Annotated in this window: 57 protein-coding genes and 1 tRNA gene (1 of these 58 cut by a window edge); 26 read left to right on the top strand and 32 right to left on the bottom strand. The window is 59.9% G+C overall.

Annotated features, from left to right (window positions below; translation table 11 throughout):
• From PVZ77_RS16340 to PVZ77_RS16275, 14 genes are all read left to right on the top strand, one after another.
• Positions 1–277, top strand: partial view of a YebC/PmpR family DNA-binding transcriptional regulator gene (locus PVZ77_RS16340; RefSeq protein ID WP_273807596.1) — the end only. It extends 470 nt beyond the left edge of the window; the window shows 277 of its 747 coding nt (coding positions 471–747); its start codon lies beyond the left edge, outside the window; it ends in the stop codon at positions 275–277.
• Positions 277–837 carry a crossover junction endodeoxyribonuclease RuvC gene (gene ruvC, locus PVZ77_RS16335; RefSeq protein WP_007160336.1) on the top strand — a complete coding sequence of 187 codons (561 nt, stop codon included), beginning with the start codon at positions 277–279 and terminating at the stop codon, positions 835–837. Before PVZ77_RS16340 ends, ruvC begins: the two co-directional genes overlap by 1 nt.
• Positions 838–883: 46 nt before the next feature.
• Complete coding sequence (gene ruvA, locus PVZ77_RS16330) at positions 884–1,486, top strand: Holliday junction branch migration protein RuvA (RefSeq protein WP_273807594.1); 603 nt, start codon at positions 884–886, stop codon at positions 1,484–1,486.
• Between the two features lie 4 nt (positions 1,487–1,490).
• On the top strand, positions 1,491–2,543 hold the full coding sequence (gene ruvB, locus PVZ77_RS16325; RefSeq protein ID WP_133861228.1) for a Holliday junction branch migration DNA helicase RuvB: 1,053 nt from the start codon (positions 1,491–1,493) through the stop codon (positions 2,541–2,543).
• A 51-nt stretch (positions 2,544–2,594) separates the two neighbouring features.
• On the top strand, positions 2,595–3,044 hold the full coding sequence (gene ybgC, locus PVZ77_RS16320) for a tol-pal system-associated acyl-CoA thioesterase (RefSeq protein WP_273807592.1): 450 nt from the start codon (positions 2,595–2,597) through the stop codon (positions 3,042–3,044).
• Between the two features lie 2 nt (positions 3,045–3,046).
• Positions 3,047–3,739, top strand: coding sequence for a protein TolQ (gene tolQ, locus PVZ77_RS16315; RefSeq protein WP_133861226.1), 693 nt, complete (start codon positions 3,047–3,049; stop codon positions 3,737–3,739).
• A gap of 11 nt (positions 3,740–3,750) precedes the next feature.
• Positions 3,751–4,197 carry a protein TolR gene (tolR, locus tag PVZ77_RS16310; RefSeq protein ID WP_133861225.1) on the top strand — a complete coding sequence of 149 codons (447 nt, stop codon included), beginning with the start codon at positions 3,751–3,753 and terminating at the stop codon, positions 4,195–4,197.
• Positions 4,194–5,300 carry a cell envelope integrity protein TolA gene (gene tolA, locus PVZ77_RS16305; protein WP_252977172.1) on the top strand — a complete coding sequence of 369 codons (1,107 nt, stop codon included), beginning with the start codon at positions 4,194–4,196 and terminating at the stop codon, positions 5,298–5,300. The genes tolR and tolA overlap by 4 nt, the downstream gene beginning before the upstream one ends.
• Positions 5,297–6,595, top strand: coding sequence for a Tol-Pal system beta propeller repeat protein TolB (gene tolB / locus PVZ77_RS16300; RefSeq protein WP_133861224.1), 1,299 nt, complete (start codon positions 5,297–5,299; stop codon positions 6,593–6,595). The genes tolA and tolB overlap by 4 nt, the downstream gene beginning before the upstream one ends.
• Positions 6,596–6,654: 59 nt before the next feature.
• Positions 6,655–7,176, top strand: a complete 522-nt coding sequence (gene pal / locus PVZ77_RS16295; protein WP_007160328.1) for a peptidoglycan-associated lipoprotein Pal — start codon at positions 6,655–6,657, stop codon at positions 7,174–7,176.
• A gap of 6 nt (positions 7,177–7,182) precedes the next feature.
• Positions 7,183–8,010: a tol-pal system protein YbgF gene (ybgF, locus tag PVZ77_RS16290; protein WP_273807587.1), complete on the top strand. Its 828-nt coding sequence runs from the start codon at positions 7,183–7,185 to the stop codon at positions 8,008–8,010.
• Between the two features lie 71 nt (positions 8,011–8,081).
• The gene (gene queE / locus PVZ77_RS16285) at positions 8,082–8,732 is read left to right on the top strand and encodes a 7-carboxy-7-deazaguanine synthase QueE (protein ID WP_273807586.1); all 651 of its coding nucleotides are present in this window, start codon (positions 8,082–8,084) and stop codon (positions 8,730–8,732) included.
• 2 nt (positions 8,733–8,734) lie between these two features.
• On the top strand, positions 8,735–9,409 hold the full coding sequence (gene queC / locus PVZ77_RS16280) for a 7-cyano-7-deazaguanine synthase QueC (RefSeq protein ID WP_273807585.1): 675 nt from the start codon (positions 8,735–8,737) through the stop codon (positions 9,407–9,409).
• A 60-nt stretch (positions 9,410–9,469) separates the two neighbouring features.
• Positions 9,470–9,545 (top strand) — tRNA-Lys (locus tag PVZ77_RS16275).
• Between the two features lie 176 nt (positions 9,546–9,721).
• Here PVZ77_RS16275 and PVZ77_RS26125 read toward each other — a convergent pair.
• The 3 genes from PVZ77_RS26125 to PVZ77_RS16265 form a co-directional block, all read right to left on the bottom strand.
• On the bottom strand, positions 9,722–10,600 hold the full coding sequence (locus tag PVZ77_RS26125; protein WP_443218129.1) for a site-specific integrase: 879 nt from the start codon (positions 10,598–10,600) through the stop codon (positions 9,722–9,724).
• 251 nt (positions 10,601–10,851) lie between these two features.
• On the bottom strand, positions 10,852–12,717 hold the full coding sequence (mobH, locus tag PVZ77_RS16270; RefSeq protein WP_273807582.1) for a MobH family relaxase: 1,866 nt from the start codon (positions 12,715–12,717) through the stop codon (positions 10,852–10,854).
• A gap of 123 nt (positions 12,718–12,840) precedes the next feature.
• Positions 12,841–14,775, bottom strand: a complete 1,935-nt coding sequence (locus PVZ77_RS16265; protein ID WP_273807581.1) for a DUF4214 domain-containing protein — start codon at positions 14,773–14,775, stop codon at positions 12,841–12,843.
• A 449-nt stretch (positions 14,776–15,224) separates the two neighbouring features.
• Here PVZ77_RS16265 and PVZ77_RS16260 point away from each other — a divergent pair, with 449 nt between their 5' ends.
• From PVZ77_RS16260 to PVZ77_RS16230, 7 genes are all read left to right on the top strand, one after another.
• Entirely contained in the window at positions 15,225–15,482 is a 258-nt protein-coding gene (locus PVZ77_RS16260) for a hypothetical protein (RefSeq protein ID WP_273807579.1), read from the top strand.
• Positions 15,483–16,442: 960 nt separating this feature from the next.
• On the top strand, positions 16,443–16,691 hold the full coding sequence (locus tag PVZ77_RS16255; RefSeq protein WP_273807577.1) for a hypothetical protein: 249 nt from the start codon (positions 16,443–16,445) through the stop codon (positions 16,689–16,691).
• A gap of 177 nt (positions 16,692–16,868) precedes the next feature.
• A complete protein-coding gene (locus PVZ77_RS16250) occupies positions 16,869–19,331 on the top strand; it encodes an ATP-binding protein (protein WP_443218017.1) in 2,463 nt (820 codons plus the stop codon).
• A 238-nt stretch (positions 19,332–19,569) separates the two neighbouring features.
• Positions 19,570–21,612 (top strand): PAS domain S-box protein, encoded by a 2,043-nt coding sequence (locus PVZ77_RS16245; protein ID WP_273807574.1) that lies wholly within the window; start codon positions 19,570–19,572, stop codon positions 21,610–21,612.
• A gap of 93 nt (positions 21,613–21,705) precedes the next feature.
• Positions 21,706–22,074 (top strand): response regulator, encoded by a 369-nt coding sequence (locus tag PVZ77_RS16240; protein ID WP_273807572.1) that lies wholly within the window; start codon positions 21,706–21,708, stop codon positions 22,072–22,074.
• Between the two features lie 91 nt (positions 22,075–22,165).
• A complete protein-coding gene (locus PVZ77_RS16235; protein ID WP_273807571.1) occupies positions 22,166–22,531 on the top strand; it encodes a response regulator in 366 nt (121 codons plus the stop codon).
• A gap of 303 nt (positions 22,532–22,834) precedes the next feature.
• The gene (locus tag PVZ77_RS16230) at positions 22,835–23,218 is read left to right on the top strand and encodes a DUF3742 family protein (RefSeq protein WP_273807570.1); all 384 of its coding nucleotides are present in this window, start codon (positions 22,835–22,837) and stop codon (positions 23,216–23,218) included.
• A 29-nt stretch (positions 23,219–23,247) separates the two neighbouring features.
• Here PVZ77_RS16230 and PVZ77_RS16225 read toward each other — a convergent pair whose 3' ends face one another.
• From PVZ77_RS16225 to PVZ77_RS16205, 5 genes are read right to left on the bottom strand one after another with little or no spacing between them, the layout of a single operon-like run.
• Positions 23,248–24,816 carry a conjugal transfer protein TraG N-terminal domain-containing protein gene (locus tag PVZ77_RS16225; RefSeq protein ID WP_273807568.1) on the bottom strand — a complete coding sequence of 523 codons (1,569 nt, stop codon included), beginning with the start codon at positions 24,814–24,816 and terminating at the stop codon, positions 23,248–23,250.
• 9 nt (positions 24,817–24,825) lie between these two features.
• The gene (locus tag PVZ77_RS16220) at positions 24,826–25,188 is read right to left on the bottom strand and encodes a hypothetical protein (protein ID WP_273807567.1); all 363 of its coding nucleotides are present in this window, start codon (positions 25,186–25,188) and stop codon (positions 24,826–24,828) included.
• 2 nt (positions 25,189–25,190) lie between these two features.
• Positions 25,191–26,564, bottom strand: coding sequence for an integrating conjugative element protein (locus PVZ77_RS16215; RefSeq protein WP_273807566.1), 1,374 nt, complete (start codon positions 26,562–26,564; stop codon positions 25,191–25,193).
• A 17-nt stretch (positions 26,565–26,581) separates the two neighbouring features.
• Positions 26,582–27,529: a TIGR03756 family integrating conjugative element protein gene (locus tag PVZ77_RS16210; protein ID WP_273807565.1), complete on the bottom strand. Its 948-nt coding sequence runs from the start codon at positions 27,527–27,529 to the stop codon at positions 26,582–26,584.
• The gene (locus PVZ77_RS16205; protein WP_273807564.1) at positions 27,526–27,867 is read right to left on the bottom strand and encodes a TIGR03757 family integrating conjugative element protein; all 342 of its coding nucleotides are present in this window, start codon (positions 27,865–27,867) and stop codon (positions 27,526–27,528) included. Before PVZ77_RS16205 ends, PVZ77_RS16210 begins: the two co-directional genes overlap by 4 nt.
• Positions 27,868–28,250: 383 nt before the next feature.
• Between PVZ77_RS16205 and PVZ77_RS16200 the strand changes: the two genes are divergently transcribed.
• A complete protein-coding gene (locus PVZ77_RS16200) occupies positions 28,251–30,158 on the top strand; it encodes an ATP-binding protein (protein WP_273807563.1) in 1,908 nt (635 codons plus the stop codon).
• Positions 30,159–30,645: 487 nt separating this feature from the next.
• Here the strand turns inward: PVZ77_RS16200 and PVZ77_RS16195 are convergent, their stop codons facing one another.
• From PVZ77_RS16195 to PVZ77_RS16135, 13 genes are all read right to left on the bottom strand, one after another.
• Positions 30,646–31,041: a hypothetical protein gene (locus PVZ77_RS16195; protein ID WP_273807562.1), complete on the bottom strand. Its 396-nt coding sequence runs from the start codon at positions 31,039–31,041 to the stop codon at positions 30,646–30,648.
• A 143-nt stretch (positions 31,042–31,184) separates the two neighbouring features.
• Entirely contained in the window at positions 31,185–31,871 is a 687-nt protein-coding gene (locus PVZ77_RS16190) for a DsbA family protein (RefSeq protein ID WP_273807561.1), read from the bottom strand.
• Positions 31,868–32,176, bottom strand: a complete 309-nt coding sequence (locus PVZ77_RS16185) for a hypothetical protein (protein WP_273807560.1) — start codon at positions 32,174–32,176, stop codon at positions 31,868–31,870. The genes PVZ77_RS16190 and PVZ77_RS16185 overlap by 4 nt, the downstream gene beginning before the upstream one ends.
• Complete coding sequence (locus tag PVZ77_RS16180; RefSeq protein WP_273807559.1) at positions 32,173–35,199, bottom strand: conjugative transfer ATPase; 3,027 nt, start codon at positions 35,197–35,199, stop codon at positions 32,173–32,175. Before PVZ77_RS16180 ends, PVZ77_RS16185 begins: the two co-directional genes overlap by 4 nt.
• Positions 35,199–35,645, bottom strand: a complete 447-nt coding sequence (locus tag PVZ77_RS16175; RefSeq protein WP_058783932.1) for a TIGR03751 family conjugal transfer lipoprotein — start codon at positions 35,643–35,645, stop codon at positions 35,199–35,201. The genes PVZ77_RS16180 and PVZ77_RS16175 overlap by 1 nt, the downstream gene beginning before the upstream one ends.
• A complete protein-coding gene (locus PVZ77_RS16170) occupies positions 35,623–37,143 on the bottom strand; it encodes a TIGR03752 family integrating conjugative element protein (RefSeq protein WP_273807557.1) in 1,521 nt (506 codons plus the stop codon). The genes PVZ77_RS16175 and PVZ77_RS16170 overlap by 23 nt, the downstream gene beginning before the upstream one ends.
• On the bottom strand, positions 37,127–38,044 hold the full coding sequence (locus PVZ77_RS16165) for a TIGR03749 family integrating conjugative element protein (protein WP_273807555.1): 918 nt from the start codon (positions 38,042–38,044) through the stop codon (positions 37,127–37,129). The genes PVZ77_RS16170 and PVZ77_RS16165 overlap by 17 nt, the downstream gene beginning before the upstream one ends.
• Entirely contained in the window at positions 38,041–38,697 is a 657-nt protein-coding gene (locus PVZ77_RS16160; protein ID WP_273807554.1) for a PFL_4703 family integrating conjugative element protein, read from the bottom strand. The genes PVZ77_RS16165 and PVZ77_RS16160 overlap by 4 nt, the downstream gene beginning before the upstream one ends.
• The gene (locus tag PVZ77_RS16155; protein WP_273807553.1) at positions 38,694–39,074 is read right to left on the bottom strand and encodes a TIGR03750 family conjugal transfer protein; all 381 of its coding nucleotides are present in this window, start codon (positions 39,072–39,074) and stop codon (positions 38,694–38,696) included. Before PVZ77_RS16155 ends, PVZ77_RS16160 begins: the two co-directional genes overlap by 4 nt.
• Before the next feature lie 15 nt (positions 39,075–39,089).
• A complete protein-coding gene (locus tag PVZ77_RS16150; RefSeq protein WP_273807552.1) occupies positions 39,090–39,458 on the bottom strand; it encodes a TIGR03745 family integrating conjugative element membrane protein in 369 nt (122 codons plus the stop codon).
• A 19-nt stretch (positions 39,459–39,477) separates the two neighbouring features.
• Positions 39,478–39,717 carry a TIGR03758 family integrating conjugative element protein gene (locus tag PVZ77_RS16145; protein WP_273807550.1) on the bottom strand — a complete coding sequence of 80 codons (240 nt, stop codon included), beginning with the start codon at positions 39,715–39,717 and terminating at the stop codon, positions 39,478–39,480.
• On the bottom strand, positions 39,714–40,010 hold the full coding sequence (locus PVZ77_RS16140; RefSeq protein WP_273808038.1) for an integrative conjugative element protein, RAQPRD family: 297 nt from the start codon (positions 40,008–40,010) through the stop codon (positions 39,714–39,716). Before PVZ77_RS16140 ends, PVZ77_RS16145 begins: the two co-directional genes overlap by 4 nt.
• A gap of 164 nt (positions 40,011–40,174) precedes the next feature.
• On the bottom strand, positions 40,175–40,504 hold the full coding sequence (locus PVZ77_RS16135; RefSeq protein ID WP_273807548.1) for a hypothetical protein: 330 nt from the start codon (positions 40,502–40,504) through the stop codon (positions 40,175–40,177).
• Between the two features lie 171 nt (positions 40,505–40,675).
• On the opposite strand from PVZ77_RS16135, the gene PVZ77_RS16130 reads away from it, so the two are divergent.
• Positions 40,676–40,927: a hypothetical protein gene (locus tag PVZ77_RS16130; protein ID WP_273807547.1), complete on the top strand. Its 252-nt coding sequence runs from the start codon at positions 40,676–40,678 to the stop codon at positions 40,925–40,927.
• 90 nt (positions 40,928–41,017) lie between these two features.
• Positions 41,018–41,329 (top strand): hypothetical protein, encoded by a 312-nt coding sequence (locus PVZ77_RS16125; protein WP_273807546.1) that lies wholly within the window; start codon positions 41,018–41,020, stop codon positions 41,327–41,329.
• A gap of 360 nt (positions 41,330–41,689) precedes the next feature.
• On the opposite strand, the gene PVZ77_RS16120 is transcribed toward PVZ77_RS16125, so the two are convergent.
• From PVZ77_RS16120 to PVZ77_RS16070, 11 genes are all read right to left on the bottom strand, one after another.
• Entirely contained in the window at positions 41,690–43,174 is a 1,485-nt protein-coding gene (locus PVZ77_RS16120) for a UvrD-helicase domain-containing protein (RefSeq protein WP_273807544.1), read from the bottom strand.
• A 106-nt stretch (positions 43,175–43,280) separates the two neighbouring features.
• Positions 43,281–44,027: a TIGR03747 family integrating conjugative element membrane protein gene (locus PVZ77_RS16115; RefSeq protein WP_273807542.1), complete on the bottom strand. Its 747-nt coding sequence runs from the start codon at positions 44,025–44,027 to the stop codon at positions 43,281–43,283.
• Positions 44,027–44,509, bottom strand: coding sequence for a hypothetical protein (locus tag PVZ77_RS16110; protein ID WP_273807541.1), 483 nt, complete (start codon positions 44,507–44,509; stop codon positions 44,027–44,029). Before PVZ77_RS16110 ends, PVZ77_RS16115 begins: the two co-directional genes overlap by 1 nt.
• Complete coding sequence (traD, locus tag PVZ77_RS16105; RefSeq protein ID WP_273807540.1) at positions 44,506–46,671, bottom strand: type IV conjugative transfer system coupling protein TraD; 2,166 nt, start codon at positions 46,669–46,671, stop codon at positions 44,506–44,508. The genes PVZ77_RS16110 and traD overlap by 4 nt, the downstream gene beginning before the upstream one ends.
• 2 nt (positions 46,672–46,673) lie before the next feature.
• Positions 46,674–46,982 carry a hypothetical protein gene (locus PVZ77_RS16100; RefSeq protein WP_273807539.1) on the bottom strand — a complete coding sequence of 103 codons (309 nt, stop codon included), beginning with the start codon at positions 46,980–46,982 and terminating at the stop codon, positions 46,674–46,676.
• 72 nt (positions 46,983–47,054) lie between these two features.
• Complete coding sequence (locus PVZ77_RS16095; protein ID WP_273807537.1) at positions 47,055–47,549, bottom strand: integrating conjugative element protein; 495 nt, start codon at positions 47,547–47,549, stop codon at positions 47,055–47,057.
• Complete coding sequence (locus PVZ77_RS16090; RefSeq protein WP_443218012.1) at positions 47,546–48,112, bottom strand: transglycosylase SLT domain-containing protein; 567 nt, start codon at positions 48,110–48,112, stop codon at positions 47,546–47,548. Before PVZ77_RS16090 ends, PVZ77_RS16095 begins: the two co-directional genes overlap by 4 nt.
• Complete coding sequence (locus PVZ77_RS16085; RefSeq protein ID WP_273807534.1) at positions 48,109–48,861, bottom strand: TIGR03759 family integrating conjugative element protein; 753 nt, start codon at positions 48,859–48,861, stop codon at positions 48,109–48,111. The genes PVZ77_RS16090 and PVZ77_RS16085 overlap by 4 nt, the downstream gene beginning before the upstream one ends.
• 12 nt (positions 48,862–48,873) lie before the next feature.
• Complete coding sequence (locus PVZ77_RS16080; RefSeq protein WP_273807533.1) at positions 48,874–49,578, bottom strand: methyl-accepting chemotaxis protein; 705 nt, start codon at positions 49,576–49,578, stop codon at positions 48,874–48,876.
• A gap of 114 nt (positions 49,579–49,692) precedes the next feature.
• Complete coding sequence (locus PVZ77_RS16075) at positions 49,693–49,971, bottom strand: hypothetical protein (RefSeq protein WP_273807531.1); 279 nt, start codon at positions 49,969–49,971, stop codon at positions 49,693–49,695.
• Positions 49,972–50,459: 488 nt separating this feature from the next.
• Positions 50,460–52,463 (bottom strand): putative bifunctional diguanylate cyclase/phosphodiesterase, encoded by a 2,004-nt coding sequence (locus PVZ77_RS16070; RefSeq protein ID WP_273807530.1) that lies wholly within the window; start codon positions 52,461–52,463, stop codon positions 50,460–50,462.
• A 618-nt stretch (positions 52,464–53,081) separates the two neighbouring features.
• Between PVZ77_RS16070 and PVZ77_RS16065 the strand changes: the two genes are divergently transcribed.
• Positions 53,082–54,539 (top strand): putative bifunctional diguanylate cyclase/phosphodiesterase, encoded by a 1,458-nt coding sequence (locus tag PVZ77_RS16065; RefSeq protein WP_273807529.1) that lies wholly within the window; start codon positions 53,082–53,084, stop codon positions 54,537–54,539.
• Between the two features lie 162 nt (positions 54,540–54,701).
• The gene (locus PVZ77_RS16060; RefSeq protein WP_273807528.1) at positions 54,702–55,085 is read left to right on the top strand and encodes a response regulator; all 384 of its coding nucleotides are present in this window, start codon (positions 54,702–54,704) and stop codon (positions 55,083–55,085) included.
• Positions 55,086–56,167 lie beyond the last annotated feature (1,082 nt).

Below are 56,167 nucleotides of genomic sequence, written 5' to 3'. Positions count from 1 at the left end.
AGCCGGTGCCGACGACGTGGTGGCCAACGACGATGGCTCCATCGACGTCTTCACCAGCTTCGCCGACTTCATCGCCGTCAACGAAGCCCTGACCGCCGCCGGCTACAAGGCCGACGAAGCCGAGGTGACCATGATCCCCTCGACCTCCGCGACCCTGGATCTGGACACCGCGCAGAAGGTGCTCAAGCTGATCGACATGCTCGAAGACCTGGACGACGTGCAGAACGTCTATTCCAACGCCGACATCCCCGAGGATGTCATGGCGCAGCTCGGCTGATGTCCCTCTACGAGCGCCTGCCGCCCGATGCGCCCGGCACCCTGGTGCTGGGCATCGACCCGGGCTCGCGGCTGACCGGCTTCGGCGTGGTGCGCGACACCGGGCGGGGCTGCGAATACGTGGCCTCCGGCTGCATCCGTACGGGAAACGGTCCGTTGCCCGAGCGGTTGCAGATCGTCTATCGCGGCGTGCGCGACGTCATCGCCCAGTACGGGCCGGTCACCATGGGCATCGAGCAGGTGTTCATGGCGCGCAACGCCGATTCGGCGCTCAAGCTGGGTCAGGCCCGGGGTGCGGCCATTGTCGCCGGCGCCGAGGGTGGCCTGGAGATCTCCGAGTACACCGCGAGCCAGGTCAAGCAGGCCGTGGTCGGCAACGGCGGGGCGGACAAGCAGCAGGTGATGCTGATGGTCATGCACCTGCTGCGGCTGACCGAAAAGCCGCAGATCGACGCCTCCGATGCCCTGGCCATCGCCCTGTGCCATGCCCATACCCGGCAGAGCCTGGTGCCTCATGGCCTGCTGGCCACCCGCCGCCGTGGCGGTCGTCTGCGGCTCTAGTCCTGTTCGCTCAACCCTCTCGCTCCAACGTTAGGAAGGTAACCCTGTGATCGGTCGTCTACGTGGCACCCTGGCGGAAAAGCAGCCGCCGCATCTCCTGCTCGACGTGGGCGGAGTCGGCTACGAGGTCGAAGTGCCCATGACGACCCTTTATCGGCTGCCGGCCCAGGGTGAAATCGTCACATTGCATACCCACCTCGTGGTACGGGAAGATGCGCACCTGCTGTATGGGTTCGGGGAAAAGCGCGAGCGTGAGCTGTTTCGCGAGCTGATCCGGCTCAATGGTGTCGGCCCCAAGCTGGCCCTGGCGTTGATGTCCAGTCTCGAGGTGGATGAATTGGTTCGCTGTGTGCAAGCCCAGGACACGGCCGCCCTGGTCAAGGTGCCGGGGGTGGGCAAGAAGACTGCCGAGCGCCTGCTGGTCGAGCTGAAGGACCGCTTCAAGGCCTGGGAAAGCCTGCCCGGCATCGCCCCCCTGGTCCTGCCGAACCAGGCCGCCGTCGTGGCCAGTGCCGAGGCCGATGCGGTCAGCGCCCTGGTCGCCCTGGGCTTCAAGCCTCAGGAAGCCAGTCGCGCCGTCGCCGCGGTGGAAGGAGACGACCTTTCCAGCGAGGAACTCATCCGTCGCGCCCTGAAGGGCATGGTCTGATCCCATGATAGAAACCGATCGCCTCATCTCGGGCACTGGCCGCGACCGTGAAGAATTCCAGGATCGCGCCATCCGTCCGGTGCGCCTGGCCGACTACATCGGCCAGCCGGTGGTGCGCGACCAGATGGGGCTGTTCATCCAGGCCGCGAAGGGCAGGGGCGAGGCCCTCGACCACACCCTGATCTTCGGTCCGCCCGGCCTGGGCAAGACCACTCTGGCCAACATCATCGCCCAGGAAATGCAGGTTTCCCTCAAGAGCACCTCGGGCCCCGTGCTGGAGCGCCCGGGCGATCTCGCCGCGCTGCTGACCAACCTGGAAGCGGGCGATGTACTCTTCATCGACGAGATCCATCGGCTGTCGCCCATCGTCGAAGAGGTGCTCTATCCGGCGATGGAGGACTACCAGCTCGACATCATGATCGGTGAGGGTCCGGCGGCTCGTTCCATCAAGCTGGATCTGCCGCCCTTCACCCTGGTCGGCGCGACCACGCGCGCCGGCATGCTGACCAATCCGCTGCGCGATCGCTTCGGGATCGTCCAGCGTCTGGAGTTCTACGGCACCGCGGACCTGGCCACCATCGTCACTCGCTCGGCCGGTATCCTCGGTCTCGCCATCGAAGCCGAAGGAGCCATGGAAATCGCCCGCCGGGCGCGCGGCACGCCGCGGATCGCCAATCGCCTGCTGCGGCGGGTGCGGGACTTCGCCGAGGTGCGCGGGCAGGGTCACATCAGCCATGACATCGCCAGTCGTGCCCTGGATCTGCTGGACGTCGACGCCCAGGGTTTCGATCACCAGGATCGCCGGCTACTGCTGACCATGATCGACAAGTTCGACGGTGGCCCGGTGGGCGTCGACAGCCTTGCTGCCGCCATCAGCGAAGAGCGTCACACCATCGAAGACGTGCTGGAACCCTATTTGATCCAGCAAGGCTATATCATGCGCACGCCGCGCGGACGGGTGGTGACCCGGCATGCCTATCTGCACTTCGGGCTCAATCTGCCGACGCGTCTGGCCCAGGGTGGTACACCCGATCTGTTCGAGGTCAATGGTAATTAAATGCAGTTGCGAACATTTCTGATTGGCAACGGCGAGGCTAGGTTCTAGAGTATGCACGCGCAATCGCGGAGCCCGTCGCCGTCCGTCCTCAGGTGTCGTGTCTACTACGAAGATACCGATGCCGGCGGCATCGTCTATTACGTCAACTACCTCAAGTTCATGGAACGCGCCCGCACCGAGCGACTGCGCGCGCTGGGCTATGCCCAGTCCGAACTCGCCCGGGATGGTCTGCTGTTCGTCGTCCATAGCAGCGAAGCGCGCTACCATGCGCCCGCGCGACTGGATGACGAGTTGCTGATCGGGGCCGAGGTGGTCGAGGCGAAGCGCGCCAGCCTCAGGTTTCACCAGGAGGTCCGGCGCGCCAGGGACGATGTCCTGCTCTGTGAAGGGTGGGTGACGGTCGCCTGCGTGCGTGCTGACAGCTTCAGGCCCAGGGCGATGCCCGAAGCCATGCGAACGGTTCTTGCCGGAAATCCGGCGTCAATTCAATCAGGAGATTAAGCGTGCAACCCAACGTCGACCATACGTCCATGTGGAGCCTCATCGCCAACGCCAGCTTGGTGGTGCAACTGGTGATGCTCATCCTGGTCGCAGCCTCTGTGACGTCCTGGATCATGATCATCCAGCGTGGCAATGCCATGCGCGCCGCGAAGCGTTCCCTGGATGCCTTCGAAGAGAAATTCTGGTCGGGCATCGATCTGTCCAAGCTGTATCGCCAGGCCGGCAGCAACCCCGATCCGGACTCCGGCGTCGAGCAGATCTTCCGCGCCGGCTTCAAGGAATTCTCCCGCCTGCGTCAGCAGCCCGGCGTGGATCCCGATGCCGTGATGGAGGGCGTCTCGCGCGCCATGCGCGTCGCCATCTCCCGTGAGGAAGAAAAACTCGATCAGGCCCTGCCGTTCCTGGCCACCGTCGGTTCCACCAGCCCCTATGTGGGTCTGTTCGGTACCGTCTGGGGCATCATGAACTCCTTCCGCGGGCTGTCCACCGCCCAGCAGGCGACCCTGGCCACCGTGGCTCCCGGCATCGCCGAAGCCCTGATCGCCACCGCCATCGGTCTGTTCGCCGCCATTCCCGCCGTCGTGGCCTACAACCGCTTCGCTGCCCGCTCGGAAATGCTGATCAACCGCTACTACACCTTTGCGGACGAATTCCAGGCCATCCTGCACCGCAAAGTCCACACCAGCGACGAATAAAGAGGTATCCCATGGTCCCTCGCCGCAAGAAACGCAAGCCCGTCGCCGAGATGAACGTGGTGCCCTACATCGACGTGATGTTGGTGCTCCTCGTCATCTTCATGGTGACGGCGCCCATGCTCAACCAGGGCGTCAAGGTCGACCTGCCCAAGGTCGACAGTCAGGCCCTGCCGCAAGACAACGACAAGCAGATCCTCACCGTCTCGGTGAAGGCCAACGGTACCTACTACTGGAACGTCGGTTCCGAGGTGGATACCGATCAGAAGGCCAAGTCCGAGACCGCGGTGTCGCTGCCCCAACTGAGTCAGCAGGTCGGTGCCATCATGCGTCAGCGGGCGGACACCCAGGTGTTCATCCGGGGTGACAAGGCTGCCAACTACGGTGTCGTCGCCGGCGCCATGGGTGCCTTGCAACAGGCCGGCGTGCCCAACGTCGGGTTGATTACCGAGGCGCCTTGATGCGACACCGCGAGCGTTCGTCGTCCGAAAGTTATTTCTGGCCGGTCATCTGGGCAGTCGCCCTGCATGTGCTGATTTTCGGCCTGCTGTTTGTCAGCTTTGCCTTCACCCCCGAATTGCCCCAGTCGCGCCCGGTCGTCCAGGCCACGCTGGTCCAGCTCAAGTCCAAGAGTTCCGCGCAGGTGCAGACCGAGCAGAAACTGGCGGGGGAGGCGAAGAAGACCGCGGCCAAACAGTACGAGCAGGAGCAACTGGAGCAGCGTCGCGAGCAACAGGAAGCCCAGCGCGAAGCGGCGGCGGCCAAGGCGGCTCAGCAACAGAAGGAAGCCCAGCAACAGGCCGCGGAACAAAAGAAAGCCGACGACGCTCGAAAGGCGCAGCAAGCGGAAGCGGCGGCCAAAGCCGCCGAAGCCAAGGCTGAGGCCGAGAAACAGTCCGAGGCCGCCAAGGCGGCTGCGGAAGCCAAGCAGGCTGTCGAGCAGAAGAAACAGGCGGATATCGCCAAGAAGAAGGCCGACGAAGCCGCCAAGCAGAAGGCAGCCGACGAGGCGGCCAAGAAGGCGGCGGCCGAAGCGGCCAAGCAGAAGTCGGCGGAAGAGGCCAAGCAGAAGGCGGCGGCAGAAGCGGCCAAGAAAGAGGCTGCAGCCGAGGCCGCCAAGAAGAAAGCGGCGGACGACGCCAAGAAGAAGGCTGCCCAGGCAGCTGCACGCAAGGCGGCGGAAGACAAGAAGGCGCAGGCGTTGGCCGAGCTGCTGTCCGATGATACCCAGCGGCAGCAGGCACTGGCCGAAGAGCAGGGCGACGAGGTGGCATCGAGCTTCGATGACCTGATCGTACGTCTGGTCAGCGAGCAGTGGACGCGTCCGCAGTCGGCGCGCAACGGCATGAGCGTCGAGGTGCAGATCAACATGCTGCCCGACGGCACCATTACCAGCGCGACGGTGACCCGCTCCAGTGGCAACAAGGAATTCGATAATTCAGCGGTATCGGCCGTGCGTAACGTCGGTCGTATCCGTGAGCTGCAGCAGCTGGATCGCAAGACCTTCGATCAGCTGTACCGTCAGCGCCGCATGATCTTCAAACCGGAGGACCTGAGTCTGTGAACACCCTGATCCGTTACATCCTGCTGGGCCTGGTCCTGGTGGTGGGCTCCGCCCAGGCGGCCGATCCGCTGGTGATCTCCAGCGGTAGTGATCGCGCCATTCCGATCGCCGTCGTGCCCTTCGGCTGGCAGGGTGGTCAGCCGCTGCCGGAAGACCTGGGCAATATCGTCAGCGACGACCTGCGCAATTCCGGGGTGTTCTCGCCGATTCCGCGCCAGAACATGCTGAGCCAGCCAAGCCAGGCCAGCGAAGTCATCTTCCGTGACTGGAAGGCGCTGGGCGCCAACTACGTGCTGGTGGGCAACGTCGTGCCCAACGGTGGCCGGCTGCAGATCAGCTACGCCCTGTTCAACGTCTCCACCGAGCAGCAGGTCCTCACCGGCAACGTCGGCGGCAGCACCGACCAGCTGCGCGACATGGCGCACTTCATTTCGGACCAGGCCTATGAAAAGCTGACCGGGGTGAAAGGTGCCTTCTCGACGCGTATCCTCTATGTGACCGCCGAGCGCTTCTCCGCCACCAACACCCGTTACACCCTGCAGCGCGCCGACTATGACGGTGCGCGCGCCGTTACCCTGCTGCAGTCGCGCGAGCCGATCCTGTCGCCGCGTTTCGCGCCGGACGGCAAGCGCATCGCCTACGTCTCCTTCGAGCAGCAGCGTCCGCGCATCTTCATGCAGTACATCGACACCGGTCGCCGCGAGCAGCTGACCAACTTCGAAGGCCTGAATGGCGCGCCGGCGTTTTCGCCCGATGGCAATCGTCTGGCCTTCGTGCTGTCCAAGGATGGCAACCCCGAGATCTATGTGATGGATCTCGGCTCGCGTGCCATTCGTCGCGTGACGAATGACTCCGCCATCGATACCGAGCCCTTCTGGGGCAAGGACGGCCAGACCATCTATTTCACCTCCGACCGCTCCGGCAAGCCGCAGATCTACAAGACCAGTGCCAATGGCGGGGGCGCTGAGCGCGTGACTTTCGTCGGTAACTACAACGCCAACCCGAAACTTTCGGCGGATGAAAAGACCCTGGTCATGGTGCATCGTCAGGAAGGTTTCACCAACTTCCAGATCGCTGCGCAGGACCTCCAACGCGGCTCTGTGCGGGTACTTTCCAACACCAGCCTCAACGATTCGCCCACTGTTGCGCCCAATGGCACCATGCTAATCTACGCCACCCGCCAGCAGGACCGAGGCGTACTGATGCTTGTCTCCATCAATGGTCGCGTCCGGATTCCTATTCCCACCGCCCAGGGTGACGTGCGCGAGCCTTCCTGGTCTCCTTACCTGAACTGACGGCTAATTAGAAAAGTCCTTAGTTACACCAACATTGCGGTTCTTTTAGGAGTTACATGATGGAAATGCTGAAATTCGGCAAGTTCGCTGCACTGGCTCTGGCCATGGCCGTGGCCGTGGGCTGTTCCTCCAAGGGCGGCGACGCCTCCGGTGAAGGCGCTGGTGCTGGCGCTGGCGCCGGTGCTGTCGACCCGAACGCTGGCTACGGCGCCAACTCGGGTGCCGTCGACGGCAGCATGGGTGACGAAGCCGCTCTGCGCGCCATCACCACCTTCTACTTCGAGTACGACAGCTCCGACCTGAAGCCGGAAGCCATGCGCGCTCTGGACGTTCACGCCCGTGACCTGAAGGCCAGCGGCCAGCGCGTCGTCCTGGAAGGCAACACCGACGAACGCGGTACCCGCGAGTACAACCTGGCGCTGGGCGAGCGTCGTGCCAAGGCCGTTCAGCGCTACCTGGTGCTGCAGGGCGTGTCCCCGGCTCAGCTGGAGCTGGTGTCCTACGGTAAAGAGCGTCCGGTTGCCGTCGGTCACGACGAGGCTTCCTGGGCTCAGAACCGTCGCGTCGAGCTGAAGAAGTAATAAACGATGTCCAAGCGCCTGCAGTTCTTGATCGCCCTGACCCTCGGTGTACCGGTTGTAGCCGGGGCTCAGGTTCCCGTACAGGATGGTAGTTATGGCGTTGCCCAGTCCGCTGGGCAAGGCTATGGCAACGCAGGCGCGGCCAGTGCCGGAAACGGGGCTCCCGTTTCCGGCATGGGTCAACTGTTCATGCAGTTGCAACAGATGCAGGACGATATCGCGCGCCTGCGTGGCCAGGTCGAGGTTCAGGAAAACGAGATCCGCCAGCTCAAGCAGGAAGGATTGGATCGTTACCAGGATCTGGATGGCCGTATTTCCCAGCTTTCTTCCGCTCCTGCCAGTGCAGGTGCCGGAGGCGCTGCGGGTGCCACCCAGGGCGGTGCCATCGCGGCCAACAATACGCCGACTCCGCCAGCTTCCGCAGGGGCACCGGCCGCCAGCAGCGAACCGGGCGATCCGGCGAAGGAAAAGCTGTACTACGACGCTGCCTTCGATCTGATCAAAGCCAAGGATTTCGACAAGGCCAGTCAGGCGTTCAACGCTTTTCTGCGCAAGTATCCCAACAGCCAGTACGCCGGCAACGCCCAATACTGGCTGGGTGAAGTGAATCTGGCCAAGGGCGATCTGCAGGCCGCGGGCCAGGCTTTCGCCAAGGTCAGTCAGGCCTATCCCACCAGCAACAAGGTGCCGGATTCGCTGTACAAACTGGGTGGGGTGGAGCAGAAGCTCGGCCGCACCGATCGGGCCAAGGGCATGTACCAGCAGGTCATCAGCCAGTATCCCGGAACCTCCGCTGCGCAGCTGGCGCAGCGGGATCTGAAAAGCCTGCCCTAGCGCAGGCTTTTTTCTTCTATCTACCGCAACGGAGGCGGATGGCCTGTGTAGCCGTCACGCCCGTGGCTTCCATGCAAAAAGATACCCTACGTCTTACCGAAATCTTCTATTCGCTCCAGGGTGAAGCCCGCACCGCCGGTCTTCCCACCGTCTTTGTCCGCCTCACCGGCTGTCCCCTGCGCTGCCACTATTGCGACACGGCCTATGCCTTCACCGGCGGCGAGATCCATCACCTGGATGCCATCCTGGAGCAGGTCGCGAGCTACCGGCCGCGGCACATCTGCGTGACCGGTGGCGAGCCACTGGCCCAGCCCAATTGCCTCAAGCTGCTCGAGCAACTGTGCGAAGCGGGCTACCAGGTGTCCCTGGAAACCAGTGGCGCCCTGGATGTCAGTGGCGTGGACGTGCGCGTGAGCAAGGTCGTCGATCTCAAGACGCCAGGGTCGGGGGAGGTGGGGCGCAACCTGTACGCCAACCTTGGCCACCTGACGCCCAACGATCAGGTCAAGTTCGTCATCTGCTCCCGCGAGGACTATGACTGGGCGGTTTCCAAGCTGATCGAGTATCGCCTGGAACAGCGTGCGGGCGAGGTACTGTTCTCGCCCAGCCATGGCCAGGTGGTGCCACGTGAGCTGGCGGAGTGGATCGTGGTGGACAACCTCCCGGTGCGTTTCCAGCTGCAGCTGCACAAGATTCTCTGGAACGACGAGCCGGGACACTGAGCATGAATCAGCCTAAAGCGGTCATCCTTCTTTCTGGCGGCCTGGATTCCGCCACCATCGTCGCCATGGCCAAGGCCCAGGGCTTCGCCTGCTACACCATGAGCTTCGACTACGGCCAGCGCCATAGAGCCGAGCTGCAGGCCGCCGAGCGCGTGGCGCGTCAGCTGGAAGTCGTCGAGCACAAGGTGATCGGCCTGGATCTCAACGGCATCGGCGGCTCGGCGCTTACCGATCCGGATATCGCCGTCCCGGAGACGCCGGGCGAGGGCATTCCCGTCACCTACGTGCCGGCGCGCAACACCGTGTTCCTGTCGCTGGCCCTGGGGTGGGCCGAGGTGCTTGGTGCCCGCCATCTCTTCATCGGGGTGAACGCGGTGGACTACTCCGGTTATCCGGATTGCCGACCCGAATTCGTCGAAGCCTTCGAGCGCCTGGCCAATCTCGCCACCAAGGCGGGCGTGGAAGGGGATAGCTTCAAGATCGAAGCCCCGCTGCAGTTCCTCTCCAAGGCGCAGATCGTCCAGGCTGGCAGCCAGCTGGGCGTGGACTATGGGCTGACCGTGTCCTGCTATCAGGCCGACGACGAAGGTAAGGCCTGCGGCCGTTGCGACAGCTGCCGCCTGCGTGCCGAAGGCTTCAAGGCGGCGGGAATTTCCGACCCCACGCGCTACCAGTAAAAAAAATTCATCTAGGGTGTTGATTCTCCTGAGAAAATCGCTAGAATGGCGGCCACTAACGGGTCGTTAGCTCAGTCGGTAGAGCAGTTGGCTTTTAACCAATTGGTCGTAGGTTCGAATCCCACACGACCCACCATCTTCACCAGAAACCCTCCGTAATGGAGGGTTTTTGCGTTCTCGCAGCTAAACAAGCAGCCGTCTGTGGCGGAATCTAGCCTCGCGGTTTGATGATGTCAAACTGAATCAGCTGGCGCCCCGAGCCTTGCGCTGCATGGCCTCGGCGCAATTTCGTACGTCAGCTGCGCTGTGTAGCTATCCACGCCTTACTATCGCTGTAAGCGGTCTCGTCCCATTGCTGATCCATTCTGCGAGCTGATCGAACGCTTCTGGCGTGGAGGGTCCGGAGATGCTCCCTGGTTGCTGAAAGGGTAGGGGAGGGGGTGGCTTAGGTTGATCCAGTCGCTGTTCCTGGGATTGCTGCGCGCTGCAATCCACTCGAGCGATCAGGTTCCTCGGTACCTTATCGGCACGTTCTTCGAGGACATGACGCATCTGGTGTGGATCCGTCTCTATGTATTCCATCGTGGTAGCGATGCTCGAGTGGTTCAGCAGGGCCTTGGCCACGTGAATGTTGCGATCCGCTTGTCGCATTAGGTCGGACGCCAGGGTGTGCCTGAACCGATGGGGAGTCATCCGAGTCCCTACTATCGCCGTCAGCTTTCTATACATTGCCTCAATCTGATTAATATCCATAGTTTCTCGTCTGTAATGCGAGGAGAACCTATTAACGTTAAATAGCTGGTCCGTGGCTTTGAAATGCAGAGAGTCTGCCCACGCTACAATGCGGTCTATGTACTCATAAAGAGGTCCAGGAATGGGTAGGAGAAACTCTTTGTGAGTCTTGTCTCCTTCGCTTCGAACATTAATAGTTCTACGTCTTAGGCAGACGTCTCGTCTCTGTATACTTAATAAAGAATTCAGGCGAATTCCGGTATAGTGAAAGGTTTCGTAGACAGATAGCCAGAACCAAGCTGGGGTTATGCTGCTACGTTCGCCTGATACCCGTTCGATCTCTTGTAGCCTGATAAGCTGGTTGCGGCCCTGAGTAATGGCCTCATGAGGTACAGTTTTTTTCCGCTTTCTGGGTGGAACTACAGAGGTGTCAGTGAAGGGGTTTTTACGGAGCGTCAATAGGTCTTGAGAAATGGCGTATCCGAAAAGCGTTTTGAGATGACTGGCGTACGTGTTCCAGCTACGCTTGGCTAAGCCTGAATCCAAGGCCTCCTTGCGCCAGATCAAAACATCTCGATGATGTAGCTTTTCGAGTTCGACGTCATCGCCAAATCTTCTGCTTAATGCCCGGGCTGCTGCTAGGTAGATAACTCTAGTTGCTGGCCTGAGATCGTGAGTATCATTGTATGCGCTAGCGATATCGAGGATATTCAATTTTCGCTAGCTCCCATATCCTGCAATCGCAGGCTAATGTTATCGAATGGTGGATGCGTGAAGATTGCACCGGGGTCCTTCAAAAGATAGCCTTTGAGCAGTTTGGATTTCCGCGGACCGATGACCTCGCATGTCCATATATTGAGATTGTCCGGTGTCTTGCGGTTAGTTTTGAGTTTTTCAAATCCGCGTTGAACTAGCTGCCAGGTTTCAATCCCTCTCGCCTCGGCTTCCCTCTGTAGGTGAGGATGCTCCAAGGCATAGCGCTTGAATAATCCGGGGCTGACGAGAAACGCAGTGCCATCCACTGTGTGGATCATTGCTTTGGCATCGTTGATCACCAGCGTGTGTGAAAGCACGCCCTGCCGCGCCCAAGCTATGAAAGCTTGGCCGAGATCAGCTGCGTCCTTGGCCAAAATTGCCTCTTCAGATAGGTGCTCGGCGATGCAATCAGTGAAGTTGTTTCCGGTGACGTCAGGGAGCAACTGAGAAACTGGAATTTCTGAAAATGAAGCTGCTTCACCGAAGAGCTCATCTGCTAGTGCAAGGGTCTCGTCCATGGGGTTCAAACCGGTCTGGAATGCGGGCGGCGGCAGTGTTTCGGATGAGGACACCTCTTGTGAAGATGTGACATGCGTCACGGTTTGTGGTATCGGATATGATGGCGTAGTGATATCGCTCGCAGGTGCAGGCCGCTGCTGATCTAGCTCGGTGTCTTCCGGCTGCTCAAGTGTGAAAATGCCGGTAAATGGAGCTGGTCGATCTGTAGGATCTGGCCAGATAAGCGCGGGGGATACCTTGAGTAAGGTGAAGGTATTCTTCCAGCCGTGGCCGGTGTCGATCGTTGCCTTCCAGATAGCCTTGTCCTGAGCGTTAACCTGAATGATGGCCTGGTCCTGGATCAGGTTGAAGAATGGGGCGTTCGACGTTGGAATACCTTCTACGCCTTGGGAGAGCATCAGTGCCCGCAACTGGTCTGAGGCAGGCTTGCTGACGAGCCATAGCGCATCCTGGGTCAGCCACCCATCCGATGGCCCATCTGGCTGGTTCAGCTTGAACTTCTCTATGACCAGGGTGCGGAGCCCGTCGGCCAGCTGACGCTGGATCGTATTCTTGGGTGCCTCCATCGCGCGCTGTGGGTTCGCGCCGAGCTCCTGAGCCACACTCGCCTGGTCAGCCTGGACGATCATTTCCCCCAATACACCTGCGTGCTGGTATTGCCCGGCCAAGACGAAGATCAGCGATGACCAGAGCTCGCGGTAGCCGCTGAGCCAGTCCAGCACGTGTGGCGGCAAGACCTGGAAATAGACGAGTGCTGAGGCAGCGCCATGGAGCTGATAGTCGCGGCCTTTGACGTACCGGAAGCGGTAGGGGCTTTCGATGCGGCCGTGCCAGGGATGCCAGAGCTTGCCGTCCTGAAAGACGACCTCGATGTCGACAGCAATCTTGCCCAGGTCGTGGAGCAGGGCGCCGTAGGCGACGGCAGCTGACCAGGCCTCTGCCTGTGCTGCTTGCGACTCAGGCGGTGCACCAATGGGGAGGAGGTAGTTCTGCCGGATCTTCAGGGCATAGGCGACGATCTCTAGGCCGTGATCGAGCAGGCCCCCGGGATAGGCGTGGTGGTGATTTTCAGAGGCTGGGAGCTGCTGGACCAGGTCCGCGTAGCGTTCGAGGGGCGCGCGGTAGAGCGAGGCGAATTGCTCGCGCGACAGCGAAGTCCGCTGCCAGATGTTCTCGATGAGCTTCTGGCGGCGGGGAAGTGCCAGTAGGTCCTTGCCCGCAGACGGCGGTGTGAAGCCCTGTTTGCCGGAGTCTGGAGGCGTGGAGGGTGGGGCTTTCTTCCTGAAAAATAGATCGAACATGGCATGCCCTTGGTAGTTCTTGGGCCTGCGTTGTCGATCAGCGGCGGCGAGCGGACAATGGTAAACCGCTATCACTCCTCAGGAGGTTAGAGCGGCAGTTGGCCATGATTAAGCTCGATGTCACTAACCGATATGCGATGACATCGAGTCGCTCGGTTGCCCAATCAGCGCGAGTGATGACTGGCCTTGGGTTAGTTCGATGTCTGGGTGCTCTTGCTGTAGCTGATTGATTCGCGTCTGGGCTGACTGACCATCGCTCACTGTGGTGAGGATACCGGCAAGATCAGGCTGGCCACCTGCCTGATCAATGCGCGCAGCGTACTTGGCTACGGCGACGCGGGCGGCGAGGTGCGTGGCATCGCTTTGGTGTTCGAGGGCGGCGGTCAGGTAGGTGGCGATGAAGCTGTCACGGGGTGCGCCTCTGTCCAGGTCGACTGTCCAGTAGGCCAAGCCCGCTGCATCGGCAGGGCGGCCCAGGACATTCTGGTAGAGAAAGTCCACGTAGGCACCGTTGTCGAGCTGGGTCCCGGCCTCGCCGTTCTGCTGACCGGCCATATAGAGGCTGGCGGCTACCTTGCCCAGAGCACTAGCGCTGGATAGGCCGGCACCGGTCTGGCTGCTTACCTCGCCGGACCAGTAGGAGATCCCGGCGAAATCGGGCGCACGGTTGAAGGCCGCCACATAGAGTGCCACGAGAAAGTCGCCCTGGCTGGAGGACAGCCCTGGGAGAGATAGGACGACGGTAGGGATGCTGGGGTCGGCCACGGAAATCGTGGGGGTCGGCCCATCCCCAGGCGAGGGTTGCCCCGGATTTAGCGCCGCGAGGCTGAGCACCCCGTCGGCGAACTGGAAGTTCTCAACCCCGAGCACGCTGTCCCGCCCGTCCGGGGAGCCGCTGCGCAGGTCGGTGAAGGTCAGCACGCCATTGAGCTGCTGCAGGACCGAATAGAGGCTGCGGGCGCCGGAGAAGACAGCCGTGTCGTTACCGTTGCCGCCGAACAACTGGTCGTTGCCGGCGCCGCCCTCCAGGACATCGTCGCCATCGCCGCCCTCCAAAATGTCATTGCCGGCAAGGCCCTGTAGCCGGTCATTGCCACCCAGGCCCTTGAGCTGGTTGCCGCTGTTGTTGCCGATGAGTAAGTCGGCCGCCTGGCCACCGGTGGCGTTCTCGATGGTCACGCCTTGGGCGATGGTGAAGCCGCCGGTGAGGGTTTCCGAGGTGGAGAGCCAGCCGCCACCGCCCACTTCCGCTTGCAGGGTGGCGGGACGAAGATCAAGCTTGGCGCGGCTAGTACCGGTGTAACGGATCTCGTCGATCCCGCCGGTATCCCAGATCGTGGTATAGCCACGGTTGGCATCGACATCGTCATTAAAGGTATAGACGTCATTGCCCGTCGCACTGCGGCGGGCGCCGTACATGGCCTGCAGCGCCGCAATGTCTAGTGCGCCGAACGAACCCGGCTGGGCGTTGAGTGAAGTGTCGAAATCCACTTGCGGTGTGAAGGGGTTGTCCTCGCCCCAGAAGGGGTAGGTGTACCCCATCACCGAGTAGATCTGGGAATTGAGGTGACCGGTGCCTTTGCTAGCGGGGTCGGTCACGCCCGGCAGTGGGGCGATGCCATTGCTTTCGTCGTGGGGGTGCTTGAGTCCCAGCGAATGCCCCAGTTCGTGAAACCAGGTTTCCGAATAGGTGCCCAACCGTACGACGGCGGCAGACCCGGGCACATTGGCATCGATGCCTACCACGGAGTCGACACTGGTCACACCAGGCGCCGGTACGCCAGCCTCGCCGCCGCCACCTTCGCGTAGCCGGAAGTTGATGTTGCCGGGCTCGGCGACTTGGGTGAAGGTCAGGTTGGTGAAGGCGCTGGCGTTGGCCAGGATCTCGCGGTAGAAATCCTGCCAGTCTCCTTCATTGAAGTCGGGCACGCCATTCTGATTGATATCGCCGTAGGCGAAGCTATAGGTCAAGGCCTGAGTGTTCCAGGCGTTGCCAGTCAGCTGGCCATCGACGACAGGATTACCAGTAGCAGGAAACGGGCGGTACAGATCGCTCATAGGGAGATCTCGATTAGGTCTCCTCCATGAGCGGAATACGGTGACGTGAAGAATATATAATCGCGATAACCGTTATCTAGAGCGCTTCGTCTGGAAGATGAGCTTGCTCAGTTGGGTAGTCTTCCCATGGGGCGTCGCCCAATGAGGCGATCATCGGTGGGGTAGGATATCTAGCAAGATACTCGCAAGCTACGCTGTACCCTTTGCTCTTCGCAGCCATGAAGTAACCCCCGAAAGTTAGACATCGGGATCGAGCTACATCAATCGAGTTACTCAAAGCAAAAGGGCTCTCCCAGCAAGAGCATCAGCGCCGACGGCCATCCAGCGCATGAGTGCTCATGGCAAACGGATCGTTGCCTCCATTCCTACCTGCTTTTTGCGATAGCTCGTTGCGACCTATCCGTTCTCGACTAGCCTGAGGTAGCGTGATGTCGACTGAGGACTAGAAGATGGATAGCTTACGTGAGCGCTTGGAAGCGCTGGATCCACCGGTGAAATCATTTTTGGATTGGCGCGCTGACGGCTGGCTTGTCTGCTTGTTGGATCCCTCAGTGCCCGCGATGGTATCCCGCGTCATCGAGTGGTCAATCATGAAAGATATTGGCCAGACCAATATGATCATCCTGCATGCGGTCAATGAGTTGCGGCGCAAAGGGTCGCATCTCCCGCTCGAAGCCGACACGGCTCTCATGGCAAGCCGGATGTGAGCGCACTAAGCCCCAAAGAAAAGGCCAGAACTCCTGTGCTGGCCTTGGCTCAATGCCTTGGGGGCCGACCGAGCCCAAAGCCTGAGTATAGATCGATCAGGAAATCGCGCGACGCAGATGGCGGCGTGTTAACTGGCGGAGATGTAGGCCTATTCGGACGCTTCTGACTTCTTGGGATTTAGCTGCCATGGACGGGCCTGAAACTGTTTCTCGGCCTCTGGGCTGCACCTACCTTCATGCCGTGAGCAGGCGGGCTTACGTCCCCAGTGGCAGTCTGGTGTCAGGGTGCAGTCTACAGAAGGTGACTACCGGCGCTCAGCCTAGATAGCTACCAAAAGTCATAGAAAGATGAGAGCAGTGCAATCCCAATCACTAGGTTTCCTAGCACCAAAACGGCGGTAGCTATACGTCTGTCGGAATCTCTCACCAAGCGGAGCCCTGAATGCTTTGGGTCGAGCGTCTCTGTTCCATTAGAGTCTCTTCCTCTTCCTCTTCCTCTTCCTCTTCCTCTTCCTCTTCCAGCCGCTTAGCCAGGTAACGCTTTCCAAGCCCACCGATCACTCGCACCCTGGAGCAAGCATCAGTGCGTATTTGGGCCCTGGTGGTGATCCTCAGTTTATGGTGAAGAATGTTGCATACGTGAAATTTTCTGTCTCCGATAGTCATAGTCGTCTCGAGATAGCATGGATTCTCAGGCGGTAAAGGCTTTGATAGACACAGATTGGGCATGGGGAGTGCAGCCCTATGGATTCAAAAGTGCTCAGCTTGTGAACACGATTGGCGAAGCTGTCGAGACAGCTGCGGGAAGTGATCACCCTTGGCACCTAAACGTGACCTTACCGAGGGCCGTCAGTGGACGGGCGCGTTCGGATTCGACCCACAAGATCTGTAGCGCTATTATCTAAGAAAGCGATGATCGCGATAACCACAATGGCCGCATGCCAGCAAGCCGGCTGATAGATGCCACCGATCCTGCCTCCCTTACCTAATGATCGTGCAGCCTTTGCCATGGCGGGCTTTGTCGCTTACAGGGATCAGCCGCTTGATTTGAAGAGGCCTGAACTGCACTTTCGGCAAGCGCTTGCCTATCTGTCCGCCTTGAACGATGTGCAAGCTATCGCCGCAGAAAATCTTCAAGCGTTCACCCTGGTGCTCGTCCGGCTCTACCGGGGACACTCTCGTCGCCTAGGGTCGCTCGATTTGCTGTGAAGCCGCTTTTTTCTTGATCATCCATCTCGCCCGAGAGCTATTACCGTGCTCGATCACACGCTTCCGTATCTGCCTAACAGTGAGATGGTCACCGCCTTGCGCGAGCATGACTGGTCCGCTACTCCGCTGGGGAGGCTCGAGGATTGGCCTGCGTCCTTGCAATCCAGTGCTGCCCTGATGATCAGCACGGCCAGCCCGATGTTCATCGTTTGGGGGGATAGCCTTACCTATCTCTACAACGACGCCTGTGCGCCTATTCTCGGTTTGCGCCATCCAGCTGCTTTTGGCCACAGCTTCCGAGACGCTTGGCCGGAGGTTTGGCCCGAGCTTGAGCCCTTGGTCGCGCGTGCCTACGGCGGTGACGCCTTCACGCAGAAGGATCTTCCCTTGCGGCTTCAGCGCCTGGGCTACGCCGAAGACGCCTTTTTCACCTATTTCTGGACTCCTATTCGTCTGGATGACGGTACGGTAGGCGGCTTTCTAGGCGGCTGCATTGAAACGACGAGGCCGGTTCAGCAGCAACAAGCATTGGAGAGCGCCAACCAGCAGCTTTGCCTGCAGATCCAGACCGGCCAGGAAGAGCGGGATCGGCTCAAGTCACGTGATTTTCTGAACGTATTCAAGGACCGCATCCGAGATCTGGATGATCCGCTCGACATGGCGGCGATGGCTGCTCGGGTGATGGGAACGCGGCTTGATCTTCAGGCCGCGGCCTATGCCGTCATGGATGAGGACGGCGTTTATGTCCACGTCGAGCGCGACTGGACGGCAGGCAGCGGCACGCGCTTAGCCGGCCGCTACCTCTTCGAGGAGTACGGCTCCTATGTCGAGGATCTGCGCCGGGGTCAGACCGTCGTCATCCATGATGTCGCATTGGATCCGCGCACTCGCGATCAGGTCACTCAGTTCTCGGCCATCAATGTCCAGAGCTTGATTAACTTTCCGATCATGGAGCGCGGCCGCTTTGTCGCCGCGTTTTTTGTCGTGTGCGCGCATCCCCGGCAGTGGCGAGAGGAGGAGATTGCCTTCGTCAAGGATATCGCTGAATTGACGCGCTACGCCGTCGAGCGCCGGCGGGCCGAGCAGCGCCTGCAGGCATTGAATGCGACACTGGAACAACAGGTGCTACACCGCACCCGCGAGCGTAACCGGGTCTGGGAAACCACCAACGACCTCATGGGTAGCGCGACCCTGGCAGGCTACCTCAAGATCGTAAACCCGGCCTGGCAGCAGCTGCTGGGGTGGAGCGAGAGCGAGCTACTGAGTCGTCCCTTGATCGATTTTGTAGATCCCGAGGATCACCCTGGCGCGCTACAGGTATTAGAGCGGTTGGCTCAAGGCGAGACCATCACGGGCTTCGTAGACCGCGTCATCACCCGTGAGGGTGAGCGGCGCACCATCATGTGGACCGCAGCGCCTGACCCTGGTACCGAGCTATTTCACTTTGTCGGCCGCGACCTGACTGACCAGCGTGAGATCGAAGAAGCCCTGCGTCAGGCGCAAAAGATGGAGGCAGTCGGCCAACTGACGGGTGGATTGGCTCACGACTTCAACAACCTGTTGGCCGGCATCTCAGGATCACTGGAACTGATGGCCGCGCGGATCAGCCAAGGCCGAGTCAATGAGCTGGATCGGTACCTCGCAGCCGCCCAGGCCGCCACGAAGCGCGCCGCGGCGCTGACTCATCGCCTGCTCGCCTTTTCGCGTCGGCAGACGCTCGCCCCCAAACCGACCGATATCAATCAGCTGGTCAGCGGTATGCTCGACCTCATTCAGCGTACGGTCGGGCCCGCTATCGAGGTGCAAAGCGTCGGCACCGCCGGGCTGTGGCCGGCGCTGGTTGATGCGTCGCAGCTAGAAAATGCCCTGCTCAACCTCTGTATCAATGCGCGGGATGCCATGCCCAGCGGTGGCAAGATCACCATCGAAACGGGCAATCGCTGGATTGATCAACGCGGTGGCCAAATGCACGACATTCCGGCCGGTCAGTACCTGTCGCTGTGTGTTTCGGACAATGGCTCGGGCATGTCCAAGGCTACTATGGCCAAAGCCTTCGACCCCTTCTTTACCACCAAGCCGTTGGGCATGGGGACGGGGCTGGGCCTATCGATGATCTATGGATTCGCCAAACAATCTGGAGGCCAGGTTCGCCTCTACTCCGAGGAAGGCGATGGCACCATGGTCTGCATCTACCTGCCTAGGTATGTCGGCAAAGCTGATGTTGACGTCATAGCAGGTCATCTCGGCGAGCGTGAGACCGCGCGTACGGGTGAAACCGTGTTGGTGGTAGACGATGAGCCCACGGTGCGCATGCTGGTTACAGAGGTACTGGAGGAGTTGGGCTACGTCGTGATTGAAGCCGCCGACAGTATCTCCGGACTCAAGGTGCTGGAGTCGGATGTGCGCATTGATTTGCTGGTGTCCGACGTCGGCCTGCCGGGTGGCATGAATGGCCGGCAAATGGCCGATGCTGCACGGACCAGTCGACCTGATCTCAAGGTCCTGTTCATCACCGGCTTTGCCGAGAATGCGCTATTCAACAACGGCCAATTGGAACCGGGCATGTCGGTGCTGACCAAGCCCTTCGCTATGGACGTCTTGGCCGCGCGCATGCGGGAGCTCATCGGGACGCCGCCATGATGCAGATGCCGTCGAGTAAAGACAGTGGCATTGGCAACCCCTAATAATCATCTTAATCTGACCGCGTTCAGGCGATATTGCGCTTGAGCTGCCCCGTCAAGCATGCCGGTATCAGGCTTCGCAGCGCTGCCGGTTGGTGCACCTTCAACTTTAGCCGTCACTCGCTGACAAGGCGCTTTCTTTGGCTTCGGATCGAAACGCTCTCTCTCTCGACGAATTGCGGCGGGAAAACGCTGACTTGCGCAAGCGGCTCGATCGCGCCGAGCGCTCCAGTCGTCTTGTACTCGACAGCGCGCTGGACTACGCCATCGTCGTGGGTGATATGACCGGCAGGATCACGGACTGGAGCGCCGGCGCTCACCAGATTCTGGGGTGGTCACGGGACGAGATGCTGGGGAAATCCATGCACCGGTTCTTCACCGCTGAAGACCGTGATATGGGGGTGCCAGAGCGCGAGATTGGCTTGGCGGTCAGTCAGGGAAGAGCCATTGATGATCGCTGGCACCTGCGCGCCGACGGCGAGCGCTTCTGGGCCAGTGGCTTGATGATGCCCATGTGGGACGAGGGGCATTTCGTGGGTGTAGTGAAAGTCATCCGTGACCTGACGGATCGGGTCGAAGCGGAGCAGCGCCGGCAATTGCACACGGAACAGCTGGCTCAGCAATTCCAGCAGCTCGCAGAGAGCATCCCTCAACTGGTGTGGATCTCGGACGTCCAGGGCCGCGATCTCTATTTCAACCCTCAATGGGAGACATTCTCCGGCCTTTCGACCGAGCAATTGGTTAACAATGGCTGGCACTCACTTATCGCTGAGGAAGCGCGACAGCACATCGTTGCCGAGCGCGCTCAGGCGATGGCTGACGAGCGCGACTGGGAGGCTACCTTCCAGATGCAGACCGTAGGTGAGGGGCCACACTGGTGCCTGTGCCGTGCCTTGCCCATCCGCAATCTAGAGGGAGAAGTCATCCGCTGGTTCTCGAGCTGTACGGACGTCGATGCGATACAGAGTCGCTCCACTCGGTTCGAGCAGGACGCCGTAGCGCTACGGTCCGTCAACGTCAGCCAGGAAGTCGCACTGGATCGAACACGCCAAGATTTAAGCGATGAACGACATACCCGCGAGGCCGCCGAGGATCAGGTGCGCCAGCTTCAAAAGATGGAGGCGGTCGGCCAACTCACCGGTGGTATCGCCCACGACTTCAACAACATGCTGACCGTCATCATGGGCGGCTTGAACATGCTGCAAGCCCGGTTACAGCGGGGCGACACCCGGGTGGATCGCTATGCTGATCTGGCCTTGGAAGGTACTACCCGCGCTGCGGAACTCACGCATCGGCTGCTGGCCTTTTCTCGTCAGCAAGTCTTGTCGCCGGAGCCGGTCGATCTCAATCGATTGGTCACCGGCCTCTCAGGCATGTTGCAGCGAACCCTAGGCAGTGCCTATCAGGTGGAATTCGTCCGGCACGCTGGGCTGTGGCTGACCCAGGCCGATATCGGTAGCCTGGAGCAAGCCATCCTCAACCTGTGCGTAAATGCCCGGGACGCTATGGAAAACGGGGGGCGTATCACCGTTGAAACGGGCAACGCCTACATCGACGATTACTACGCAAGCCAACATCACATCGAGCCGGGCGAGTATGTCCTGGTCGCTGTAACGGATACCGGGACAGGTATTGATGACGCGACGCTTGAACGAGTGTTTGAGCCCTATTTCACGACCAAGGAGGTAGGGCGAGGCACAGGCCTTGGGCTGTCGCAGGTCTATGGATTCGTCAAACAATCCCTAGGGCACATCAAGCTCTACAGTGAGCTGGCACATGGCACGGCGGTCAAGATCTACCTCCCGCGCTATCGTGGCGACGCCAAGCCCGTTGAGCGCTTTGACGCGTCGACCGATGTCATTCCGATCGCCAAGGAAGGCGAGCTGATCCTTGTGGTGGAGGATGATCCGCGTGTGCGGGTCATTTCGGTCGAATCCTTGCTTGAGCTGGGTTATCAGGTGCTTGATGCCGACAGTGGCGCGATGGCCCTCAACCTGCTCACCCAGCATCCTGAAATCTCTCTGGTGTTCACTGACGTTGTCATGCCGGAGATGACGGGGCGCCAGCTGGGTGATCAGATCGGCCTGTCCCAGCCCTCCATGCGGATGCTCTACACGACAGGCTACACCCGTAACGCGATTGTCCATCATGGGACGCTCGATCCGGGGGTCGCCCTATTGCCCAAGCCTTTCACTCTCAGGGACCTGGCTATCAAGGTCAGGCAGGTGCTCGATAGTTGACCACCTGTCAACTCGTAGCAACGGCACCAGCATCGGAAGGTCTACTGATCCTTGCCATCCAATATGTCGGCTGTTGCCTTCAAGTGATTAATTTTGCTCCCACTTCAGATTTTGGTCGTCGACGACGAGCCGCTTTTGCTATTGCTGCTGTCGGAAATCGTTGCCGACATGGGGGCCACCGCGGTAACGGCTGACCGGGCCGATAATGGCTTGTCATACCTAGAACAGCATGCAGACGAAATCGCTCTCTTGGTCACTGACGTGCTAATGCCCGGGCGGCTCAGCGGCTTCGACCTGGCGAAGATCGTAGCCGCTCGTTGGCCAGCACTGCCAGTGGTGGTCACGTCCGGCTACAGTGGTACCCAGCATCACGCCCTAGCGCCTAACGCGACCTTCATCGCCAAGCCCTGGACTTATCAGCAGATCGAAGAAGTCATTCGTAAGCGATTGCCGGCGGCGTAGTGGCTGCTGACATAGCCGACGCCAGTGATGAAGCAAGCCTTCACAGCTCCTGCTAAAATGGCCGACTGACCTCACCCTAGAGCAGCTGATAGTGAACCTTACGTCTTTACGTATTGTGGTGGTGGAAGACAATCTGATGCTGGGTCAGATTCTGGATGACTTTCTCGCGGACAGCAGAGCGACACTGCATCACTTCACCACTGGCGATGATGCGTTGGTTGCTGTCCTCGGCGGTTTGCGTCCTGACTTGCTGATCACCGACCACCTGATGCCCGGACAGCTCAAAGGAGCGGAGCTGGCCCAGATGCTTTTAAGCCGTTGGCCGGATATGCCGACGATTATTACGTCAGGTTGTGAGTACACGATCAGTGCAGAACTTCCGGCGCATGTCGTTTTTCTGCAGAAGCCTTGGCTATTCGAAGATCTCGAAGCAGCGATTCGGCAAGTGCTCAACTAGCTATCGCCATCACGGATCGCTGCTGTTGCCATACGGTATTCGACAGGACTGCACCCTCCGCAGCCAGCTTTCGGGGGTCACTTCACCAACGGCGGAGCCCTTTCTGGTAGGGCTTTTACCCTTAAAGCCCCCTTCCATTCCCTCCTTTGCTCCAGCCCATTTACGCTCCTAACCCCTTGATTCATGTGACAGATTGCTCAAATTTCGGCAGGGCTTAGCACGATAAAGCTGTTGCAGGCTAGTGAGCTGGGGCGTATAAGTGATGTCATAACGCAATCTGTTATTTTTTGAGAGAGTTGCTCCATGGCCAGTGCAGTTTTTGCCAAATTCGTAGGCAAAATTCTGGGACAATCCGCTTCGCTCTACCTGCGTGGCGAATCGCGAGTGTGCCTACTGATCGCCTCAGTTGGATTCAGCTCGGGTGCCATGACGATTGTGAAGTGGGGACTTCGTTTAGCACTAGCTGTAGTTGCACTAATAGTTGCTGCCAAAACTTTGTTCTTTGTTCTGATCGGTGTGATGGCAGTTGTTGCGGCCGCCGCTTTGATTGCCGGTCCCCATCAGGGCGAGGCAGAAGATGCGCTGAGTGCGTACGGTACTGGCAAATTCGGTGAGTGGCGTGATGGTGATGCTGGCTATGGTCACTATGATTCTTTTGGCCACAGAGACGACAACTACGGAAAATGACAGGCAGCTTGCTGCCTGTCTCACTCTCGCTACTCCCTCCCTGCCTTAGCCGCCGCAACAGCGCTATTCGCAGCTTGTTTACCCACCGTTCCGCTTTCTGCTTTGGCCGATTTACTACCCTCTGCCAGCCCGGTAATCATCCCTCCTAAGTTGGCGCCTGCCCATGAAAGGGCAGTTATCCAAAAGGCAGGGAGGATCAAGAACATAGCTCCCATCACGTAGTTCAACAGCATGTCACCCTGCATGTTGCTCAGGCCGATGATCGGGTCGAAGTTGGCGTGCGGCGCGGTGTTGTTGACCTTGTAGATCCCGGTGCCATACAGCGCGTCCATAATGGTGCTGTCGACCCACCTCGCCAATTGCAGCCAGAAGTCCACGAAGATCAGTGCGAACTGGGCAAACGTGAGTGTCATGGCCACCTTGAGGTCATAGGTTCCCAGTACCAGCACGATGGGGATGCAGATGATGAAGGCCATCTTGAGGAAGGCCATCACCATCGGTGCGGCCTGCCGGACGCTGTCCATGGCCGGGAAATAGGCGAGCGAGCCCACCGCTTGTCCCAGGCCAGCCGTAACCCTGGCGGCGTCGTTGTAAAGCGAGCTGCCGATCTGGCCGCCGTAGTCCCCGTAGACCTGCCCCTGCGTCAGCGTCTGTTTCTTCGGAGACACCAGATCCCGAATCACTGAGTCATTCACCTCGTCCTGAGACATGAAGCTTGCCCACTTGGCCAGCTTGGTGAGGATGTCCGGCTCCACCTGTGCCAGCAGTCGTGCTCTAAGGCCCTTGGAGCCGTCCGACCACCACTGGGTGCAGGTAGGGTATCCACCGCCGCCAGTGGTCTGTGCCAGGCCCGCGTCCCGGGTAGCATCGTAGGGCCATGCCGTACGCGGGGTATGGGAGCGGAAGCCCGAGCTGCCATCGCTGTAGTAGCCGCTGGTGTTGAGGAAGTACTTCGAGCCGATCCAGCTGACGTCCAGGTACTGCTTGTCGGTCAGGGTGGGCTGGGTCATGAACAGCTTGGCGCGAGCCCGGGCGTAGCAGTCGTTGGTGAAGTCGGCGACCTCCTGGGCGAGGAGGGGATTGTCGATCCGCTCAGCGTTGACCTCCATGCGCAGCTGCTGCAGATCCTGACCGCAGGGAATGCTGGCCACGGCACCGGCCGCCATGCCTTTCGACAGGGCGTGGACCACCATCCACCAGACCGGCACCTGGGCGCTCTTGCCGTTGAGGGTGCTGAACGACGTGCCCCAGCCCGTTCCGTCCGGCTTGGGCACATCGACCTGGCATTGCTTTGACCGAGTCTGGTCGTACTGGATAGTCGAGAAGCTGACATTCGCATTCGGGAGTGGCATCAGGCCGAGCATGATGACGACCAAGGCCACGAAGAACCGGTTCTCGATGCGCGCCAGGCTCAAGGCCCCCTTGTTGCCCTCGTCCTGGCCTTCGCCGCGGGCGCGGAGCCACTCTTGGATGATGATGGCAGCGAACGGCGCCGCAAACAGGCCAGTGCCGCCGATCATCTCCCAGATGCCGCTGTTGATGATCCAGCCCACCAGGGTCAGGTAGTACTCGAGGTAGTCGTTGGTATACAGCTGCATGGCGATCTCCTACAGCACATCAGCGTTGCGCAGTTCAAAGAGGCTGATGACCGCCAGGGCCAACGCCTCGCAGCGATAGATACGGCCACGCTCATCAGTCGCCGCCATCAGTCGGCGTCTCACCGGCCACCAGCAGCAGATCAGTCCGGCGTACAGGCACAGCCGCCACACCAGGAAGTGGCCACGATGCTCGGCCTGCCACTGGCGGTAGCTCTGCAGGTCGCCGAAGCCCCAGGCCGTCACAAGCACGAAGCCCAGGGCGATAGCTACCGCCAGCAGGAAGGGCCACAGCAGTGACCAGGTCAGGCCTAAACCGCGCCGACCGAAGCTGAGTACCGCTTGGGCGCGGCGAGACCAGGAGGAAGTCGTCATGGTCACTCGCCTTTCTTCGCCGGATTCTCGGTGCGATCCATCCGATTCGGCAGCGGATCGCCTTGGAAGATGCCCTTGGAGGCGTCCTTGCGGATCGAGGCGCGCTGCAGGATGGTGGTCGGCGAGTTGCCGGCCAGTTCCCGGCGCATGTCCAGCTCGGTCTTGAGGTTCTGGATCTCGGCCTGCAGGTTGGCGGCGTTCTGGTCGACCTGCGTTTGGGCGACCTGGTTGGCGGCCACATTGGGCTCCTGGCGGCCAGCGGCCAGGGTACGGACTAGCGACAGCGCCTTTTCGATGACATCGGCCAGGGAGACCTCGGACACGAGCCGCTTGGCCAGCACGTCCTGGTCTTGCTCGGTACGCAGCGATTCGATGATGCCGCGGGTGATTGGGATCGAGTTGCTGCCGGCAGCGGCCAAGTTCTCGGCCGTCATCGGCTGGGTGCCGGCGATCAGCGCATTCACCGCCTTGAGCTTGGTGTCGTAGGTCTCCTGAATCAGCGGGGTGAGCCCCACCCCGGCCTGGGTCACGGTCTTCTGGCAGTTGTCGCAGGTCTGCTGCTGTTGCTCGCCCAGTACCCGGGTGGCGAAGGTTCCGGCCTCCTGCGGCGACGACCAGGTGCTGCAGACGAGTCCGCCGTTGCAGCTGCTGGCAGGTATGCTCCCAGTGCTGGTAGGCGACCGGCCACTGAGCATGTTGTAACCGGCCTTGGTGACGTCGCCGACCACCTTGATGGGCTGCTGGCCACTGCCGCCGGCTTTGCTTCCGCCGACCCAGGTCACGCCCTCGTTCCCGCTCTTCTGCTCGACCTGGTTGATGGCCGCGACGGCGTCAGTGGTGCCGGCGGCTGCCGACTTCATCGCTTCGCCCTCGGCGAGCTTGTTCCAGCCGACCTGGCCGCCGGCGACATCGAGCATCTTGTCGGCGATGGCGCGGCAGGTGCCCTTCGAGCGATCAAAATCCAGGCGCGCCTGACCGATGCCGTTGGTGATGAGGTTGTACAGGCCCGGGTTGGCGCGCTGCAGGATCAGGCCGGGCAGGGAAGCGACGGCGCCGGTGGCGTTCTGCAGCACCGAGCTCATGATGGTCTGGAAGCCCTGAGTGGCCCCGTTGAGCTGGTTCTGCAGGGTATTGGTGAGGCTCATGTTTCCGCAGATCAGGTTGGTGTTCCAGCCACCACCAATCTGGATGCTGTCCATGTTGCCGACGCTGCCCATCGACACGGCATTGCCGCCGCCGATGCTGTAGAGCACGTCGTCACCGATGACGCTGCCCTGGGACTGCACACGGTAGGGCTCGGCCGCCTGGATAGCGCTGCCGAGAAGAAGACCGGCCAGGCAGGTGCTGGCCAGTAGGGTGAGGCGAGTGGTGCTCATGATCGACGGCTCCCTGATCATTGAAAGTCGGTGCTGCCCAGGAAGACCTGGCCTTCACGCTTGCAGCAGCTGTAGGGGCGCCACAGCGCCCAGGCATGGGCGCCCACGGCGTCTTGGACGTGAGGGCCTGGGTTGGGAAAGGCAGCGCAGCTCTGGCTCAGCGTGGGCGTAAGCTCCTGCCACTTGCCAGTGGTGGCATCGCCCTCAAGCAGCTCACCAGCGGGCCAGTAGCCGTCTTCTGGCTGGGCCAGCAGTGACTGGTAGACGTGGATCTGGCCAGAGCGCGTGACCACATCGCCTGCGCGCTGGGCCATGACCGCCGCGGCCTTGTAGTCGTCGGGCTGATGCAGGAAGCCGCTGCGCGGATAGACGTTGCCCCATAGGTCGCCGGACAAGGTGCCGCCCACTTCGCGCTTGCCCGGAATGAGGGCCTCCGGGTACACGACCTCGGGAATGCCGTACCGCCAAGCCAGGTAGTCGTAGTTGCTCAGCAGGTAGGGCATGTAGGCAGTACCGGCGCCTTTGCATGTGTAGCCGGAGCCGCTGGCGAACTGACTGAAGGCGTAGCCACCCGGGTGGCCGATGACGTCGGCGTTCTTGAACCTGGCGCTGACGGTGGCGTTCGCCTGAGTCGCGCTGTCGCCTGGGTCATTGCCGCCGGCGGCGACACTGCTGACGGGGCTGAACGAAGCCATCTCCGTCCAAGGGTTCTCGCCGGTATTGGCGTAGCTGGACACCACGGCATCGGGCACGAAGTGCCGTACCTTGGCCGAGGTCTTCACCTTGCAGCCGTAAGGGGTGCAGAACAGCCAGTAGCAGATGCCGACCACCTTGTATTCGAGGCAGTCGGGCGAGAGTGAGGACGACACAATGGTCGCGGTGGTGACCGCCGCGGTGGCCTGCAGGCTGGTGGTCAGCGGGATCGCCAAGGCAAGGCGCCGTAGGTGCTGCAGACGCGGCGTCATCGTCCAGTGCCCCGGAAGCGCTCAATGCTGGCCACAGCGGCCGCCACGTTGGGTTGGCCGTAGACCACATACCGGCGATCGACTACCACGGCAGGAAGCTTCGTGACGCCCAGGCTCCAGACGTCAGCGACATCCTGGTGCGCCTTGGCCAGGTCACGGCCCAGCTGCTGCGCCGACGCCGAACGCATCCGCTGTTGCGTAATGGCTGCGGCTTGCCGCGGGTCCGCCGGCAGACCTTCAGAGAGCTGCTGCTCGAGACGCTCGGAGGCATCCAGCAAAACAACGCGAGCCCCAGCGCTATTGGTCAGAGGGTGGGCGGCGTTGGTGATGGCCAGCACGTCAGCCACCGCAAGGGGCGTGCTGCAGGTGGCGAATGCATAGATCAGCCAGCGGAGCGGCGGCCCAGCTAGCGAGCGGGAGAGTAGAGGGAACATGCGCAGTACCAGGCAAAGGGATGGCTGGTACAGGAGACGCCATCAGTAGAGCTGGGTCAGTGGGAAACCGTATCTGGGTGCCTGGAGGTTAGATTTCGCAACAGCACAAGACGGGTCAAAAGGTGGGTAGCCGCAGTTTGCTGTCCGTCGAATGGTTATTCAGGCCGACGACAGCCCACCCACGACCGTTTCGCCGAAGCTATTATCGCGCGAATTTTCACCACCACCTTTGGACTCCATTTCGGAATCCGGGAGCCACAGTGCCTTTCGTTTCGTCGCCGGTCCTGATGCTGCTGTTCAAGCTGTTAGCCATCCGCATTCCTATATCCGTCCGTTACCTGCTAGCCCTAGCGCTTGTGGGTAGCTGTACAGCACTCAGGATGCAGTTACCTCCCTTCATGCTGCCCTACCTCTTTTTCATTCCCTTTCTAATGATCAATGGCTTTTGGTTTGGGGTCGGGCCGGCGATTCTCTCGACGATCGTCGCTACCGCGAGTGCAGAATACTTTTTCGTAGGGACGCCTTTCTCATTCGAGTTCACTCAACGTCAGGTTGTCAATAATTTATCTTTTGCACTAGTCAGCGGCACCATGGCAGTAGTGTGCGCACTATTCCGGCGCAGCTTGGAGTTGCTGTTCCAGACAGGTGATGAGCTCGAGCGCCAAGTCCTTCATACGACAGAAGAGCGAGATTCCATATGGTCAATTTCCCCGGACATGCTCGGCGTGCTCAATAGCCATGGAGAGCTGATCGCCGTCAATCCTGCCTGGCAAGAGACCTTAGGGTGGAGTGAAGCAGAACTGCTAGCAGGGCATTTTCGAGCGGTGATCGATCCCCATCATCTTGAGCGACTACTGGACGATGTGGTCTCCGGGAATGATATCAACCAGGTAGAAATTGAGGCGCAAAACAGAGCGGGCCAAAAGTGCTGGCTTTCATGGCGTATTGTCGTGAGTAACGGTCTGTACTATGCCTGTGTTCGTGACGTTTCCGAAGTTAAACGACACCGGCTCGCTCTGGATGCAGCTGAACAGCAGCTTCGACAAAGTCAGAAGATGGAAGCTATAGGGCAACTCACCGGCGGAATTGCGCACGACTTTAATAATCTTCTCACAGCGATTGGCGGTAGCCATGAGCTCATGATGTTGAGAGTGAAGCAAGGTAGGGTTCATGACTTAGAGCGCTACGTCGGCGTTGCGCAAAGTGCCGTACAGCGTGCGTCGTCGCTGACACATCGTCTGCTCGCCTATGCTCGCCGACAAACGCTAGCGTCCTCCGCAACGGATATCAATCGTCTCGTACGTGACATGGAGGAGCTTATCGCCCGAACTCTAGGGCCGCACATTCAACTTGAGGTGGTGACAGGGATCGCTCTATGGAACTGTTTCTGCGATCCGCATCAGTTGGATAACGCGCTATTAAACCTCGCTATTAACGCTCGGGACGCAATGCCCGATGGCGGTCGTTTGACGATCGAAACGGCTAATACTTGGCTAGACGAGCGCAGTGCGTTCGAGCGGGATATGCCGGCTGGTCAGTATGTCAGCATATCTGTCACAGATACCGGTGTCGGCATGTCGGCAGAAACCATACAGCGAATTTTCGACCCTTTCTTTACCACGAAGCCAGTGGGGTCGGGCACTGGCTTGGGCTTGTCGATGGTGTATGGTTTTGTTCGGCAGTCCGGCGGGCAGGTCAAGGCCTATTCCGAGGTCGGTCAAGGATCGACAATGACCTTGTATCTACCCCGCTATCATGCGACGTCAGGAGAACTAGAGAGGAAGACCATCATAGTCCAAAGGGATTTTCCTGCTGGTTTAACCGTACTTGTAGTTGAAGATGAGCCGGCCATTCGGATGCTTCTAACCGAGGCTCTCGACGAAATGGGGATTACAGTGCTTGAGGCTAGCGATGCCGTCGCAGCGCTAAAGATTTTGGATTCCAATACGTCCATTGATCTGCTGATTACAGATGTAGGGCTTCCGGGTGAAATAAATGGTGCTAAGTTGGCTGACGCAGCGAGAAAGCAGCGAGCTGAGTTAAAAGTTCTCTTCATAACTGGTTATGCAGAAAATTCCGTTCTTAACAACGGTATGCTGGATGCACAGATGGCTATCCTGACGAAGCCGTTTGCAATTGATACCCTTATCTTGAGGCTGAATACGATGCTGCGCCCGATTACGCCTTCTGCCTGAATGGGGCGCAAGTCTATACTGCGGTAGCGGGTAGGTCTTTCATAACTTGGGCCATCACCTTTGACGGGGCTTTAGTAGCAATCTGTGGTTTGGTCGTGGCTATGTCGTCTTCTTTGTCTGCTTGATAAGTTTTAACGCGAGCTCGCTAAGGAAACACATATCCAGTATGTTGTGCAGGGGACCTTCATACTGCGCGGTTGAGTGGGTTGATCGTTTAGTGACAGTTAAAATGCGATAGTTGCTAGCGACATCGCTCTGGCTTAGGCTGACTGAATAATCCGCAGGGAAGAAGGCTACAATGTAGTTTTGAAGGGTCCACTGCTCGCGTGTGCTGTTCATGAAAGTTCTGATCGGCTGCCCCTTGGTGATGGCGACTAATTTGCCATAGCTGTATACGCTTCGCTCAAGCTAAAATTTCACTTGCTATTTGATGCTCGTCACCTCACGCCGGGCTCTGATTGCCATGAGTTTCAGGTATTGAACTGACTTAGGTCAGACATCTGAGCGTCACTAGGACACGGGTGACGGCAGCTTGGTGCAGGTGCTTTTCGTCCTGTCGGCCCTGCCAGTACCCACGGCGTTCAGCGAAGCGAAAGGCCAGGGCGGTATCACCGCGGCGAAGGGCTGCCTTCTGCTGGTCATCTGCGATGTTACTGAAAAGGGTGAACAGCAGACGTTCCGCTGACTGCATCGCCTCCTGCTCACTGCAGTAAGACTCCTGATGTTCATAGGCGCCCACTCGGAACAGCCACTGGTGACTGGATTCCTGGGTAACTCGTGCCAGCTTGATCGGCGGAAGTGCGCTGCCGCCTTCAAACACGATCCTGAGCTTCGTCAATTCACCGGTCACACGGGGGAGGGAGGTATCAGCGGGATTGCTCATCGGCGTTGCCTGGCATTGGTGGGCGGTGGTGCGGGGTATCGCGGCGTTGCATCTCGGCATCGATCATCCGCAACAGATGGGTGAGGCGGCTGTTGAGCCGCCGTAGGGTCCGATCGGAAAGGCTGGCCAGCCAAGGGGGGATGTCATTGGCGCCGCGGTGCATCCGCACCTCCCTGACTCGCCAGCCAGTCCATGGCCGATAGCATGCCGGCGTCATCCAGCAGTGACGGAAGCCGGATCGTACGGCCGGACCGATTGTCTCGGAGCTCGAAGGTCGGGGTGGCATCGATCCGCTTCTGCACTGCGGTTGCGGTCTGCTCAACGACTACCCGCCGCGCTGTCGTATTGTCCTGGATGCACACCTGCAGTTGTGGCAGCGATACGGCTGGTTGCAGGCCCAGTTGATTGATCGGGACTGCCAGGCCGGCACCGTTTCCGCTGCTGTGCTGGTAGACCGCTTCGACCGCCTGCCAGAACACCGGATTGCCGCCCAGCCAGCCGGCGCACGTAACTAGGCGTGCTTCCTGCTGCGCTGCTTCGCCGTGTATGGGCAGCGGCAGGTGATGCCACTGCCAATTCAGCACTTCGTGCCGATCAATCAGTTGCTTGACCTGCGGATAGGCGTCCTTGCAGTAGGGACACTCCAGGTCAGCGTACTCAACCAGAGTGAAGCGGGCCTTAGAGTTGCCGTAGACGAAGGTCGGCGGCGTGGTTGCCTCAGGGGTACGTGCAAATGCCCAGGCGCAGAATTGCCATGCTAGGAATAGCAGGCAAGGAATTGCCGCCAGGCTCAAGGCAGCCTGTTTGCGCGATAGACCCCCTGTGATCATGCTGAAGCCTCTCGGACATCGGGCTCATCGACCTGCCGGCCCAGCACTTCCCTGTGCAGGACCTCGAGCAGCGCCTGCTGAGCCTCGTCCGGCTGCGGATGCTTGGCCAACCAGTCCTGGAGCGCCGTATCGAGCTGGACCTCGATCTCCCGTCGGTCTACCGCTCGAGCTTTCACCGCCTGCAGGTTGGTGATTAGTACTGGGGCGCAGATCTGCAGCGCGGTTAGGGCATCCTGCCCGGGTTGGCTGAGCAGCTGTGTCAGGCTGTCGATGAGGTTTTGGGTGAAGCGGTCCATCGCCCTCATCCGCGTGCTCCCGAAGCGGGTGGCAGATCGAAGTGGTAGGGCTCAATACCGCGCAGCCGATCCAGCCGCGCCGCCACGGCGACGGCCGCGCCCAGCTCGTCGGTACCGAGTTCCTCCATCAGCTGCGCACGTTCAGCCTTCTCTTCCGGCTCCGTCATTGCCAGGGCCAGGAAGAGGCTCGGCGGAACCGCGCGAAAGAGGATCTCCATGGATTTGGACAGCACCACGCCTTCGGTATAGGCGCCGCTCTGCTTGCGTGCTGACAGCATCAGCTCCTTCTGCGCAGGGGTGAGGGAGCGGAATTTGGAAATCTTCTCGACCTCATCCGGCGGCATGTTGAGGCAGATCCACCACTCGATCATGTTGAGCATCGGCGCACCGGAGAGCGGGATATCGTCGATGTTCTGGGTAGCCAGCCAGAACCAGGCGCCGAGCTTTCGCCACATCTTGGTGATCTTCATGGCATAGGGCAGCAGCAGCGGGTGCTTGGTGATGATGTGGCCTTCGTCGGTCAGCTTGATCAGCGGGCGACCTTTGAATTGGTCACGTTCGGCGATGTTGTTAATCGAGTTGAGCAGCGAGATGTAGGCAATGCCGAGCTGCGCTTGGTAGCCCTCGCGGGCGTAGGTGGCAAAGTCGACCACGGTCAGGTCGGCTTCTGGCCAGGGCGTACCAGGGCGGTTGAACATCTCCCCGTCAGCGCCCATGCAGAACATATCCATGGATTCGGCCATCTCCTGCAGACGCTCTCGCCGCGCTGCGGGAAGGCCTTCGTCCCGTGCGGCCCCACTCAGAGCATCGCGGACGTCCTGGGTCAGCACGGTCTTCTCGGCCTTGGAACAGGTCGTAGCCGCATTGATGATGGCGTGACGGATAGCCGCGCGATCGGCGCGGGTCAGACGAGCGTCCTCCTTCTCCTCACCGCCAGTGATCATCAGGCGAGCCACAATCTCCATCTCACCGAGCACGTCGCGCTGATCGTCCTCCAGGTTGGCCTGAGGGGTACTGTTGCGGTCCGACGCCTCCAGGTCCTCGGCATCGAGGACGGCAACACGAGCCGGGTCGTCCGCAAGACGAATGGCGTCAGCAAAGGGTGCCAGGCTGACGCCGGATCCTGGAGAGAGACGTACGCGATGCACGGTGAGACCCAGTCGCTGCGCAAAGTCTGCCAGCAGGCCAAAGCTATTTCCGGCCTCGGCGACGAACATGCGTGGCCGGTAGCCGGCCAGCCACTGAATCATCAGGTTATTAAGGGTCGCCGACTTGCCAGCCCCGGTGGGACCGAAGACGAAACCGTGGGCATTCATCTGACGATCTTCCTTGTTGAAGGGGTCGAAGGTCAGCGGCGCGCCGCCGCGGTTGAAGACGGTTGTTCCAGGATGCCCGGTGCCGGTGTGGCGGCCCCAGACTGGGGCCAGGTTGGCCACGTGCTGAACGAGCAGCATCTGGGCGTACCACTGCAGGGCGCGGGGCTGATTCGGATCGAAATTGGCGGGCAGCCAACGGAGATAGCTGGAAAGGCCCGCGACCTCATCGTCTGGCTGCACGGGCTCCATGCCTGCCCCCAACAGGATGTTGGTCAGGTTCATGCAGCGCTGCGTTAGCTCTGTCTCATGCTGGCCGCGGACGTAAAATGCGACGCTCCCCTTGTACAGCTTGTGCTTGCGACCAATCAGGTGACGGGCATGCTGGATGGCTTCCCGGGTCAGCGCCGAGGCCTGATTGTCACCCACGGCTTTCTTGTGCAGATCGTTGAGGTGGGCTTCCAGAGTGTCTTGAGGTGTAACCACCAGGGTGATGGCCAGCACCGTGTCCTCAGGGAGCTTGTCCATCAGGGCATTGAGCGCATCACCGCCCTGGCGGGTTTCGCCCGTCAAATGCCCGGTCTTGGGCGCCTCGCGCAGCCGATCCAGCATGATCACCCGGGTCGGCTGTCCATCGAAAAACCAGATGCCCTTGTCTGCGTCCGAGCGAGGCTCGCGGTACAGCAGGCACTGGGAGAAGTCCGTGCCACTGGCCAGCACCGGGATGGTGCCATCCTCGACCTCAGTCGGTGTATTCACCAGCTCGAAAAAGCGGTCATGGTCCTTGCGAGTGGTGCCTAGGTGATCGGGGCAGGGATTGAACCACTGCAGGAGCCAGTGTCGGATCGCACGCTCTTCCATGCGGATGGCTCGGACGCCGGCGTTGGCCAGCGAGCCGACCAGGCGGTCACAGGTATTGCGCAGATAGAGCGCGGGATCCTGGCCACGCATCAAGCCGTCGCCGACGCTGCGCCGTGAAACCACTAGGCGTACGCGACGCTGCTGGCCACGCCAGGGCAGCTTGGAAACCACTTTGTCCTCGAACAAGCCTCCGGGCTTGGAGATGGCGGAGAGGTGGTGCTTCATCAGCCCTTGGTAGAGTTCGGTAAAGGCCGAACCTTGGGCACGTGGTTTCACGTAGTTACGGAAGCCTTCGAGATAGCTGTCGAACTGGATCTCGTCGTAGGCGTACATCTGAATAACCCAGGGACTGACCTCGAGCTCATCGAAGCTGTCCTGCAGAGCGTTCTCGAAGGCATCCCGCGCCTGGCGTAGCCAGGCCGGTGATCGGCCTTCGGTGCCGATCGGCACGATATCGAAGAACGCCGCCAAGGACTTGCCGTCCTCGAGCAGCATGGCCTGGTGCTCAGGTAGATACTCGACCCAGGGCAGCAGGTTGGTGAAGCTGGGATTGACGTCGTAGAGCCTGGCCACGTCGGCCACGGTCGCGGGCTTCTCCTTGCCGGTCATCCAGGCACCGGGCTCCGGGATGCCATGAGCCTTCAGGCGATCCAGATGGCGTTGATAGGCGGCTTCCTCGTCGACCTCGAGGGCGCGGGTGGCGCGGATGGATTCGGGGTGGATGACTGGCTCAGCTTTGGCTGACAGAGCCCCTTCATCAACCGCGTCAGTATGTCCAGGCTGGCCCGGTACAAGATCCGGCTCAGCCGCTGAAGCGTCGGTGGTCTTTTTGCCACGCAGGCGTTCGAAGATGCCCATCAGTAGTTCTCCACCCGCTCACCGGGCATGGCGTACTGCACACGCTGGTAGAGCGGGAAAACGGTGGTGTAGCCGGGGATGGGGGCCGGGTCGGAGCCGGCCAGGTGCGGGAAGACGTACATGACCAGGTCCGGGTTGGGTAGGCGCTTGAACTGGCTGTAGATCTCGTTCTGCGCGGTGCGCGAATAGCCGGCGTTATCCGCCAGCGGCCTAGCCTGAGCCGTGTCCACAGGACGGCGCAGCTCCGCCCGGGCATCGATCAGTTGGCGACCCTGGCTGCTGCCGGCTGAGCCGGTGGTGCCGGCGTTCCAGACGTCCATCATGGTCTGGTCGCCGTGAGGGAGCATCTTCTCCTTGTTGACCGAGCAGCCCGCGGCCAGCAGGGCCATGGCCAGCACAGCCGCCATCTGTAGTCGTGCGTGATTAGTCGAGGTCAGCCGAGGCATGGCGAGCTTCCTTGCGATAGTCGACCTTGCGGCCCTTCAGTTCGTAGTCGATGGCCAGCTCTTGGTCGAGATGGATGGCCACCTTCGCCCCGGGTTGGACGTAAATAGCGGCGAAGGCCTGGCCGTAGAGCTTGTTCACCCAGGTGGAGATATCGCTGACGCCCTGGTTCAGGATCTTGCCCATCGCCTCGTTGCCGGAGATCCCGGTCGTGCCGATGGTGCCGCTGGAGGTCTGTACGTAGCTGGAGCTGCTGCCGTCGCTCTTGATGAGTGAGGCCGCGCCGGCGCCTGCGGCCGTGATCAGCGCCTGGGAGCCGATGTACTGGGCAGCATTGCTTCGGCGATCGCCGGCAATACACGGGATGCCATAGGGATCGCTGATCCAGCCCATACCGCCCTGGACCGCAGCCGGTTGGCCATTGGTGGAGCTGTTCTGGTTGTTCTGGCCGTTGTTCTGCTGACCACCATTCTCCTGGGGGGCGGGTAGGGTGCGGACCGTGCCGTCGGTGAAGACAAAGGTCATGCTGCGGATCTGCCCGCGCACGCAGGACAGCGTCCAATCGCCTGAGGCGGTACCGCTCACGACGGCGCCGGCGACATCGGGCAGGTCGATACCGTTGGCTGTCAGGTTTTCGGGGCCGATAAGCACCTTGAAGGGGTAGGGGTCGTTGACCGTGCCGTCGACCGGCACTCTGCCCACCAGTGCGGTCATGGATACCGAACCCATGAGCGTCGAGTTCTGGGGCAGGGTGTAGACCTTACGCACCTTCTTGCGCGTCTGTTCATCCCCACCCACACCATCCGCCACGCGCTGCGCACCGCCGGCCGCCGCGTCCAGGGTCTTCTGGCCAGCGGTGCCGAACGACGTGGGAAAGGCAAAGCCAGTGGCCCCCTGGCTACTGCCGGCGGCGAGGGGCTTGCCATTGGCATCGACCGCCGTGCCGTCCTGCGGCTCGATCCAGACCAGGTCCGAGCTACCACTGCCTTTCTTGAACTGATTGCCTTCGCCCGGGTTGATGCCGAGCCCGATTGGCATATCGCCGCCGGAACCAGCAGTGCCCCCCAATTGACTACCCATCTGCGACAGGGTGTTGAGCTGCTTCTGCAAATTATCAACGAGTCCTTGGGTCTGCTTCTGCTGATTCTCCATGCCCTGGTTGATGCCTGCCTGGACACGATTGTCGACCGTGCTGTTGATGTTGGTCATCTGGGCTTTGAGACCTTCGTTCTCTCGCTTGGCCTCTTCGTTGTCTTTCAGGACCTTGCTCATCTGCTCTTTCAGCTGCCGACTCTCGGCGACGATGGTGCGCAAGGTGTCGTTGGCCGTATCGCCTTCAATGCCGAGCGCCTTGGCCTGTTCGGGAGTGAGCTGGGCGGATTGCGGCTGCTCCGGCTCTACGGACTTGCTACGGCCGAGCATTTTCACCCCGACGAAGACCACCAGGACGAGGAGGGGCAGTAGGGCGTACTTGAGGAGCGGATTACTTCTGAGCTGCATACCGCACCTCCGAGCTCACCCGCGGATCGGCAGCACTCAGGCTGGGCAACAGCGCTTGGCCAAGGCCGTGGTCCTTGGTGACCAGGTAGAGCACCGTGGTGTCACTGGCATCGCCGCGGGCGCCGAGGTAGGGGTGCTGAAAGGTGGCAGTCGCGAAGTCGCCCATTAGCTCGCGTGGATCCAGGGCCAGGCGCTGGCCTGTCTGGTTGCGCAACTTCACGGCAGTCACCCAATGGTCGTCCAACCGCCAGGCGCCCAATTGGCTGGCCTCGACGGGGAGGGCAGGCATGAGTGTCGACAGGTCCAGGCGCTTGTCGACCTTGACCTGAGCGACGCCGTCGACCGGCTCGACCGTACGGAGCGGGGCATAAAGCATCTGGGCGGCATACCGCGTGAGCACAACGGGAATCGGTGTTTCGCGTTTGGGCGGGGCCGGCTCGTCGTCCTCTTCATCAGCCTGGCTGCTGGCCTTGGCTGTGGCCTTTGGGGCATTGCTTCCGCTGGCCGATGCTGCCTGGCCATATCGGGTCGGGGTCGTATCGCCGGGCACAATTTTGATCGCCTCCAGCGGGGCATGACCTTCCTGGGCGGGGGTCGCAGCGATGTCGGCCAGAATGATCTCCCCAGTGGCCGCGTTCTGCAGCTGCAGGCGGCTTGGCTCGATGGTGTCCTTGGCCAACAGGTAGATGGCGCCGCCGGTGCTTTGTACCCGGATCTTGTCGGCGATGGCCGGAGGCACGCCAACGCGCACGTTGGCGTCGACGAACAGGATCCGCTCCTGGCCCACCACCAAAGGGATGGCCATGGGGACGCGTTCCCATTTGCGGATCTCGATGGCCTGGGCCAGGCTGCTCAGCAGCAGGCCGCCCAGCACCAGGGTGAGGGAATGACTGGACCTCATGGTGTACCTCGGGCTTTGACTTCGATACCAGCCTCGATCCGCTGCGGCTGACCGCTGTAACAGTCCCACTTCATACCCCAAGGATTTTTCTCGGGATCGACGTCGGCTCTGACGACGTGCAGCGGGTAGCGCGTGAGCGCCGTCTTGACCTTCTCACCGCCCAGGTACTCGTTCGCGACGACATCGAGCATGACGGTCCACTCGCTGTTGCCCAGCACCTGGACGCGCCGGGTGGGGTCATCGCCGTAGCCTGATCCGGGGATCTCCGCCACGTTGCGCACGCGCCTGCGGAGTTCGCCGGCATTGCGCTTGAGCGCTTCATCGCCTTCCAGGTAGACCTTGCAGGACGGGGTGATGAAGTTGGCCAGCCGCGCGATGTTGTCGCTGTAGTTCTTCTCGCCATCGGAGGGCCAGCTGTTCATCTGCTGGAAGATGTAGAAGGCGTAGGCATAGACCGACTCGGGAGGTATCTCCCACCAGGGGCGTGTGCTACCCGAGCGCAGATCCGGTGGCACATGGACGGTGAGATCCTTCGCCGCCGTGGACCAGCCGTAGCCGTTCCATATGGCGATACCGGTCATGAGACCCAGAGCCAGGCGCAGGGTCGTGATGTGGGCGCGCTGCGAGTCGGAGAGCTTCCAGGCGCGACTCATAGCCCCACCATCCGTTTGCAGCTCCAGCTACCACTGCGGATCACCAGGCGGCGGCAGGCAATCCCCCAATGTGCCAGGCGCCACTCAACCTGCCGCCACAGCCAGGTTTCTGGTCGGCCGCGCTTCCAGCGACGGAGTAAGCGGCCGGCGAGCACAAGGCCTAGGGATCCGCAGGCCAGCGCGGCAAAGATCGGCATCGCCGGAGTCGTGAAAAATGCCAAGGGAATGCCGACCACAAAGCCGAACGAGGCGCAGACGATGATGGTGGCGAACATCTCGTCGGTGGTCAGGCCGCCCACGACGACGGGTTGGGTATTGAGGCGATTCGGCAAGAAGCGAAGCGTGCCGTCCTCGTGCAGGTCCTGGGTGATGTCCATCTGCGCCGTCCTGCCTTACATGATGCCGCTGGCTTTGGTGACGATGAAAATCACCAGGCCGATGAGGATCACGCCGACAACAACAGTGGCACCCAGGTCTTTCCAGGTTTTCTTGCCCGTGTGGATCTCGTGATAGACGCCAATACCGTGAGACGCCACGACAATGAGGCAGAAGGCGCACAGGGCCAACGCAATCAGCATGAAACCGTCGTAGCCGTAGTTCTTGAGCGTTTCGAGCCATGTGGAACCTTCGCCGCGCGAGGGCGCTTGAGCGCTAGGTAACGCGGCTTGGCTGACGGCCGGCATCAAGGCCACGCTGGCTACCGCAGAAGTGAAGCATTTGGCGCGAGCGCCGAGGGTGAACAGACGTTTGAGGGACAGCATGGATTTCTCCTCGAGGGGGTTAATGCAAGATCAGCCAGGACAGGACGAAGTAGAGGATCAGCCCCTTGATCAGGGCGCCCTTGGCCGCGGCGGGTTTGAGGTTCTGATTTGCCCAGCCCTTGTAGAGGCTGATGGCGAGCCAGGCGAACCAAAGGGTGGTGACGGCCATCGCCGCGGATAGCCAGAACAGGTTGCTGGCGGAGGGCGGAATACCGCTGGCCGCCTGGAAGGCAGCTGTCTGGGCAGCGGTCATACTCATGGCTGGGCGCCTTCGCGCTGATACTGACCGGAGAGCTCGGCTGCATCGCGGGGCTGCGCGCGGCTCGGTGCCAGGTAGTCCTGAAGACCCTGACGGATTCGGGCAATGTCGGCGGCCAGTCGGTTGTAGTCGAGGCGGTAACGGGTGCTGCCGTCGCTCGGCAACTCTGCGCTGCGCCGGGCGACGGCCTCGACAGCGTTGAGCTGGCGGATCATCACGTCGACGTTGGCCTGCTCGGAGGCGGTGCCGGCGGCGTAGGCCTGGCTCGTCAGGATCCCGAGCGCGATGGCCAGACTGCCGGCAACGGCGAAGCGGCGGGATGGCGTGCGAGAGTAGAAGGACAGTTTCACAGCAGGGCCCTGGGCTAGCGGGTGGATGCCGCACAGGATGCCGAGGGTCGTAGGCGAGGTCAGCGGGAAACCATTACTGCACCCAAATAGGTTGCAAACCCGCTTGTTTACTGACTTTGCGTCGGGGTGATAAGCCGCTTGAAAAACATCAGAAAGCCGGTGGCCACCGCGTAGCCAACGCCCCAGCCCTGGTTGCCCTGGGCAGTTTGCTGACCGACTTGGGCACGGCCTTCCAGCACCGGCTGCACGCTGACCAGCTCCCAGCCGTCGGCGCCGAGTGCCTGCAGTCGTGACTGCCGCTCCGGATCGGCCAGGAAGGCCGCAACGTCAGGTGTGCCGGTCTGCTCCTCGTGTTTGAACAGGAGCCAGCCGCGCTCCTGGACGCGGTAGGTGAGGGGGGCGAACTCGGTGTGGTATTCGAAGCGGACAGGGGACATGGACGGCTCCAGTTCGATAGGTATTGACCATCGTCAGCTCGCCATATGAAGCGTACTAGGTGAAACCATATCCAACCCCTAAAAGGTTTTCCTTCCACCTAATCCTAAGCAAATTAGCTGTAAGCGAAGCGATAATTTAAAACTATTAACAGAGCTTCGCTTATAGGTTTTATGAACGAGATTTTCACCGCCTGGTCAAAGCTTTTCGAACACCGCATTGAGCTGGCAATGGGAAAGTCAGACAAAAGCAATCGATTCACTCAGCACGACCGACGTCTTCTAGAGAAGGAGTTGGCGAGCTGCCAGAAACGTATTCGAACTGCGAAAGCTGAGTTGCAGTCACGCTTTCGGCTCTACACCGAAGAGGTCGAACGGGCAAAGTCGATTGAGCTGATGCTTTCTGCTCACGCCACGATGCATTAGCTTTAGTCGACAGGCATGGGGAAACAACTAGAGTCGGTTCAGAACAAAACTCTGTCTTCCGTGGTCTGCAGAAAAATCACGGGAGGTCGTATGACTGAGATTGCCTTTCTCCCCGAAGCAGCCAAACAACGGTGGAAAGACCTGACTCAGGCTATGGCCATCATGGGCCTAGGGCATCTGGCTCGGCTGTACGGCCAGCTTGAGGGCTACATCCTGGGTATGCTCGACCTCAATCGAATCACCGCGCCGCAGGGCAAGCTATTGCTGAGAGCGGCGGCCGAGCTGTTCGAGCAGTGCCGGGCCGAGTATTTGAAGCGCAAGCAGAAGCCGAGACGGCATATCGCAGGCGCCGTAGGTGATCGCATCAGGCATAGCAAGCGCAGATCCGAAGGCGTTTGCTAGTTCGATAGACGCTAGGCTGGTTCATAGTGTTTGGAAGGCACTCCCCTTGATCGAAGCGTCCACTCATATGGCAGACTGATCTAAACTCTGCCCGCTAATGGCCTAGGGACCAGCTATGCCGCCGGAATCTCACGCTCGCCTTCTGCGCTACATTGCAGGCTACTTCCCGGAAGATTTCCACGTTGATGTAGCGTTTACTATCAGTGATGACGAGATGTTGCTGATCCGAGTCGCTAGCCCTAAAGGAGATCTCGCTTCATACGAGACCACAGCAACACAAGCGCTCGACATCGTGGCAGTGGGCGATATTGCTGAGTTACTTAAAATGCGCGTTGGACTCGTATCACCTTCCTCACCTCCTTACGTCGGATCACATCCAGCTTCATAGTGTGGTGCCAAGCTTCCATGCTGATCCTTGTATCGCTGCATGATGTCGATCACCAGCGAGTTGACCGCAAGGATCTGCATCGCCCGGGTCACCGACACGTACAGCAGGTTCAGCTCATCGTCGCGCTTAGCTCGGTCGGTCTCGGGTGCCAGCGGATCCGCGGTGAAGTCTTCGTAGAGCCCTACGAAGTCCCACTCCAGCCCCTTGGCCTTGTGCGCGGTAGTCAGGGTCACGGCAGCATCCAGTTCGTTGGCCACCGCGCAGCGCCGCAGCTGCTCGATGCGCTTGGGTAGATCGAAGTAGGCCTCGATGATCCGCACCGAGCGCTGCATTTCTGGATCTTGTGTGGCCTTGGCGATCTCCTCGTACTGCTCGAAGTCACGGTAGTCGCGCAAGAGCTTCTTCTGCTGCACCAGGTCATTGCGACCTCGGCTGAACTGGAACAGGTCCTCGAGCTCGCGCAGCGAGTAGCTGTCGATCCCGCCAATCCAGAACATGCGGTGGCCACCCTGTTTCTCCAGGCGCAGGGCGTTCTCGATCACGCCGCTGACCGTGCGATGCAGCCAGGTTCGGTGGGCGAGGTCGTCCGGCAGCGAGCGCTTGACCAGGGTTCGCTGGCCAAGCCCCTGTAGCTTTACCGTCTCGCCCTTGAACGACAGGATGATGTTGGCCACATGGGCCACGGCCGGACCGAAGCGGAATGACTGGGTCAAGTAGTGCTTCTCGGCATCGGCCATCCAGGCCGCGCTCAGGGCGTCCTGGGCTCCGCGGAAGCGGTAGAGCTGCTGGTGACGATCGCCGACCATGACCTGAATGGTGCGCTGCCGCTGCACCAGGTCGGCGATCACCGGATTCACGTCCTGGCCCTCATCGAGCAGGATGGCGCCGAAGCGGTTGGACAGGTCCGGCCGGCTCATCTGGTACAGCTTGAGATAGCCGTCGTGGGTGATCTGCACGCCGGCGTCCTGCAGGTCGATCATGCGCTTCCAGACGCTGATGGCCATCCCCACTACCTGGGTAACGCGCCGCTCTTGCAGCGGCGTCAGGCCGCGGCCGTCGTAGCGAGTGAAGTGGCGGCCGTCCAGGGCCATGTCGGCGCTGGTCATGAAGGTGTTGAGGGTGTTGACTACGTCCCGGGCCAGCTCCCAATCCTGGGTATCCAGCACCCGGGCGACCTCGGTGATGCGCAGGTTACCCGCCTGTTTGTGCTGGTACTGGATGCCGTAGACCGCATAGGCCAGGCCGTGGGCGGTCTTGCAGGTGACGTTGCGCGGGAAGCGATTCTTGGCCGCCATCTCGACCGATTTGTTGTAGCAGAGGTAGAGCATCTTCACGTCCGCATGGGCGCTGGCGTACCCCACCAGGGTGGTGGTCTTGCCGGTGCCGGCGAAGGCCTGGATCAGCAGCTTGCGTGCATTCGACGCGATGGCGGGGGCTTGTTCAGAGGTCCACTGCATGGGTCTCTCCAGATTGGCTGGGACAGATGTTCAATACCACCCCTACATTTTGAGGTTGGATCGAATCGCTCTGTGACCGTGTTGCGGCCACGGAGCACGCCGGTGACTACAGGTATTTCTTGAACGAGGCGGTCGTGAGGTTCACCGAGAGGGCGAGCAGTGCCGCACACGGCAGCAGCAATAGAAGCGGGCTCACGCTGATCGGCAAGGCGAGGTACAGCGACCAGGGCAGCAGGGCCAGCGGAAGCATGGTGCTGCGGGCCTTGTGGTAGAAGTAGCTCGACTCCCGGCCCGCGCTGAACTTGCGGATGTCCCGTCGTACCAGGCCATCAATGAAGCCGACCAAGGCGGCCATGGCGAAGAGCGGTACCGCCAGGGTTAGGATCACCAGGCGCACGCAGAACACCAGGATGGTGAAGAGGGCCGATAGGCCATAGGTCTGCACCGTCGTGACACTCTGGGCGGCCAGGTAGCGCACATCGAGCTCGCTCCGCGGGCCGGCTGCCGCCAGTTGCTGCATCCCGGTCAGCCACTGGACTAAGCCTGTTTTCACAAAGAGCCAGTCGTAGAGCAGTCCTACCAGCCAGGTCGCCGTGTGCCCGGGCTCCTGGACAACGACGCTGGAGAGAAAGCCCTGGGACAGCCAGCCTAGCTCGTGATCGAGCATGCCTTTCGCGTGGTGCCAGCCAGCCTCCGGCCAGAAGAAGTAGAGGCAAAGCCAATCAACCAGGATGGCACCGCCCAGGGACAGGAACATCACGCCGATGAAGTGAAAGGGGAAGCTGAGCACCGACCCGATAAAGGTCTGCTCCTTGACCTGCTGTTGCTGAGCGCGCTGGGCGACGTCGGCCATTAGCGGCATCCTCGAGGAGCGGCGCTGGCGCGCCGGGCGATGGAGAAGAGCGCCTGGTGCTCGGCGGCAAGATCCGGCTGATGCTGGAAGCCTTCCCAGTCGGTGCCGCCGGCTCGCCCTGCTGGTGGCCAAAGGTTGCCGCGAGGTCGCACTACCTCGGCCACCTGGCCGCCGGTGGCCACCAGCAGTCCCCAGCCCGAGGGTAGGTCAGTTGCCTGCAGCAGCCCCTCGGGACAGAGGTAGAAGCGATAGAGCCCTAGCCCGCCGGCGGCCCGCTCGGGCTTGCTGCGATCGGCCAGGAAGTCGGCGCGGCTGGTCTTCACCTCGATCAGCGTTGAGCAGTTGCTGCGAAAGCCCAGCACATCCGGCTGCTCGCGTGATCCGAAGCAGCGCAGCTCGGTGGCGACGAGAGGAAAGCCCTGCCGGCGCAACCAGGCGGCGCCCAGGGTGACGAGGCGGGCATGATCAAGGTCGCTGGTCATGCCGCGTCTCCTTCGTCAGCGGCGCCTTGGGCCATCTGCCGGAAGTCATCTTGCAGGTCCAAGGGCAGGTCGTCTGCGACCCGGCGCTGCCCCGGCGCCTCCCACCACTCACTGCCGGTGGCCTGGCCCACCTGGTAGGCCTTGCGCATCTTCTCCGCGAGCTCCTGCAGGTCCTTGGGCATCGCCTCGTCCGGATCCACCGCCGGCAACGGCATCCGCACCTTCCACAGGTTGCCGCCTTCGATCAGTGCGTAGCACTGGCCCTTGGGTAGCCCCACCACATGGGCGGGCTCCAGCATGGGTACGCTGGTGGCGCTTAGCTGGTCATGGGTGTTGGAGGTGAAAGCGGTCTTGCCGTTGACGGCGTCGCTCGCGCTGCTTGCCGGCGTGGCGGTGAAGACCTGGACCTTGGGCAACTGGTTGGTCAGCAGCTCGGCGGTCGCCGTCTCACGCACCCGCAGCATGAAGAGGTTGTTGAAGTTGCCGATGATCTGTCCGGCCTTGGCGCGGTTTCCGATCTTGGCCTCAATGTCGGACAGGGTCTGGGTGTAGGCCGTGACCTGCAGGCCGGCCCCGCCGCCCTTGTTGATCATGGGGATGAACTCATCGCCGATCAGCTCGTTGAATTCGTCGGCGTGCAGGTTGATGGCGACCTTGCTGCTGGCTTCCCCAGGCAAGCCATCATCGATGCCGTACTTGTAGATATGGCCGGCAACCGAGACCAGGTCCGAGAACATGGAGTTGCCCACCGCCGCGGCCACCTCCGTATCGGAGAGGGCATCCAGGCCGACGTAGACAACAGCGCGTTTGCGCACCACCTGCATCCAGTCGAAGATCGGCCGTGGGTCGTTGACGTCGTGGTAGTCCGGAGCGATCAGCTCGGCCATGCGACCGGTGGTGAGTTTCTCCAGCAGCGGCAGCAGCGAGGCAACGATCTTGTCGAAATAGGTCTTGTCGTAGCGCACCGCGCTGCGCAGGCCATCCATGACCGGATCCAGCACCCGCGTCTGGTTCAGATACTGGTCGATGGCGATGACCCGCAGCGGTCGGCCCTTCATGTTGAACGGAACGTTCTTATCGTTGAGCTTGCCCTCGATGAAGATGATCTTCTCCCAGGCCTTGGGATCGTGCTCATCGAAGTATTTCTGGGCGTATTCCAGGAAAAGCCCTTCGATGTTGATCACGTGCTGCTGGATCTGCAGGTAGTCCGGCCGCCGACCCAGGGCGACCAGGGCCCGGGCGATGATGTTGACGAACCGCCAGGCGAATTCCTTGAACGCTGCCGAATTGCCCTCGCTGGACAGCTGGCCCGCGACACGGGTGGCCACCTCCGAGATCCGGCCAAAGCGGCCCACGGCGTTGTAGCGCGCCGACTGGTCCGGCCAGCCGAGGTGGAAGACATAGAACTCATTGGCACGGCCAGCGCGCTCGCACTCCACGTACATGCGCTTGAGCAGGTCGGCATCGCCCTTGGGGTCGAAGACGATCACTACCTCGTGCTGGCCGCGCCGCTTGCGGCGGATGTCCTGGGTGATGAAGAGCTCGGCCAGGCGCGTCTTGCCCACCCGTGTGGTGCCCAGGACGATGGAGTGGCCTACCCGCTCGCCCAGCGGCAGGCTGACGTCGTGCTCTTCGGGCTCGATGCCGTGCAGCCGCGGCAGGCCGCCCACTGGCGGCAACGGCCGGAACGGGTTCGCGGGGTTGTCCCAGGCCGTGGCCTTGGCCAGCAGGGTGAGCGGGAAGGGCGCGAATTCCAGACGCGCCTCGAGGCGACGGGCCTTGTTGGTCCATTCCGACGGCTCGACATAGGGCGCGTACTGCGGCAAGTAGGTGTCGACCAGGCGCTGGGTGTGCTTCTGCTCCCAGCGAAAGCCCTTGCCTACGAACAGCCGCTCATTGCTGACCGGGATCTCCTTGCTGGTCATGCTGTAGAACGACAGGCGCCGGATGTTGCGTCGGTAGCGCAACACGCGCAGCGCCTGACGCAAGCGGTAGGTGCCGAAGCCGAGAAAGGCGACGGCTGTGACCAGGCTGAACAGCGGGGTCAAGGCGACGGCCCAGGGCGCGAACACGCACAGGAAGGCCATCGCCAGGCACACCTGGACCGTGTAGAGCTCAACGGCAGGGCGCAGCAGGGTATCCAGGGCATGGTTACGGGCCATGGCTAGCGCTCCAGCTCGCCAGCGCCTGGCAGCGTCAGGCCAGCGGCGTGCTCCTCACGGATGGCTTCGGCCTCACCGGGCGGCAGCGCTGCTTCGAAGCGCTCGCACAGCGTCATCTCATCGTCCAATGAGCGGCCAGTGACCTCGCCGCCATGGAGCTCGACCAGAACCTCAACGTCACCTGCCAGGGCGGCGCGTGCTTTCTGGTGGTTAGGTAGACGAATGACCATGGTCAGATAGGACGAAGCCCCTGATCGTGTTGGGCCGAAGGTGACGTGATGACCGAAGTCTTCGTCCTGAGGTGGACTCACCTCATACGCATCCTGTTTGTGGCTGATATTGGCGGCTAGGTATGGAGCCTGAAATCTAGGCACTGGGACCTCCTATTGCTCGAGAGCAGTTGGGGTGATGAGCACGGGGTAATGGGCTAGGCCCAGACGGGCAGCCAGGTCATCGCCGACAACGGGGCTGACGGCCAGACCGCTGGCCCAGCGACGGATCACGGCGAGGCGTTCGGCGTTGGCAACGTTAACGACCAGGCCAACGGCGCCGAGGCGCTGCAGGGTCTCGCCGCGGCTGGCCAGCCACTGGCGAGACAGCTCGTCGTCGCCGATCAGGAAGAAGGGCTGCAGGCCCGGTGCGTTGAGCGCACGACCCTGAACCGTGCCGGGAGTCAGCCGCTGCGATCGGACGGGAAAACCCTGCGCCAGGCTCGGCTGGGGCACCTGAGCCTGCCGCTGCTCCGTCACAGGCTCAGGATTGAGGCCCTGGTAGTAAGGCAATGCGGAGACGCCGCCGCGGTCTTCGACTATGGTGAGGCTGTTAGCCTGGGCGGCCAGCGGTAAGAGCAGGGTAAGGAGCGTGAGGATCTGCTTCATGGATTCGAGGCCAGGAGGTTCAGGCCGGTGACCCGGCTCAGGTGTTTGGCGAAGAGCTCGCGGTACTTGGCGGCAGGCGCGCCGCCGGCGGGGCGGTGGTAGCGGCCGGCGACGTTGATCCAGTCGCCGCCCTGTGCACGCAGCTCGGCGAGCAGCCGGGCCGCGACTTCCAGGTTTTTGTAGGGATTGAGCGCCTCGCACGGTGAGACGCCACGGCCGAAGCGGTGACCGTTCCAGCCCATGTTGACCTGAGCGATCCCGACGTCGACGCGCTTGGCGCCGGCGGTGTTGAGCGCGACGAGGAGCGCGGTACAGGCATCGGCGCGATTAGCGAAGCGATAGCCGGCGCCGGCGACGTTTAGCGTCCAGGGCCAGGGCACCAGCTGCGTCCCTTGGCCACGCAGGCGAGTGCCGCTCTCCTGCAGGGCAACCGAGTACAGCACCTCGGAAGGGATGCCGGCTTGAAAAGCGGCCAGCTGATAGGCCGGCGGCGGGGTCTCGGCCGCCATAGCGCCGAGCGCGATCGACTGCAGGAGCACAACGGCGCCTAGCGCTTTGATCATTGCCGCAGCCATTGCCCGTTCACCTCGCGGACAGCCGCCGGCAGCTCGCCGCCGAGGCCCAGCTGGACCCAGCGGCCGGCGTCGTGGTTAAGGGTGATCTGTCGGGTCCGCACCTTGGCCGGATCGATGCCGGCGAGCACCGCCCAGCGGCGGATCTTGGCATCGTCGTTCTGACTGCCGATTAGATAGAGATCGAAGGCCTGGCCAGCGCTCTGCAGCGCCTGAACCCGCTCGGTGCAGGCGGCGCAGCTATCGGTCACGAACACGGCAAGCCGTCCGTTGCCGCGTACTGCCGGGCTGGCTTGAGGTGCCGTCTGGCCGCCGGCCTGTATCGGCTGCAGGTTCGGGTAGAGACGATTCCAGGCGTCGCGGTAGGCCTGGTCATACGCCAGCTCCTTCTGCACCCGCTGTGCCTCGGCGCGCACCTGCAGCTCGGCGTAGCGGCGTCGCTCGGCATCGGACTGGGCTTCGATGCCCAGGGCGGTGAGCGGATCCAGACCGGGTGAGTAGACGCCGCGACTGCCCTGCATCAGGGTCCGGTAGCGCTGAAATTCCTGGCTGCTCAGACCCCATTCCTGGGCGACGGCACTGTCGTTACGCTGGATTGCACTCTGACGCTCAGCGCTATCTGATTCGCCCGAGAGGACGTGGGGGGCGACGAGGTCAGCGGTGAGTGCGGGCGCGGAAGGCGAGAGCAGGACGAGGGCGATCGCAATGCTCGCCGCAAGGAAAGGGGGCTGTGGACGCATGGGTTGCCTCTACTACTTAACGGAAAGGGTACGGGTCGCGCCGTCGACGCTGAACTGCGCCTGGCGGTCGTCGAGATTGGCTAGCCGCCAGCGGGTACCGCCGACGTTGTCGCCCGGGCGCACCAGGTAGAGCTCGCTGAGCTGGGTGCTGCCGGGCGGTGCGACGGAGAGGAACCGCTCGCCGCCGCGGTACTCGATGCCGACGACGGTGAAGGGGGGAGGGGGATCAACCGGCTTTTGTGGCTCGGCCTTGCGCGCGGCTAATGGAGCACTGCGCTGCTTGGGAACGATCAGCGGGGGCGGTGCCTTGGCAGGCTCCGCTGCTTTCCTGCGCAGGTCGCCAAAGTCGTTTTGCAGGCTTTCGATCTTCGCCTCGAGGGCCACCAGGTCGCCGGCCTGGGCCATGCTCTGCAGCGCGGTCCGATTGGCACGCTGGATCTCCACCAGCATCGCCTGGGCGGTATCAATTCTTTCGGACAGCGCTTGCTGACTGGACCGGAAATCGGCGTCTTGGACAGGCTTGCCGCCGGCGAAGCCATCCATCTGGTCCTGCATCTTGTCCAGACGCTGGGTGATGGCCTGGACCGTGTTCTGGTCCGCCGTCGCGTTCAGGTCACGATTGACGTGGGACAGCTCAACGTAGAGATACAGGCACGCACCCGACAAGGCAGCAAAGCCTACGGCGGCGAGCGTATGAGAGAGGGAGGGGCGCTTCATAGGAGACCTCGCACGGGATGCCATGCACGGTCGCAGAAGCGCGGATGAGGGTCAGCAGGAAACCTTATCCAGGTCTCAGGAGGTTAGCTTTCGGGATTGCAGCGCCGGTTCACGCTAGGCAATGCGGTGCTCGATCACCGCTGGGGCCGAGGTCGGTTCGACGTAGGCGCTCAGCCGCTCCAGCTCCTTGTGAAGCCTCGCGATGAGGGCATTCATTACGAAGGGGTTAAGCGCGTGCTCATTAGTGATCTGGGTGTGGGTGAGCTTGACCGACTCACTGGGATGGTAGATGGCGACAAGGATCTCGGTGAGTGAGATCCGACGGCAGTCTACGCGGAAGGGGTAGAGCCCAATACTCAGTGCGCGTCCTGCGCTTTCAAGTCCATCCTTCACGTTTTAGTCCTTGAGCCTGACTGGCTCGAAATCATTTGCGGCGACAATGATAGCTTTGTGCCATATCCCGACGGTAGTACAGCCTATCGGCGCTAAACGGTCGAAATCCTTCTGAAATGAATGGCCTACTCGCTGAGGGTCGGCTTACGGGCCACTTCTTGCAAAGTGTTTCTGCATCGCTTCGCTTGTCACGAGTCTACCTATTGTCGGAAGACCGCGGGCAGGTACCTCTGCCAGGTTTGGGAACAGGGAAGTCAGGATTAAAAAGTTTGAGATCTGTCATTTTAAGCTTCTGGCTACCGGTAGGAATTTGAGTATCTATAACAGTGGGCCCGGTTGGGTTGGCTATGAGGTAATCATGATGCCTGATGAAAACCTACTAGCTCGACCCGTTTTTTGCCGATGGTCTTTCAGGTCGTCTACATTTATGCGGTGACAGGTTTCATCAGTATCGTAGCTTTTGTAATACGCTAGCGGCACATGACGTCTTATGTCGCCTCATGTCCATGAGGCCGAATTGACGGCGTCTCACCCTTCGATTCAGGATCTGCTTTGGGCTTGCCTAGCAAGTACCCTTGTGCGAGTTGAACGCCCAGGCGTTGAAGTAACGCGAATTGCTCAAGCGTTTCTACTCCCTCGCAGAGCACCTCCAATTTCATAGCTCTACCGAGCAGTAATAGCGATGTCAGTACTTGCTCGCACTGCTCGATATCCCGAATAGCCAAGATTCGACGATCGATTTTGATCAATTGGAACGGTAGGTCCAGAACTGGACCCAACCCTGCGAATCCGCTACCGAAATCATCCAAGGCCATTCGTATGCCAAGCATCTGTAATAGGGCAAATGACTGACGGGTCTTCGTATCAATAACGAGTTCCACACCCTCGGTGATCTCTAACACTAACCGACTAGCAGTCAAGCGGGAACGTCTGAGCGCAGCGGCAACTCGTTCGGGTAGCATGGGGTCGGCAAACTGTAGCGGAGAAAGATTAATAGAAACGCTCAAATGACCTGGCCATCGACTGGCTTCAAGACAAGCTTGCTTTACCACCCACTCGCCCAATGCGATGATGAAGTTGCCCTGTTCAGCCAAAGGTATGAAGATGTCTGGCGACACGAGGCCTAAGGTGGGATGCTGCCACCGCAAAAGAGCCTCATAGCCGATAATCTGCTGAGGCTGTATACGAAAGATCGGCTGGTAGTGAAGAAGGAACTCATTGCTTGCAAGCGCCTTTCGGACATCGTCCGGTGTAAGTAGATCAGGATGTTCAAGAGGTGCGCCTAAGACAGTATTAATCCCGCCCTCGAATACACGATCACGTCCATCGCGCTTGGCACGGTAGAGAGCTCGGTCCGCGCAGTCCAATAAGTCGTCAGCGGTGTTTAACCCTTCAATGCCGCTACGGGCGATACCAATGCTGACGGTGACATAGCTTTTGCCATCCTGTCGTCCTTGATGTGGAATTTCCAATGCACGTACTCGCCCGAGGATAGCCTCCGCAATATTGCGCGCTTCGGCGGGGTCAACATGCTCGAGAACGACCACAAACTCTTCCCCTCCGTAGCGTCCAACCACATCGCCAGGTCCTAGTCCCACTGACAACGTACTAGCCAGAGCACGTAGGCATTTGTCACCGGCGAGGTGTCCATAGTGATCGTTGTAGCGCTTGAAATGATCTACATCGATCAGAAGTACAGCGCCTTGCCCGCCTGCCAAGCGCCGCTGCCAGAATGCTTCAAGCAGTGGACGGAGCTGACGCCTATTTGCGAGTCCGGTGAGGGCATCCGTTTCGGAAAGAACTTGTAGGTCCTGATTGGCAGAGTTCAAAGATGCCAAGCGGACTTCTTCGCGTAACTTATATAAGTAGGTTCTGCGACCGTCGATGTTGAGCCAATAGCTCGCCAATAAGGAGAAAAATGCCATCACGACTGCATTGGTGATCATCAGGCCCCCTACCATCGTAGATACGGGCGCCTCATAGACAGCAAAGCTGATCGACGTGAGTGCAAATACGTTGAATAGCAGAGATGGGAGCAAAGGGCTTTTCATGCAGGTGTTGACGAAGGCCAACATCAGTGGCCATGTAAAGATGAATAACGTCTGATTCATCTTCTCGCTGAGAGGGCCATTAATTACTACGTTGTAGGCCACCAGTAATCCTACGTAAAACGGTAGTAAGGCCAGCGTTTCACGCCATTGGGCGGGTACTACTCGTAGTAGGCAGGTAACGACCAATGTGAAGGGCGTTGCCACACCAAGCATTTGAGTAGCGGCCCATGGTAGGGCGTCCTCTAGCATGAGCCACCACCAGAGCAGAAAGCTGTCGTAGCTCAGCGTGCCAATGATGAGACACCGTGTGAGATGGCGGCGACGGTGGCGGTGGCTGTCCTGCTGGAATAGCTGCTCCAATGTAGGCGCGAAAGCGAAGGGCCCTACAGGCACGCCAAGAGTCTCGTCCAATAGTCGACCAAGCTCGGCGGAAGTTTTCATGTCAAACCCGGGCTGAGAGTGTGGGAGCAGCATCCGAAATCGATGCCGTGATGCCAATATGATGGCAGGCATGACAGCGCTTCAACGTTCAGAATTCGTTAGAAATGACCGGCGGCCAAGTTCTGTATCCCAATGGCATCCTTCCCGCCGATGCTCAGGGAGCTAATAGGATGGCCTGCCGACGAATAGCAGCCACTGACGATATGGCACTCTTAGCTTTAGCAATGAAGATGCGTATAGAAGCTAAGGCCATTCACAAGTCACCACGTGCTCCAGCATCTGCTTTGGCGGAGTCGACGTGTCACATCTGCAGGCAGACCGTATCCTGCTTTCAATCATCGGAAGACGCAGGGCTTCAGCGGCCCTCGATGCAGGGGGCTTGGCAAGCCGTTAACGGCATACCAGAGGGCGCTTTGTCGGCTACTTCTCAAGCATTTCACCTTTCATACGATAAGGTATAGGTAATGGCATCTAGCCTTTCTGTGAGCCCGATTAACCATGCCGTATCCGCAAGGACTTCGCCCCACTAGACGAAAAATCTACGCCCTGCTGATATTATGCCTAATATCGGTTTTTTTTCTATCTATGGCCTGGGAGTTTTGGCTGGAAAGTCCTGTGATGGAACTGCTTGGCCTTCCCTATGATGGAGATTTTGAAACAGCTGAAAAGTGGCGGTTCGTACTCACCTCGACAGGTTTCGCTCTGTTGTCAATGATCGTTCCGGCGATACTGGTTAGGCGTTTATTATTGGCGTCTGAGGCCAGCTATGTCGCGTTGATAACCGCTCAGGCGCGCTATGAGGCCCTTGCCCGACATGATCCACTTTCTGGATTGCTTAATCGGCGGATTTTTCATGAGCAACTGACAGAGCGATTGCGTCAGTCGGATTGCCCAACTTCGGTTCTGTTGCTCGATATTGACCGGTTCAAAGTGGTAAATGAAACCTACGGTCACGGGGTGGGTGACCAGCTGATTATTGTCTTGGCTGATCGAATAAAGGCGGTCGCAGCGAGTTGGCACGCTATAGTCGCACGCTTAGACGGCGACGAGTTTTCTGTTGCTATCAGTGGTGATTTTGATCGACAAGAACTTATAAGCTTGGTGCAGACACTCCGATCTCAAATTCAACAGCCTTTTGATGAGATTCCTGCCCTTAGCCTGGAGGCTACAATCGGGATTGCAACTTCGCCCGCTTCTGGCATAACCACTGAGCTCTTATTGAAACGAGCGGATCTTGCATTGCGTGCAGGTAAGCGCATTGGTAAGAATTCGTATCAGTTTTATGATCTTGAGTGCAATGAGCAGCAGCAGTCACTGATTATTGATCAGGAGTTGATTGAAGCCATAAAAATAGGTCACGTAGTGACCTATTTTCAACCATTTGTACGCCTCCCAGATCGAAGTCTGGCGGGTTTTGAAATCTTAGCGCGCTGGCATCATCCTGGGAAAGGCGTAATACAGCCGTTAGAGTTTATTCCTATGGCTGAGCGGCTTGGCCTTATACAATCTCTAACAGAGCAACTCCTGCGACAGGCGTGCGTCCATGCGAGCCAGTGGCCGGATGATCTCATCCTTGCACTGAATGTTACCGGGTCAATGATTGAGGATGTCAATTTTCCCATTTGGATTAAAGATCTATTGGTGAAGGCCTCTTTTCCTCCACATCGTTTGGAGATCGAAATAACCGAAAGCTCATTAGTTTCTAATCTGCCGAGTGCTCGGGCTAACTTGAAAAAAGTGCGTGCGTTAGGTGTCAGTGTCGCTTTGGATGACTTTGGTACGGGCTATTCAGGATTATATCACTTGACCCGCTTAGCTATCGATAAGATTAAGATTGATCGGGCGTTCTTGGATGGGTCTGAGAGTAAGCAATCCCAGTTCGTAAAGGCGATGTTAGCGCTGGGGCGAGGTCTAGATTTGCAGATCACTGCCGAAGGCATTGAAGATGGTAGTCTTGCTGACTGGTTGGCAGAAGAAGGATGTCATTTCGCACAAGGGTACTTTTTTGGCAAGCCAATGTCCCCTGATGATGCCTGCAAATTTGTACAAAAATACTATGCAACTTCTTTAAATTAGATGGTCTTGTGATGGTTAGCTTATTTTCTGATTGGTTAGGTTGGAAAGGTATAGCTTTTTTAGCGTTAATGCCAGGTCTGAATAGGTTTGCCCGTCTTGTGCCGTGATTAATCAATACTCTTATGGCTAGAACCCTGGCTGTTACTGCGGTGGATATATCTGATGACATTATCTGCGTTGGCTTTTCTACAAGAAAAGACAGTCGTCTTGGTTGAGGATAATGAGTTCCTGCTTGAAGTAATGATCGGCCATCTTGAGTGTTATGGAGCTGTTTGTAAGGCCTTCGGAACTGCTGATGGGGCATCTTCATACCTAGATGGGGTTGAGAAGCCACCATTCTTGGTAGTCACAGATCATCTGTTGCCGGGCACGTTGCAAGGAGCCGATTTAGCTAATCAACTAGCGGCGCGTTGGCCTGATCTGTCCATTATTGTAGCTTCTGGCTATTTAGATCGTTCTCAGCTGCCTCCTCGCAAAAAGACTATTTTTCTTCCTAAACCATGGCTGCCCGGGGGATTAGAAAAAGCTATCCTGGCGACGTTTTGAGATAGACTTCTCCGTATTTTAATAGATGGTGAATAATGAGCGGTTCCGTGTTTTTTTTAGGATTTTCGGTTTCTTTATCGGTTTACGAGGCTGTGGATTGAGGTGTAGGTTCGAGTGTCTATCAGCAAAAAGCTTAATTTCTTGGGTTGAATGGTTCTGATGCTGCTAGGCTCGCCCACGCGATTGAGTGAGCCAAACTGGTCTTAGCATGAGGCTACTGACTTTCTTTATCAGTGAGGCTTTTAAATAATGATAAGTCTTCAAGGGTTATTATATTCTTCGACGTGGGTTTTCGCCTTTTAAGTTGGCGAGTCTAATAAGAAACGGCGCTTAGAGTCACGTACTTAAGGCTTATAAGTTTTGCGCTAACTAAATTTCTGGCGAGCTGTCAGCTAGATAGGTATGCGCCACTACACTTTTCGTCACCTATTGTCGCTGGTAGGCGTGCTGTGTGACGAATAAGTGAACGATCTTGATGGAGTGATGCCGTTATGATGTTAAGGCGTAAGCCGTTTCGGGCTTCAGTCTAGGGAAGTGCTCTATGTCCGCATATTCATCCTTTAGCGAAGCTCTGACGCCGTACCGTGTCGTCATGAGTAGCTTATCTGCAGGCTTACATATTGTTGAGATTCATCATCCAAGCGAGCCACTTCTTCTGATTAAGATGACTCTCGATCAAAAGGACTTTGAAGCCCCGTTTCAGCTGAACGCTGTCATAGAGTCCCTACGTGCACAGCTGGATTCACTTTCCGCCTACTTTCAATGCGTTATTTTGGCCGATGACACCGGCCAAAACTAACTTGCTTAAGCTTTCCAAGCGATGGCCACCACGCTTGCCCTGCAAGCGCAGATGCCTATGGTAGTACTCTTCGTACGGGGGATAAGGTAGACACAAGTCATTCATCTATATAAACAGACCGAATGGCTCCAAAGAGTTTATCGCGCAAACCGAGATGGCAGGATAGCCCTATTGCCAACCCTAGATCGCGATTCGAGGTATCAATGCGTACTCCCCTTTCCATGGCCGCCCGCCTGGGCCTGGGCTTCGGCCTGATCCTGGTGCTGATGCTGCTGATCACCCT

The sequence above is a fragment of the Pseudomonas sp. SHLD1 genome, assembly GCF_028640935.1.
GTDB lineage: Bacteria > Pseudomonadota > Gammaproteobacteria > Pseudomonadales > Pseudomonadaceae > Chryseomonas > Chryseomonas aestiva.
This window is presented reverse-complemented; position numbering and strand designations above follow the sequence as displayed.

Excerpts from the sequence above, each read along its gene's own strand:
- PVZ77_RS16085 (WP_273807534.1), bottom strand. The coding sequence starts at position 48,861 with ATGCGTCCACAGCCCCCTTTCCTTGCGGCGAGCATTGCGATCGCCCTC.
- ybgC (WP_273807592.1), top strand. The coding sequence starts at position 2,595 with ATGCACGCGCAATCGCGGAGCCCGTCGCCGTCCGTCCTCAGGTGTCGT.
- PVZ77_RS16190 (WP_273807561.1), bottom strand. The coding sequence starts at position 31,871 with ATGATCACAGGGGGTCTATCGCGCAAACAGGCTGCCTTGAGCCTGGCG.
- PVZ77_RS16265 (WP_273807581.1), bottom strand. The coding sequence starts at position 14,775 with ATGAGCGATCTGTACCGCCCGTTTCCTGCTACTGGTAATCCTGTCGTC.
- PVZ77_RS16120 (WP_273807544.1), bottom strand. The coding sequence starts at position 43,174 with ATGCAGTGGACCTCTGAACAAGCCCCCGCCATCGCGTCGAATGCACGC.
- PVZ77_RS16200 (WP_273807563.1), top strand. The coding sequence starts at position 28,251 with ATGCTGCTGTTCAAGCTGTTAGCCATCCGCATTCCTATATCCGTCCGT.
- PVZ77_RS16110 (WP_273807541.1), bottom strand. The coding sequence starts at position 44,509 with ATGACCAGCGACCTTGATCATGCCCGCCTCGTCACCCTGGGCGCCGCC.
- PVZ77_RS16185 (WP_273807560.1), bottom strand. The coding sequence starts at position 32,176 with ATGAGGGCGATGGACCGCTTCACCCAAAACCTCATCGACAGCCTGACA.
- PVZ77_RS16175 (WP_058783932.1), bottom strand. The coding sequence starts at position 35,645 with ATGCCTCGGCTGACCTCGACTAATCACGCACGACTACAGATGGCGGCT.
- PVZ77_RS16090 (WP_443218012.1), bottom strand. The coding sequence starts at position 48,112 with ATGATCAAAGCGCTAGGCGCCGTTGTGCTCCTGCAGTCGATCGCGCTC.
- PVZ77_RS16170 (WP_273807557.1), bottom strand. The coding sequence starts at position 37,143 with ATGCAGCTCAGAAGTAATCCGCTCCTCAAGTACGCCCTACTGCCCCTC.
- PVZ77_RS16165 (WP_273807555.1), bottom strand. The coding sequence starts at position 38,044 with ATGAGGTCCAGTCATTCCCTCACCCTGGTGCTGGGCGGCCTGCTGCTG.
- PVZ77_RS16115 (WP_273807542.1), bottom strand. The coding sequence starts at position 44,027 with ATGGCCGACGTCGCCCAGCGCGCTCAGCAACAGCAGGTCAAGGAGCAG.
- mobH (WP_273807582.1), bottom strand. The coding sequence starts at position 12,717 with ATGTTCGATCTATTTTTCAGGAAGAAAGCCCCACCCTCCACGCCTCCA.
- pal (WP_007160328.1), top strand. The coding sequence starts at position 6,655 with ATGGAAATGCTGAAATTCGGCAAGTTCGCTGCACTGGCTCTGGCCATG.
- PVZ77_RS16125 (WP_273807546.1), top strand. The coding sequence starts at position 41,018 with ATGACTGAGATTGCCTTTCTCCCCGAAGCAGCCAAACAACGGTGGAAA.
- PVZ77_RS16250 (WP_443218017.1), top strand. The coding sequence starts at position 16,869 with ATGATCAGCACGGCCAGCCCGATGTTCATCGTTTGGGGGGATAGCCTT.
- tolR (WP_133861225.1), top strand. The coding sequence starts at position 3,751 with ATGGTCCCTCGCCGCAAGAAACGCAAGCCCGTCGCCGAGATGAACGTG.
- PVZ77_RS16070 (WP_273807530.1), bottom strand. The coding sequence starts at position 52,463 with ATGAAAACTTCCGCCGAGCTTGGTCGACTATTGGACGAGACTCTTGGC.
- PVZ77_RS16230 (WP_273807570.1), top strand. The coding sequence starts at position 22,835 with ATGGCCAGTGCAGTTTTTGCCAAATTCGTAGGCAAAATTCTGGGACAA.
- PVZ77_RS16155 (WP_273807553.1), bottom strand. The coding sequence starts at position 39,074 with ATGGACATCACCCAGGACCTGCACGAGGACGGCACGCTTCGCTTCTTG.
- PVZ77_RS16260 (WP_273807579.1), top strand. The coding sequence starts at position 15,225 with ATGGATAGCTTACGTGAGCGCTTGGAAGCGCTGGATCCACCGGTGAAA.
- queC (WP_273807585.1), top strand. The coding sequence starts at position 8,735 with ATGAATCAGCCTAAAGCGGTCATCCTTCTTTCTGGCGGCCTGGATTCC.
- PVZ77_RS16160 (WP_273807554.1), bottom strand. The coding sequence starts at position 38,697 with ATGAGTCGCGCCTGGAAGCTCTCCGACTCGCAGCGCGCCCACATCACG.
- PVZ77_RS16225 (WP_273807568.1), bottom strand. The coding sequence starts at position 24,816 with ATGCAGCTGTATACCAACGACTACCTCGAGTACTACCTGACCCTGGTG.
- PVZ77_RS16135 (WP_273807548.1), bottom strand. The coding sequence starts at position 40,504 with ATGTCCCCTGTCCGCTTCGAATACCACACCGAGTTCGCCCCCCTCACC.
- ybgF (WP_273807587.1), top strand. The coding sequence starts at position 7,183 with ATGTCCAAGCGCCTGCAGTTCTTGATCGCCCTGACCCTCGGTGTACCG.
- PVZ77_RS16150 (WP_273807552.1), bottom strand. The coding sequence starts at position 39,458 with ATGCTGTCCCTCAAACGTCTGTTCACCCTCGGCGCTCGCGCCAAATGC.
- PVZ77_RS16080 (WP_273807533.1), bottom strand. The coding sequence starts at position 49,578 with ATGAAGCGCCCCTCCCTCTCTCATACGCTCGCCGCCGTAGGCTTTGCT.
- PVZ77_RS16060 (WP_273807528.1), top strand. The coding sequence starts at position 54,702 with ATGACATTATCTGCGTTGGCTTTTCTACAAGAAAAGACAGTCGTCTTG.
- PVZ77_RS16195 (WP_273807562.1), bottom strand. The coding sequence starts at position 31,041 with ATGAGCAATCCCGCTGATACCTCCCTCCCCCGTGTGACCGGTGAATTG.
- ruvC (WP_007160336.1), top strand. The coding sequence starts at position 277 with ATGTCCCTCTACGAGCGCCTGCCGCCCGATGCGCCCGGCACCCTGGTG.
- PVZ77_RS16215 (WP_273807566.1), bottom strand. The coding sequence starts at position 26,564 with ATGAGCACCACTCGCCTCACCCTACTGGCCAGCACCTGCCTGGCCGGT.
- queE (WP_273807586.1), top strand. The coding sequence starts at position 8,082 with ATGCAAAAAGATACCCTACGTCTTACCGAAATCTTCTATTCGCTCCAG.
- PVZ77_RS16255 (WP_273807577.1), top strand. The coding sequence starts at position 16,443 with ATGCCACCGATCCTGCCTCCCTTACCTAATGATCGTGCAGCCTTTGCC.
- PVZ77_RS16130 (WP_273807547.1), top strand. The coding sequence starts at position 40,676 with ATGAACGAGATTTTCACCGCCTGGTCAAAGCTTTTCGAACACCGCATT.
- traD (WP_273807540.1), bottom strand. The coding sequence starts at position 46,671 with ATGGCCCGTAACCATGCCCTGGATACCCTGCTGCGCCCTGCCGTTGAG.
- PVZ77_RS16180 (WP_273807559.1), bottom strand. The coding sequence starts at position 35,199 with ATGGGCATCTTCGAACGCCTGCGTGGCAAAAAGACCACCGACGCTTCA.
- PVZ77_RS16210 (WP_273807565.1), bottom strand. The coding sequence starts at position 27,529 with ATGACGCCGCGTCTGCAGCACCTACGGCGCCTTGCCTTGGCGATCCCG.
- ruvB (WP_133861228.1), top strand. The coding sequence starts at position 1,491 with ATGATAGAAACCGATCGCCTCATCTCGGGCACTGGCCGCGACCGTGAA.
- PVZ77_RS16145 (WP_273807550.1), bottom strand. The coding sequence starts at position 39,717 with ATGAGTATGACCGCTGCCCAGACAGCTGCCTTCCAGGCGGCCAGCGGT.
- PVZ77_RS16065 (WP_273807529.1), top strand. The coding sequence starts at position 53,082 with ATGGAACTGCTTGGCCTTCCCTATGATGGAGATTTTGAAACAGCTGAA.
- PVZ77_RS16220 (WP_273807567.1), bottom strand. The coding sequence starts at position 25,188 with ATGACGACTTCCTCCTGGTCTCGCCGCGCCCAAGCGGTACTCAGCTTC.
- PVZ77_RS16095 (WP_273807537.1), bottom strand. The coding sequence starts at position 47,549 with ATGAAGCAGATCCTCACGCTCCTTACCCTGCTCTTACCGCTGGCCGCC.